This window comes from Pseudacidovorax sp. 1753 (genome assembly GCF_040544975.1).
Lineage (GTDB): Bacteria > Pseudomonadota > Gammaproteobacteria > Burkholderiales > Burkholderiaceae_C > Xenophilus.
Window position 1 is genome coordinate 111,835 of sequence record NZ_JBEPKY010000014.1, and the last position, 55,769, is coordinate 167,603.

Consider the following 55,769-nt stretch of genomic DNA (forward strand, 5'->3'; position numbering starts at 1 on the left):
TCGACGAGGCCGGCGGCGCGCGCGCCGTGGCCGGCCAGGAGGACCGCGCCCGCTTCTGGCCGGTGGACGTGACCCAGGACGAGGCCCTGAACCAGGCGGTGGCCCAGGTCGCCGCGCATTTCGGCCGCATCGACGGGCTGGTCAACCTGGCCTGCACCTACCTGGACGGCGGTGCCGAATCGGGCCGGCAGGACTGGCTCACGGCGCTGGATGTCAACGTGGTCAGCGCCGTCATGGCCGCCCGCGCGGTGCGCCCGCACCTGGCCCAGGCGGGCGGCGGTGCCATCGTCAACTTCACCAGCATCTCGGCCAAGGTGGCGCAGACCGGGCGCTGGCTGTATCCGGTGTCGAAGGCGGCGCTGGTGCAGGTCACGCGCAACATGGCGATGGATTTCGCGGCCGACCGCATCCGCGTCAATTCCGTGTCGCCGGGCTGGACCTGGTCGCGCGTGATGGACGAGCTGACCCAAGGCGACCGCGCCAAGACCGACCGCGTGGCGGCGGCCTACCACCTGCTCGGCCGCGTGGGCGACCCGGCGGAAGTCGGCAACGTGGTCGCCTTCCTGCTGTCGGAAGGTGCCAGCTTCGTCACCGGCGCCGACTACGCGGTGGACGGCGGCTATTCGGCCATGGGCCCCGAGCAGGCCGTGCCGGCCATTCCGAGGCTGGCCGAATGAGTGCGGTCGCCCATGCCTCCACCATGGCGGCCAACGATGCGGAGCCCGGCGCCGCCACCCTGGCGCCCTGGATCGACGAGGTCCTGCACCCGCGCCTGCTGCGCACCGTGCTCGGCTGCTACCCCACCGGCGTGGCCATCGTGGCCACTCGCACGGCCGACGGCCGGCCGGTGGGCCTGACCATCAACTCCTTCGCCTCGCTGTCGCTGGAGCCGCCGCTGGTGCTGTGGAGCCTGGTGAACCGTTCGCCCAGCCTGCAGGCCTTCCGGGACTGCACGCACTTCACGATCAGCGTGCTGGGCTGCGAGCAGGAAACCCTGGCGCGGCACTTCGCCAATCCGGCGGTCCCCGACAAGTTCGAGGGCATCGCCATCACGGAAGCCCCCGAGGGCGTGCCCGCCATCGCCGGCGCGGCCGCCACGCTGGTGTGCGCCAGCGATCATCACCGCGAGACGGGCGACCATCATCTGCTCGTGGGCCGCGTGCTTCGCGTGGCGCGCAGCGAGACGGCGCCGCTGGTGTTCCATGGGGGGCGATTCACGGGGTTGGCGGCCTGAGACCCGCAGCCGCGCCGAGGTCGCGCTCAGATCGAGCGCAGTGCGTTCGCCACGCTGTTCCGCCGCCAGCTATCCATTGACGCCATGTTTCCCATGGCGAGCGCTCCTCGGCGTCATCGGGACCGAACCGGATCAAAGCTGATCTTGAGGCGGGCCCCGATTGCGTGGGCGAACTTCTCCAGCGTTCGCGTGGATGGCGAACTCCGGCCGGCTTCCAAGCGCGCAATATTGCTCTGCGTCGTTTGCATGCGTTCGGCCACTTCGGCCTGCGTAAGCCCTGCCGCCGCCCTCGCCTCCGCGATGGCCTCGGCGAGGGCGAATTCTTCCTCCAGTGCGTCGTAGGCTTCCCGATATGCCGGGTCCTTGGACCACTTCACGTGCAGGTCCTTCAGCTTGGTCATTCGACTTCCTTCGCCCGTTGCCGAGCCAATTCCAGTTCGTGCTTCGGTGTCTTCTGGGTCTTCTTGACGAAGACCCGGACGATCACGACCCGCCGCCTGACCGCGGTCAGGTAGATTGCCCTTGCAATGCCGTCCTTGCCTCGGATGCGCAGCTCCCACAGCTTGTTCTCCAGGTGCTTCACCGTGTCGGAGGGCAATCCGTCGAACCCCACCGCCTCGATGATCGAACCGAGCCTCACCAGCCGGGCCCGCATGTCGATCGGGAGTTGGTCGACTTCGCCATCGACGGCTGCATTGAGGGTCTCGACGGTCCACATGCGCCGATCATATCAAAATTGATATTTTTTCAGGCGTCAGGAACCCGGTTCATTGCTGCGTTGCAGCCCACGCGGCGAGCGCGACTCGGCACAGTGGCCAACGGCCATCCTGAGCCACGCGGCGGGCCTGCCTGCCTTCAATGCCTCCGCACCGTCTCGCTGGGGTACTCGCCGAAGCGCGCGCGGTAGTCGGCGCTGAAGCGTCCCAGGTGGCCGAAGCCCCAGCGCAGCGCGACGCCGGCCACATGGGTGCTGCCCCCCAGCAGTTCGGCGCGGGCCCGCTCCAGCCGCAGGTCCTTGAGGTACTGCATGGGGCTCACGCCCAGGAATTCCTTGAAGCCGGCGTACAGGCTGCGCACGCTCACGCCGGCCACCTCGGCCAGCTGGTCGGCGCACAGCGGCTCGTGCGCATGCGCCTGGATGTGGTCCTGCACGCGGCGCACATGACGCGGCAGCACCGTGTTGCAGCGCGCGGGCGACGCATGGCTGTGGCTGTGGGGCTGCACCGACAGCAGCGTGGCCGCCACCAGTTGTCCGACCTGCTGGCTCACCAGTCGGTGCTGAGACACGTCGATGTCCTGCGCCATCATTTCCTGCAGGTAGCCCAGCAGGTGCATCCACATGGCGTTGTCGCGCCAGCCGAAGCCCAGCTGGAAGCGCACCGGCGCATCCAGCGCGCGGCCCAGTTGCAGCGCCAGCGTGCGCTCCACCAGCGCGCGCGAGACACGCACCATCAGCTGCTGGTTGTCGGCCGACCAGCGCATCACCGTGGCCTCGCTGGGGCTGAGCACCGTGGCCTCGTGCGGGCCCGAGTCGCTGTGCTGGCCGCCGCTGTCGACCTGCGCGCGCCCCGCCAGCGGCATCTGGACCAGGAAGAAATCCTCCAGCGGACCGGGCTGGATCTCCACCTCCGCCCCATAGGCCAGCAGGCTCAGCGACACGTCGCCGAAGCTGGCGTGGTGCATGCGCGCATCCAGGCGCTGCGCGCGGCCGGCCACGTCGAGCCGGTGCGGCTTCATCACGCTGCCCACGCGCAGCCGCGTCTCTTCGAGATCGGCCGAGGCGAAGAAGGGCCGCAGCGGCCGCTTCTCCGGCAGAGGTGCCGAGGGTTGGCGGGAGAAGAAGGCACTGGCAGTGGGGTTCATGACGGGCCTTGTGTCGCGCGTAGCCGGTGGCCGGCGGGTTTAGCCGCGCTGCGATCGATGCAGCGACGGCTTGATCGATAGCAAGATCGGCGCCACCACTTGCGCGCCGCCGTGGCCCAGTTAATTTAGTCCTCAAGCAATACGGACGCACTCAGGACAAGCACGGACATGCACTGGCGGGGTGCACCTCCTCTCGTCGCCGGGCCTTCCGCGGGAGGGGAAGCCCACTCGACAGGGGGCCGCGCGGCGGCGGCGTGTCGCCCCGCGCTCGCACGCGGCCGCACCGCCACGCGGCACGCCTTCGCTGCCCGCAAAAAGACGAGGCGGCCCGCTGGGGGCCGCCTCGGCAGTGATGAACGAGCAGCCTGCCGCTCAGTCCGGCACCACCGCCGTGACCTCGATCTCCACCTTCGCCCGGTCCTCGACCAGCGCCGAGACTTCCACCGCAGTCATGGCGGCGTTGTAGCAGTTGATCAGCTCGCGGAAGTGCTTGCCGATGGCGGGATAGGCCGCCACGTACTCGCGTTTGTCGGTCACGTACCAGGTCATGCGCACGATGTGCTCGGGGCTGGCGCCGGCCTCGCGCAGCACCTCCACGACGTTCTGCAGCGCCTGGCGTACCTGCTCGCCCAGGTCGTCGGTGTGGAACACGCCCTGCGCATCCCAACCGATCATGCCGGCCACGAAGACCATGCGGCCTTTGGCGGTGACGCCGTTGGCATAGCCCTTGGGGCGCGGCCAGCCGGGAGGAAGAAGAACTTGCATGCGGGACTCCTGCGGGAAAAACGTGGATTCAGTGGGGGGCCGGATCGGGCGCGAAGCGGGTCAGCGCCTCGCGCACGTCCGGCGGGATGTCGATGGCGCGGTGGGTCTGCAGGCTGGTGAAGACCAGCACCTGCCGCGAAGCCACGCGCAGTTCGCCGTCGGCGCCGGTGCACTGGAGCGCCAGCGTGAGCGAGCGGCCACCCGCGCGCTCCACCGCCAGGCCCAGTTGCACCGTGTCGCCCAGCCGGCTGATGGCGCGAAAGTCGCATTCCAGCCGCACGATGGGCAGGCCGATGTGGCGGCCGGCGATCATGCCGGCGTAGTTGACGGCCAGGCCCTCGTTGAACCAGTCCTCCACCAGCTGGTTGAACATCACCAGGTACTGGGGAAAGAAGACGATGCCGGCGGGGTCGCAGTGCGAGAAGCGGATGAGCTGCGTGCGCGCGAAGCGGCCCGGCGGTGCGTCGATGGCGGCCTCGCCCTGGTCGGCGGGGGTGGCGACGCGGATCACGGGGTGGCTCCCGTCTGCGCCGCCTGCTTGAGCACGAAGCGCTGCAGCTTGCCCGTCTGCGTGCGCGGCAACTGCGCCACGAAGACCACCGAGCGCGGGTACTTGTAGGGCGCCACGGTGGCCTTCACGAAGTCCTGCAGCGTGCGGACCATGGCCTCGCCCGGCTCGCCCTGCCCGGCGCGCAGCACCACGAAGGCCTGCACGATCTGGCCACGCTCGACGTCCGGCGCCCCGATCACGGCGCATTCGGCCACGGCCGGGTGCTGCATCAGCGCCTCTTCCACCTCGGGCGCAGCGATGTTGTAGCCGGCCGAGATGATCATGTCGTCGGTGCGCGCCTGGTAGAAGAAGTAGCCGTCGGCGTCCATCACGTAGGCATCGCCCGTGAGGTTCCAGCCGCCCTGCACGTACTGCGCCTGGCGTGGGTCCGACAAGTAGCGGCAGCCGGTCGGGCCCTGCACGGCCAGGCGGCCGATGGTGCCCGGTGGCAACTCGTTGCCTTCCTCGTCCACGATGCGGGCGCGGTAGCCGGGCACGGGCTTGCCGGTGGCGCCGGGCCGGGCGCCGGCCTCGTCGTGCGAGATGAAGATGTGCAGCATCTCGGTCGAACCGATGCCGTCGATCAGCTCGATGCCGGTCGCCTTCTTCCACAGCGCGCGGGTGGTGGCGGGCAGCGCCTCGCCGGCCGACACGCACTTGCGCAGCGGCGTGGCGCGCAGCACGGCGCCCTGCTCGGCCAGCAGCCGGTACGAGGTGGGCGCGGTGAACAGCACCGTGGCACCGAAGTCCTGGATGCCCTGCAGCAGTTGCGCCGGACCGGCCTTCTCCAGCAGCACGGTCGAGGCGCCCACATGCATGGGAAAGAGCACCAGCCCGCCCAGCCCGAAGGTGAAGGCCAGCGGCGGGCTGCCGATGAACACATCGTCGGCCGTGGCGCGCAGCAGGTGCGGCGGCCAGCAATGGCAGACCGCGATCACGTCGCGATGGAAATGCATGGTGGCCTTGGGCACGCCGGTGGTGCCCGAGGTGAAGCCGAAGAGGCAGGTGTCGTCGGCGGCCGTGTCCACGTTGTCGAAGACCGGCGAGGCCGCGGCCATCAGCGCCTCCAGGCTGTCCGGGCCTTCCGCATGAAAGTGGCGAACGTGCTGCAGCACCGGCGCCTTCTGCGCTGCCTGCGCCAACTCGTCGGCCAGGGCGGCGTCGCACAGCGCGTGCGTGACCTGGCCGATCTCAAGGATCGGCACCAGCTCCTTGGCGCGCAGCAGCGGCATGGTGGCCACGGCGATGCCGCCGGCCTTCATCACCGCGAACCAGCAGGCCGCGAGCATCGGGTTGTTGGGCGCGCGCAGCAGCACGCGGTTGCCGGGCACCAGGCCCATCTGCGTCACCAGCACGTTGGCGATGCGATTGGCCTTGTCCTGCAGCTCGGCATAGGTCCAGCGCAGGCCGGGCGCCAGGAGGCAGGGCCGGTCGCCGCGGCCTTCGGCCACGTGGCGGTCCAGCAGTTCGGTGGCGCAATTCAGCCGCGCGGGCATCTGCAACTCGGGCAGCTCGAAGATGAACTGCGGCTGCTGCTCCGGCGGCGGCAGGTGGTCGCGCGCGAAGGTGTCGACGTGGGCGCTGGCGGTCATGGCGGTCTCCGGCCGTGTCCGCTCAGGCCGCCTTGGCGGCGCCGGCCTCGCGCAGCAGCTCGCGGGCGATGATCAGCTGCTGCACTTCGGTGGCGCCCTCGTAGATGCGCAGGGCGCGGATCTCGCGGTAGAGCCGCTCCACCGGCTGCTCGCTGACCACGCCCAGCCCGCCGAACATCTGCACCGCGGCGTCGATGACCTGCTGCGCGTTCTCGGTGGCGGTGAGCTTGGCCATGGCCGCGTCCTTGGTCACCGGCTCGCCGCGGTCGCGGCGCCAGGCGGCGCGGTAGGTCAGCAGCGCGGCGCTGTCGATGGCGGTGGCCATCTGCGCCAGCTTGGCCTGCGTGAGCTGGAAGTCGGCCAGCACGCCGTTGAACATGCGGCGCGTGGTGGCGCGGGCCAGGGCCTCGTCGAGGGCGCGGCGGGCAAAGCCCAGCGCGGCGGCAGCGACCGAGGTGCGGAACACGTCCAACGTGCGCATCGCCACCTTGAAGCCCTCGCCCGCCGCGCCCACGCGTTGGCCGGCGGGAACGCGGCAGTTGGTGAAGCGCAGCCGGGCCAGCGGATGCGGCGCGATCACCTCGATGCGCTCGGCGATCTCGAAGCCGGGCGTGCCGGCCTCGACGATGAAGGCACTGATGCCGCGCGCGCCGGGCGCTTCGCCGGTGCGTGCGAAGACCACATAGAAGTCGGCGATGCCGCCGTTGGAGATCCAGGTCTTCTCGCCATCGAGCACGTAATGGTCGCCGTCCTGCCGCGCGCTGCACTGCATGGCGGCGACGTCGGAGCCGGCATTGGGCTCGGAGAGGGCGAAGGCCGAGATGGCCTCGCCGCGCGCCACGCGCGTCAGATAACGCTCGCGCTGCTCAGGCGTGCCGTGCAGGCTGATGGCGCCGCTGCCCAGGCCCTGCATGGCGAAGGCGAAGTCGGCCAGACCGCTGTGGCGGGCCAGCGTCTCGCGGATCAGGCAGATGGCGCGGGCGTCCATGGTCTGCGCCGATTCGCCGACGGCGTGCTGCAGCCAGCCGCCCGCGCCGAGGGCCTTGACCAGCGCGCGGCATTCGGCGTCCACGTCGTGGCCATGGTCCTGCGAGATGTTCTGCGTGGCCCAGGCGTCGACCGCCTGCGCCAGTTCGCGGTGGCGGGGCTCGAAGAAGGGCCAGTCGAGGTAACTCTGGTCCGCCATCTCAGTCCCCTTTGAAGACGGGCTTCTGCTTCGCCACGAAGGCCTCATAGGCCCGCGTGAAGTCCTGCGTCAGCATGCACAGCGCCTGGGCCTGGGCCTCGGCCTCGATGGCCTGCTCGAGGGTCATGGCCCATTCCTGGTGCAGCATGGTCTTGGTGATGCCGTTGGCAAAACTGGGCCCTTCGGTCAGCTGGGCAGCCAGCTTCTGCGCCTCGACCAGCACCTCTTCGGGCGCGCACAGGCGGTTGAAGAAGCCCCAGCGTTCGCCCTCCTCACCGCCCAGCGCGCGGCCTGTGTAGAGCAGCTCGCTCGCCCGGCCCTGGCCCACGATGCGCGGCAGCATGGCGCAGGCGCCCATGTCGCAGCCAGCCAGACCCACGCGGTTGAACAGGAAGGCGGTCTTGCTGCGCGCCGTGCCCAGGCGCAGGTCCGAGGCCATGGCCAGGATGGCGCCGGCGCCGGCGCACACGCCGTCGATGGCGGCCACGATGGGCTGCGGGCAGGCGCGCATGGTCTTGACCAGCTCCCCAGTCATGCGGGTGAACATCAGCAGCTCGGGCGCCTTCAGCCGCACCAGCGGGCCGATGATCTCGTGCACGTCGCCGCCGGAGCAGAAGTTGCCGCCGGAGCCGGTGAGCACCACCGCCTTCACGTCGTCGGCCCACTTGAGCTGGTGGAATAGGTCGCGCAGCTCGGCATAGCTGTCGAAGGTGAGCGGGTTCTTGCGCTCGGGCCGGTTCAGCACGATGGTGGCCACGCCGTCGGCGACGGACCACTGGAAGTGCTTGGCCTCGTAGCCGGCCAGGGGGCGCTGGTTGCCGGCCACCAGGGCCGGGTCCACGCGGGGAATGCTGTCGCTCATGCGGTCTCCGTTCTTTGCTGCTGCGTTGGGGTGGTGGAAGGCGACGGCGCGGTCACATGACCTCGCCGCCCGCCACGGAAATGGATTGGCCGGTCACGGCGCCCGCGCCCTGGCCGCACAGCCAGGCGACGGCATCGGCCACCTCGTCGGGCTGCACCAGGCGGCCCTGCGGGTTGCTCTTGACGAATTCGGCCCGTGCGGCCTCGGGACTGCGGCCCGTCTTGGCGACCACGCGCGCGATGCTCTGGCGCACGATGTCGGTCTCCGTGTAGCCCGGGCACACGGCGTTGACCGTGATGCCCTTGGTTGCCAGTTCCAGCGCCAGCGAGCGGGTGAGCCCCACAACGCCGTGCTTGGCCGCGCAGTAGGCCGACACGTAGGCATAGCCCACCTGCCCCGCCGTGCTCGCCACGTTGACGATGCGGCCCCAGCCCGCCGCCAGCATGCCGGGCAGCACGGCCTGGCTGCAGACCATGGTGCCGGTCAGGTTGACGGCCAGCATGCGCTGCCACAGACCCATGTCCATCTTGTGGAAGGGCGCGCTCTCGGCCTGACCGGCGTTGTTGACCAGGGCGGCGACGGGGCCGAAGCGGCTTTGCGCCTCGGCCAGCGCGGCCGCCACCGCCTCGGCGTCGGCCACGTCGGCGCTGACGGCGAACAGGTGCTCCGGGTCTTCCGCGGCCACGGCCTGCACGGCCTCGGCGCTGCGGCCCAGCACGGTCACGTGCCAGCCCTCGGCCACCAGCCGCCGCGCGATGGCGGCGCCGATGCCGCGGCCGCCGCCGGTCACCAGCGCATGGCGCGGGCTCGGGGTGCCGCTCACTTGCCGGCCCCCGCCGCCTCGGCCAGGGCCTTCTCGCGGGCGAAGTTGGCTTCCATCTGTGGCTTGGCCGAGCGGTACTGCTTGGGCCAGGTGATGGCCGTGTAGCCGATCTTGGCGGCCTCGGTCAGCGTCCAGGCCGGGTTGGCCAGGTGCGGCCGGGCCACCGCGCACAGGTCGGCGCGGCCCGCGGCCAGGATGCTGTTGGCATGGTCGGCCTCGCTGATCGCGCCCACGGCGATGGTGGGAATTCCCGCCTCCTGGCGGATGCGGTCGGCGAAGGGCGTCTGGAACATGCGGCCGTAGACCGGCTTTTCCTTCTTGCTCACCTGGCCCGACGAGCAGTCGATCATGTCCGCGCCCGCGGCCTTGAAGGCCTTGGCGATGGCCACGGCGTCCTCGGGCGTGATGCCGCCCTCGACCCAGTCGTGCGCCGAGATGCGCACCGAGATCGGCTTGTCGGCCGGCCAGGCGGCGCGCACGGCGGCGAACACCTCCAGCGGATAGCGCAGCCGGTTCTCCAGCGAGCCGCCGTACTCGTCGGTGCGCTGGTTGGTCAGCGGCGAGATGAAGCTCGACAGCAGGTAGCCGTGGGCGCAGTGCAGTTCCAGCCAGTCGGCGCCGGCCTCCGCCGCGGCGCGGGCGGAGGCGACGAACTGCGCCTTGACCTCCGCCATGTCCTCGTGCGTCATGCCGCGCGAGAGCTGGCTCACGCCCTCCAGGTACTGCTGCGGCGAGGCCGACAGCAGCGGCCAGTTTCCCGATTCCAGCGGCTGGTCGATGCCGTCCCAGGCCAGGCGGGTGGAGGCCTTGGCGCCGGCATGACCGATCTGGATGGCGAACTTCGCATCGCTGTTGGCGTGGATCCAGTCCGCGATGCGCTTGAAGGCCACCGTATGCTCGGGCTTGTAGAGGCCCGGGCAGCCGGGGGTGATGCGGCCCTCGGGGCTCACGCAGGTCATCTCGGCGAACACCAGGCCCGCGCCGCCCATGGCGCGGGCGCCCAGGTGCACCAGGTGGTAGTCGCCGGCCACGCCGTCCACCGCCGAGTACTGCGCCATGGGCGAGACCACGATGCGGTTCTTGAGGGTGACGCCGCGCACCGAGTAGGGCGTGAACATGGGCGGCGGCGGGGTCTTGCCTTCTGGGACCGGCACGTCGGCACGTTGCGCGAACCAGCGCTCGTAGCCTTCGAGCCAGCCGCGGTCGCGCAGGCGCAGGTTCTCGTGGCTGATGCGCTGGCTGCGCGTGAGCATCGAGTACATGAACTGCTCGGGCTCCAGCTGGTCACAGTAGCGCTTGCCGCAGACCTCGAACCATTCCATGGCGTTCCAGGCGGCGTTCTGGATGCGCAGCGTCTCCACGCGGCGGGCTTCCTGGTAGGCCTTGAGCACCTCGGGGATGTGCGCGCGGGTGTCGCCCTGGGCACCAAACAGGCGGGCCAGCTCGATGGCGTCCTCGATGGCCAGCTTGGTGCCGGAGCCGATGGCGAAGTGCGCCGTGTGCACCGCGTCGCCCATCAGCACCACATGGCTGCCGTGTTCGTTCTGCAGCGACCACTGCTCGCAGACCACGCGCTGGAAGTTGATCCAGGCCGAGCCGCGCAGGTGCCGCGCGTTGGTCATCAGTTTGGCGCCCTGAAGGTCGCCGGCAAAGATCTTTTCGCAGAACTCGATGGACTGCTGCTGGTCCGCCTGGTCCAGGCCGTGGGCCTTCCAGGTGTCCTCGGTGGTCTCGACGATGAAGGTCGAGGTGGTGTCGTCGAACTTGTAGATGTGGGCCTGGAACCAGCCGTGCTCGGTGCGCTGGAAGTCGAAGGTGAAGGCCTCGTAGACCTTGTTGGTGCCCAGCCAGATGAAGCGGTTGGGCCGCGCCACGATGTCGGGCTTGAAGACGTCGGCGTACTTGGCGCGGATGCGCGAGTTGACGCCATCGCTGGCGATGATGAGGTCGGCGTCGGGATAGTCGGCGTCGCTGTCGGCCTCGGTCTCGAACACCAGGTTGACGCCGAGCACCTCGCAGCGCGCCTGCAGGATGTTCAGCAGCTTCTTGCGGCCGATGCCCACGAAGCCGTGGCCGCCCGAGCGGATGCGCCGGCCCTTGAACAGCAGCTCGATGTCGTCCCAGTGGTTGAAGGCCTGCTCGATCTCGTCGGCCGTCTCACGGTCGCAGGCGCGCATGTTCTCCATGGTGGCGTCCGAGAAGACCACGCCCCAGCCGAAGGTGTCGTAGGGCTTGTTGCGCTCGACCACGGTCACCTGGTGACCGGGGTTGTGCTTCTTCATCAGCAGTGCGAAGTACAGGCCGGCCGGCCCGCCGCCGATGCAGACGATGTTCATGGAGAGGCTCCTTTGCGATGGCTTGGGATGGAGTCTCCTCCTCAATTAGTTTAGTTGTCAAGCAATTTGGACGACACCCGGGTCGCGTCCGCAACTCCTGCAGCGGGCGGACAGGCGCTGCGGCCAGCGGATAGCGGCGGCGCCGGGCGCTTCCTAGCATGGCCCTGCCACGGTCGGGGAAGCCCCGGCTGGCGCATCGCGAGTCCCTCCGTTCCTTCCTCTTCGTCTGCATCCGCCAGGAGAACCATCCATGAGCCGCAAGATCGCCATCGTCGGAGCGGGCCAGTCCGGCCTGCCCCTGGCCCTCGCCCTGCAGGGCCGGGGCGACCACGTCACCCTGCTCACCAATCGCAGCCCGGACGACCTGCGCCGGGGCAAGGTGATGTCCAGCCAGTGCATGTTCGACAACGCGCTGCAGATCGAGCGCGATTTCGGCCTGGACCTGTGGGCGGACGACTGTCCGCCCGTGGAGGGCATCGGCCTCACGGTGCCGCACCCCGCGCAGCCCGGCGAGCGCCTGATCGACTGGTCCGCCCGGCTGGACCGGCCGGCGCAGGCGGTGGACCAGCGGCTGAAGATGCCCGTCTGGATGGACCTGTTCCGCGAGCGCGGCGGCAACCTCGTGCTGCAGGACGCCGGCATCGACGAGCTGGAAGAACTGGCCGTGACGCACGACCTGGTGGTGGTGTCGGCCGGCAAGGGCGAGATCACCCGCCTGTTCGAGCGCGACCCGGTACGCAGCGTGTTCACGCAGCCGATGCGCGCGCTGGCCCTGACCTATGTGCACGGCATGACGCCGCGCACGCCCTACTCGCGCGTGTGCTTCAACCTGATCCCGGGGGTGGGCGAGTACTTCGTCTTCCCGGCGCTCACGCTCAGCGGGCCGTGCGAGATCATGGTGTTCGAGGGCGTGCCCGGCGGCCCGATGGACTGCTGGGGCGACATCCGGACGCCCGAGGACCATCTGCGGCAGAGCCTGAAGATCCTCGACACCTATCTGCCCTGGGAGGCCGAGCGTTGCCGCGACGTGCGCCTGACCGACGACGGCGGCGTGCTGGCCGGCCGCTTCGTGCCGACGGTGCGCCGGCCGGTGGGCACGCTGCCCTCGGGCCGCCAGGTCTTCGGGATGGGCGACGCGGTGTGCGTCAACGACCCGATCACGGGCCAGGGCTCCAACAATGCGACCAAGGCCTTCAAGGTGGTGCACGACGCCATCGTGGCGCGGGGCGACGCGCCCTTCGACGCGGCCTGGATGAACGCGACCTTCGAGCGCTTCTGGGACTATGCCCAGCATGTGGTGCGCTGGACCAACACGCTGCTGGAGCCACCGCCGCCTCATGTGCTGAACCTGCTGGGCGCGGCGGGCCAGATCCCTGGCGTGGCGCATGCCATCGCCAACAACTTCAACCATCCGCCGGGGTTCTTCCCGTGGTGGACCGATGCGCAGGCCTGCGAGCAGTTCATCGCGGAGCACGCGGGGGGCGGGGTGGCGGTGGCGGCCTGAGTGGGCGAGGTTGGTCGGTTCGTCGATGCGTCGCTCGTGGGCTCGTGGGCTCGTCGGTTCGTCGTTCCACGGTTGGCGGTCAGCGGCTGTGGTTGGCTGTGCCCGGTGATCGGCGGACCGGGGCGGTGGTCCGGCCCTGGCGCCGGTGAGGGCGTGTCGGCGCTTCAAGTGGGGCGGTCGGCGCTGCGCGCCGACTCCCCTCCGGTGCTCGGACAGACGGGCCGCGGCAGAACTCGCTACGCGCTTCGCGCTGCGCTCAAACAACTGCCGCGAGTCAGATCACGAAGCGGGCCTGTCCTTCGGCAGGCCCGCAGCCCGTCCGCCCTGCGCTCCTCGGCACCCCACAGGCGCGCCGCCACGCCCTCACCGGCACCAGGGCCTACGTTGGGGTGATCGGCCGGCACTACGTCCTGCACCCCAGACCCCACACTCCGCACTCCGCACCCCGCACTCCGCACTCCGCAACCTGTGCCTGTGCCTGTGCCTGTGCCTGTGCCTGTACTCTGCGCCGAAGCAGGTTCACTTGCGTCAGCGCTGAACTCCTTCCCCCGCTGGGGGAAGGCAGGGATGGGGGCCAGTGCGCCGTTACGGTTGTCGTGCAGACAACCCCTGCCCCTTTGATGCCCAACGTGCGTCTCCACGCGCCGGCGCCGGGCCCAGGGCGCGCGGGCGATTTCGGGGTCGGCGAGGAGCGCAGGATGGACGGGCTGCAGGCCTGCCGAAGGACAGGCCTGCTTCGTGATCTGACTCGCGGCGTTTGTCTGAGCGCAGCGCGGAGCGCGTAGCGAGTTATGCCGCGTGCCCGTCCATCCGAGCACCGCAGCGGAGTCGGCCCGCAGGGCCGACCGACCCCGTATGAGCCCGCGCGCCCTGGGCCCGGCGCCGGCGCGCACCCCATGCCCGGCACCGGCGCGCACCCCGGCCCCCCCACCGAGCACACGGAACCCGCCGCCCTCTGAACACCTCGTTCATGGCAACTGCGAGAGACCCGACAACCGAGCCACAAACTTCCGTCGCGATTCGGATAGCCGCCCGCCCGAACCGGATAGCCCCGAACGCAAGCCAAGGCAAAGATGCTCCCATGGCAAGCCCCGCAAACCCAGCCCCCGACGACGTGCTGCTCATTGGCAGCGGCATCAACGGCCTCGTGTGTGCCGCCCTGCTCGCCCGCAAGGGCCGCAAGGTGCGCGTGCTGGAGCGCGAGGCCACGCTTGGCGGCTGCATCCGCACCGACGAGCTGACGCTGCCCGGCTTCCAGCACGACACGCTCTCCACCGCGCATCCGCTCTTCCTCGTCGGCCCTGCCTACGCAGCACTCGGCAAGGCGCTGCACGAGGCGGGCCTCTCCTACTGCAACACCGACAGCCCCACCGGTGTGCTGATGCCCGATGGTCGGCATCTGGTGCTGTCCACCTCGCGCCAGCTCAACCGCCAGCGCATGGAAGCGCTGCATGCCGGCGACGGCGCGGCCTTCGTGCAGACGCTGGAGGGCATGGCCGAGCGCGCCCCGCTCGTCTTCTCGCTGCTGGGCAACGAGCTGTGGAAGCTGAACACCGCCCGCACCCTCGCCGGCGCCGCGTGGAAGGACGGCCCGCATGCCCTGGCCGGCTTCTTCGGCGAGGCCCTGACGCCCGCCCGGCCCTGGCTGCAGCAGCGCTTCGGGTCGGACCTGGTCGGTGCGCTGCTCGCGCCCTGGGTGCTGCACTGCGGCCTGGGGCCGGACTCGCCGCTCTCCGCGCTCATGGCCCAGGTTGTCGCCTTCACGCTGGAGGCCGTGGGCATGCCACTGGTGCAAGGCGGCAATGCCAACACCGTGCGCGCCTTCGAGCGGCTGATCCGCGACGCCGGCGGCACGCTGGAGACCGGCTGCGACGTCGAACGCATCCTGGTCGAACGCGGCCGCGCCGTCGGCGTGCGGCTGGCCGGTGGCCGCGAACTGCGCGCCGGCGAGGTGGTGGTCAGCGCCACGCCCACGCAGCTCTACGGCCGCCTGCTGGCGCCCGAGCACATCCCGCCCGAGATCGCCGGCCAGGCCCGTCAGTGGCGCTACGGCAAGGGCAACATGCAGATCCACCTCGCGCTCTCCGAGCCGCCGCAGTGGCCCGACCGGTCGCTCGACAAGGTCGGCTATCTGCACCTGAGCGGCGGGCCGGACGCCATCTCGCGCGCCGTCAACGAGGCCGAGCGCGGCCTGCTGCCTGCCGCGCCCACCATCTGCGTCGCGCAGCCCACCGCGCTGGACCCCAGCCGCGCGCCCGAAGGCCGCCACATCCTGTGGATCCAGCTGCCCGAATGCCCACGCGAGCCCATCGGCGATGCGGCCGGCGAACTGGACGTGCCGGCCGGCGGCCAATGGACGACCGCCCTGCGCGAGGCCTATGCCGACCGCGTGATCGCGCAGATCGCCCGCCATGCGCCCAACCTTCCCGGCAGCATCCTCGGCCGCGCCGTGCTCTCGCCCGCCGACCTGCCGCGCCTCAACATGAACCTGGTCGGCGGCGATCCCTATGGCGGCGACTGCGCCCTCGACCAGTACTTCCTCTGGCGACCCCTGCGCGGGCTGCGCAACCACGAGACCCCGGTCGCCCATCTCTGGCACATCGGCGCCTCCACCCACCCCGGGCCGGGACTCGGCGGCGCGTCGGGCGTGCATGTGGCCCGGGCCCTCGGGGCACTGTGACGACTGCATTCGCGCCCCCTTCCCTCTTCATCGCTTCCCTGCTCGCACTCTTCCCCACGGAGCCCACGACCATGACCGCCTCCCTCGCCCAGTTCGCCCAGGACATCGCCACCGGCGCCCTGCGCGTCGTCGACCTGACGCAGACCCTGTCGCCCAGCTTCCCGGCCCTGCAGCTGCCGCCGCAGTTCGGCCAGGTGTGGGCCTTCAAGATGGAGCGCATCTCGCAGTACGACGAGGCCGGCCCCGGCTGGTACTGGAACAACTTCTCCTGCGGCGAGCACACCGGCACGCACTTCGACGCGCCCGCCCACTGGATCACCGGCAAGGACCATCCGGCCAACACGGTGGACACCATCGACCCGAGCGTGTTCATCGGCCCGGCCTGCGTGATCGACGCCAGCGCCCCGGTGGCCGACAACCCCGACTGGCTGCTCACCGTGGACTTCCTGCGCGCCTGGGAAGAGACCCACGGCCGCATCCCGGCCGGCGCCTGGGTGCTGCTGCGCACCGACTGGTCGAAGCGCATCGACGACCCCGCCGCCTTCGTCAACATGCGCGAGGACGGCGCCCACACGCCCGGCCCCACGCAGGAGGCCGTGGAATGGCTGATCTGCGAGCGCAACGTGCGCGGCTTCGGCGTCGAGACCATCAACACCGACGCCGGCCAGTCCTATGCCTGGCCGGTGGCCTACCCCTGCCACACGCTGATGCATGGCGCCAACAAGTACGGCCTGCAGTGCCTGAAGAACCTCGACCAGTTGCCGCCCCAGGGCGCCATCGTGCTGGCGGCGCCGCTGAAGATCGAGGGCGGCTCGGGCAGCCCGCTGCGGGTGCTGGCGCTGATGGGCGCCGAGCGCTGAGAACGCCGTCACGCGGCGGGGCAAGCGGTCATCTCGCCGCGTGATACCCCCATGACTGCACCCCCCTGCACCGCGGACTTCCTGCTTCCTAAAGTGCGCCTCGTCCGGCCCGCCCTCGCGGCCGGCGAGACCACTCCAAGGAAGAGACAGTCCCACGATGCAACCCGACGTGCTCGTCATCGGCGGCGGCAATGCCGCGCTGTGCGCCGCGCTGATGGCACGCGAGGCCGGCGCCAGCGTGCTGCTGCTGGAGGCCGCGCCCCGTGCCTGGCGCGGCGGCAATTCCGCCCACACCCGCAACCTGCGCTGCATGCACGATGCGCCGCAGGACGTGCTGGTCGATGCCTACCCGGAAGAGGAGTTCTGGCAAGACCTGCTCAAGGTCACCGGCGGCCAGACGCAGGAGCCGCTGGCGCGGCTGGCCATCCGCCATTCGGGCCACTGCCGGCCCTGGATGCGGCGCCACGGCGTGCACTTCCAGCCGCCGCTGTCGGGCGCGCTGCATGTGGCGCGCACCAACGCCTTCTTCATGGGCGGCGGCAAGGCGCTGGTCAATGCCTACTACCGCAGCGCCGAGGCGCTGGGCGTGCAGGTGCGCTACGAGGCACCGGTCGCGCAGCTGGAGATCGAGGACGGCCGCTTCGTGGCCGCCCACACGGCAGCGGGCGAACGCATCGCGGCCCGCAGCTGCGTGCTCGCGGCGGGCGGCTTCGAGTCCAACCGCGACTGGCTGCGCGAGGCCTGGGGCCGCAATGCGCGCGGTGAGTTCCCCTCCGACAACTTCCTGATCCGCGGCACCGCCTTCAACCAGGGCGTGCTGCTTCGCCACCTGCTGGAGGCCCACGGGGCCGACCGCATCGGCGACCCGACCCAGGCCCACATGGTGGCCATCGATGCCCGCGCGCCGCTGTACGACGGTGGCATCTGCACCCGCATCGACTGTGTGTCGCTGGGCGTGGTGGTCAACCGCGAGGGCGAGCGCTTCTACGACGAGGGCGAGGACTTCTGGCCCAAGCGCTATGCCATCTGGGGCCGCCTCGTGGCCATGCAGCCCGGGCAGATCGGCTACTCGATCATCGACAGCCAGGCCATCGGCCGCTTCATGCCGCCGGTGTTCCCGGGCGTGAAGGCCGACAGCCTGCCCGAGCTGGCCGCCCAGCTGGGCCTGCCGGGCCACACCTTCATGCAGACGCTGCAGGCCTACAACGACGCCTGCCGCGTGGGCCGCTTCGACCACACCGTGCTGGACGACTGCCGTACCGAGGGCCTGACACCCGCCAAGACGCACTGGGCGCGACCCATCGTGCAGGCGCCCTTCTACGGCTACGCCGTGCGGCCGGGCGTGACCTTCACCTACCTGGGCCTGCGCACCGACGACACCGCGGCCGTGCGCTTCGGCGGCCAGCCGAGCACCAACCTCTTCGTGGCCGGCGAAATGATGGCGGGCAACGTGCTGGGCAAGGGCTACACGGCCGGCGTGGGCATGAGCATCGGCACCGCCTTCGGCCGCATCGCCGGCCGGAACGCGGCCCTGGCCGCCCGGCAGCAACCCCTGAGCACCCTGGCGAACGTGATCGCCGACGACAAGGAAAGAGACGCCCATGCAAGCGCTTGATGCCATGGTCAAGGAGGCCCGGCAGCTGGCGCTGGGCGAGGTGGTGCCGGTGCCGGCCGCCACCGCCGCCGAGGACGAGGTGGCCCGCCAGCTGCAGATCTGCAATGCCTGCCGCTACTGCGAAGGCTTCTGCGCCGTCTTTCCGGCCATGACGCGGCGGCTGGCCTTTCCGGTGGCCGACGTGCACTACCTGGCCAACCTCTGCCACAACTGCGGAGCCTGCCTGCATGCATGCCAGTACGCACCGCCGCATGCCTTTGCCGTCAACGTGCCGCAGGCCATGGCGCAGGTGCGCGCACGCACCTACCAGGACTACGCCTGGCCGCACGCGCTGGGCCGGCTGTACGAGCGCAACGGCCTCACGCTCTCGGTGGCGCTGGCGTTCGGCCTGGGGCTCTTCCTGGCGCTGGCCGTGGCGCTCAAGGGTGGGCTGTGGCGGGCCGTTCCGGCGGGCGGCCACTTCTACGACCTGTTCCCGCACAACCTGATGGTGGGCCTGTTCGCGCCGGTGTTCCTGTTCGCGGTGCTGGCGCTGGCGCTGGGCGTGCGCCGCTTCTGGCAGGCCGTGACGCCGGTGACCGGCGCAGTGGCCGTGAGCGGCCCGGCCGGCGCCGAGGCCGCGGCGGACATCGCGCAATTGCGCTATCTGGACGGCGGCCATGGCGAAGGCTGCCACGAGGCCGACGATGGCCCCACCCTGGCGCGGCGGCGCTTCCACCACCTGACCTTCTACGGCTTCCTGCTGTGCTTCGCGGCCACGGCCGTGGCCACGCTCTACCACTATGCGCTGGGCCTGCCCGCGCCCTACGACCTGCCCAGCCTGCCGAAGCTGCTGGGTGCCGTCGGCGGCGTGATGCTGATGGCCGGAAGCGCCGGACTGGGCTGGCTGCACCTGCGGCGCCACCCCCTCCACGGCGATGCGGCCCAGCGGCCGATGGACCGCGGTTTCATCGCGCTGCTGTTCCTCACCAGCGCCAGCGGCCTCGCGCTGTGGCTGGCCCGCGGCAGCGCTGCCATGCCGCTGACCTTGTGCCTGCACCTGGGTGCGGTGATGGCGCTGTTCGCCACCCTGCCCTACGGCAAGTTCGCCCACGGCATCTTCCGCAGCGCTGCGCTGCTGCGCTTCGCCGTCGAAAAGCGGCTGCCCAACCCGGCAGCGGCCGGCGGCGAATGACGCCCGCGCCTTCCCCTTTCCAGACCTTGCTCGGAGACACCATGACGACTTCCACCCACCGCCGCGCCCTGCTGGCGCGCCTGGCCTGCACCGCCCTGGGCGGCGCAGCGCTGCTGCCCGCCCTTCACGCCACCGCCCAGGCGCAGGACTTTCCGCCCCGCAAGCCGGTCACGCTGGTGGTGGGCTTCGCCCCAGGCGGTGCGGCCGATGCCGCCGCGCGGCTGATCGCCAAGAAGCTGTCCGAGAACATCGGGCAGCCCGTCATCGTGGACAACAAGGCCGGCGCCGGCGGCAACATCGCCCACCAGTACGTGGCCGGCCAGCGCACCGACGGCACGGTGCTGCTCTTTGGCTCGGTCGGGCCGCTGACCATCGCGCCGCACCTGATGAAGCTGAGCTACGACCCCTTCAAGGACCTGGCGCCCGTCTCGGGCGGCGTGTACTTTCCCAACGTGCTGGTGGTGCACAAGGGCCTGGGCGTGCACAACCTGCAGGAGTTCGTCGCGCTCGCCAAGCGCAAGAGCATCGACTTCGCGTCGACCGGCGCGGGCTCGGCCTCGCACCTGGCGGGCGAGCTGTTCAACCAGCGGGCCGGCGTGAACATGGTGCACGTGCCCTACAAAGGCGGCGCGCCCGCGCTGCAGGACCTGCTGGGCGAGCGCATCGCCTCGTACTTCGCGGCGCCGCCCACGGCCATGCCGCATGTGGAGGCGGGCACGCTGATCCCGCTGGCCACCACCAGCCTCAAGCGGCCGGCCTACCTGCCCAACATCCCGACGATGGCGGAGTCGGGCTACCCGGGCTTCGAGGCACTCAACTGGTATGCCTTCGTCGCCCCGGGCAAGACGCCCGCACCTATCCTCGACGGCTGGAACCGCGAGATCGTCAAGGTGCTGAACGACCCGGCGGTGAGCGAGGCCCTGACCAAGCACGGCCTGACGCCCCAGCCGACCACGCGTGCCGAGTTCGCGGCCTTCATGCGCAAGGAATACGACCAGTGGGGCGCCATCGCCCGCGCGCGCAAGCTGACGGCGGAATGAGCGCGGGCGGGCAGCCCCTTGTCACGACGCAGCGACGGCGCACCGGCCGGTGAGGACAATCGCCCGCCATGGAACTGCGCCAGCTGCGTTACTTCGTCCGCATCGTCGAGGCCGGCTCGATGAGCCGCGCCGCCCTGGAGCTGGACGTGGTGCAGTCGGCACTCAGCCAGCAGGTCTCGCGCCTCGAAGGCGAGCTGGCCACGCGGCTGCTGCAGCGCACGCCGCAGGGCGTCACGCCCACCGAGGCGGGGCTCGCCTTCTTCCATGAGGCCAAGCTGACCCTGCGACATGCGGAGCAGGCCGTGCGCTCGGCACAGCAGGCGCGGCTGTCGGGCAGCGTGAGCATCGGTCTGGCCCCCACCACGTCGGCGCTGCTGGGCCTGCCGCTGATGCAGGCCATGCGCGAGCGCTATCCCGAAGTACGGCTGCACATGGTCGAGGGCATGTCGGGCCACCTGGCGGCCATGCTGCGCGCCCGCGAGCTGGACCTCGCGATCCTCTTCGGCCACCGGCCCGATGCGCTGGCGCTGCACGAGCCGGCGGGCGGCGCGGGCCGCGGCTGGCAGGTGCTGCCGCTGATGGAGGAAGCGCTGTTCCTGATCCGCTCGGTGGCCCAGCCGGCGCTGCCGCCGCAGGTGGACATCGAGGCGCTGCGCACCGAGCCACTGATCCTGCCCACCGGCCCGCACGGGCTGCGCAGTGCCATCGACGCCGCCTTCGACCGCGCAGGCATCGCGCCGCAGGTGGCGCTGGAGGTCGATTCGCTGGCGATGGTGATGGCCGCCGTGGACGCGGGCCTGGGCGCCACGCTGCAGCCCTGGGCCGCGCTGGGTCGCTATCCGGATGCCGACCGGCGCTTCCACCACGCGCGGCTGGATGCGCCGGTGGCCCGCCGCGTCAACCTGCTGTGCAGCCGGGCCGACGAAGAGCTGGCACCCGCCGTGCTGGCGGCGCGCGGCGTGATGCGCGACAGCGTGCGCGCGCTGGTCGAGGACGGCCGCTGGGCGGGCGTCACGCTCGTCTGACGCTCACCAGCGCAGCAGCCGCGGCCCCAGCACGGCGCCGGCGGCCACCGGCAGCAGCATCCCGAGCACGTACCAGGTGGCCAGGAAGGGCGCCGTCAGCTCGGGGCAGTGCAGCGCGTACACCGTGGCGCCCGCGCCGCCCGCCAGCAGGCCGGCCGCGGCCCCCGCGCGGCGCGGCCGCGTGGCGGCCATGCCGCGCAGCATCCAGAAGGCGGCCACGAACACGGGCAGCCCGATCAGGCCGATATTGACCACGCAGGTGCGCCAGGTCTGGCCCATCAGGGCCGGCATGCGCACGGTCTGCGGCATGTCGATCCAGCGCCAAACGGCCAGCGCCCACAGCAGGCCGACCGCCACCACGGCCAGCCAGCCGGCGCGGCCCGGCCCCACGCCCGGGCTGGCCAGGCGCCGCACCATCAGCAGCCCGGCCGCCGCCACGCACAGCGACACGGCCAGCTTGACCCACAGCATGGGCAGCACCATCACGCGCCACAGGTCGCCGCGCATGCCGTAGCCTGCCTGCATGATCAGCAGCGACAGCGGCAGGCTGCAGGCGAGTGCCAGCCACAGGCGGCGCGCGTTGGCGCCCGCAGGCACCGGCGCCGCGTCCTGCGCCAGCAGGGTCACCAGGTCATCGGTCTTCATGCGGCCGCCTCCTTGTCGATGCCGAGCCGGGCGGCCAGGGCCTTGAGGCCGCGGTGCACGCCCACCTTCACGGCCGATTCGGACATGCCGGTCAGCTGCGCCGTCTCGGTCACCGACAGGCCCTGCAGCTTGGTGTGCACGATGGGCAGGCGGTGGCGGTCGGGCAGCGTCTCCAGCAGCACCAGCAGGTCGCGGCGCGCCTCCTGCGCGTCGGTGTCCGAGTCGGCCACCAGTTCGAGCGCGTCGTCCAGCGGCTCATGCAGCGCCTCGCGCGAGGACTTCTGGCGCAGGTGATCGATCAGCTTGTGGCGCGCGATGGCATGCGCCCAGGCCGTCACCGGATGGTCGCGCAGGTAGGTGTGTCGCTGGTTGTGCATGGCAAGAAGGCACTCCTGGACCAGGTCCTCGACGTCGTCGGGCCAGCCGAACAGGCGCCGCCGCAGAAAGGCGCGCAGGTGCGCCGCCAGCTCGGACAGGAACTGGCGGTAGGCGGCTGCATCGCCATCGAGTCCCCGAAGGAACAGCATGCGCAGATGGGCTTCGGCGGTACTCATTCGGACAGGCCTCTTTCCATTCGCCTCGGCGGGCCTGCGGGTTACAGGCGCGGCGCTTTTATTTTTTCGTCGGCGATTGTGCCGCCGCGTAACGGCCGCCGCGCCGGGACGGAACTAGCAGACGGTCGCCGCGATGGCGGTGCCGATTCCGACCTTCCACCTTTTCATCAGGAGCCTTCACCATGACCTCGACCCGCCCCCTCGCCTCCACCGCCTTCCTGCTCGCCGCCCTGGCCGGTGGCATCGCCCATGCGCAGGACAGCAAGCCCGCCGACAGCATGGCCAAGATGGAGAAGTGCTACGGCGTCGCCCTGGCCGGCAAGAACGACTGCGCCGCCGGCCCCGGCACCACCTGCGCCGGCACCTCCAAGGTCGACTACCAGGCCAACGCCTGGAAGAACGTGCCGGCCGGCACCTGCACCAGCATGAAGACGCCCAAGGGCATGGGCTCGCTGACGCCGATGAAGTCCTGATCGCCAGGCCGCATCGCCATGCCGCAACCGCCATCGCAACCCGGCGCGGGCCTGGGCCTCAAGCCGCAGCATTTCGACGAGGCGCTCCCCGCCGATGCCGAAGGCCTGTGGTTCGAGGTGCATCCCGAGAACTACATGGTCGACGGCGGCCCGCGCCTGGCCTGGCTGGAGCGCATCGGCGCGCGGCATCCGCTGTCGCTGCATGGCGTGGCGATGTCGCTGGGCGGCACCGAGCCGCTCGACGCTGCGCACCTGCGGCGCTTCCGCGCCCTGGTGGACCGGCTGCAGCCGGTTCTGGTCTCCGAGCACCTGGCCTGGTCGCGCGCGGGCGGCCGCTACCTGCCCGACCTGCTGCCCGTGCTGCGCACCGATGCCTCGCTCGCACGCATGGCCGAGCGTGTGGACCAGGCGCAGCAGACGTTGGGCCGCCGCCTGGCCATCGAGAACCCGTCGCACTACCTTCGCCTGCAAGGCCATGCCTGGACCGAGATCGACTTCCTGGCCGAGTTGGTCGCCCGCACCGGCTGCGGCCTGCTGCTGGACGTGAACAACGTGCACGTGTCCTGCCGCAACCTGGGCCAGGACGCGCAGGCCTACCTTGACGGCTTTCCGGCCGAGGCGGTGATGGAGCTGCACATCGCCGGCCATTCGCCCGACCTGGTGCATGGCGATGCCCTGCTCGTGGACACCCACGACCGCGCCGTGGCGCCCGAAGTGTGGGCCCTGCTCCGGCACTTTCTGCGCCGGCACGGACCGCGGCCCGTGCTGCTGGAGCGCGACGGCGACGTGCCCGCCTTCGCCGACCTGATGGCCGAGCGCACCCAGGCGCAGCAGTGCCTGGATGAAGCGTCCAGGCAGGAGGCCCTGGCGTGAGCGCCCGGCCTGCCGTCGTTGCGCGGGTCCGCAAGGCTGGCGACGACGAAGCGTCTCGTGCCAGGACGGGCTGCGCCGGCGACGCCGCCGAGGACTTCGAGCACCTGTTGCACACCGCCCTGCTCGCGCCCCGCGCCGAAGGCCCGCTGGCAGCCCAACCCGGCTTGGCCGTCTACCGCAACGGCTTCCGCCGTGCCTGCATCGACGCGCTCATCGCCAACCATCCGGCCACGGCACGGCTGGTGGGCGAGGACTGGCTGCGCAGCGCCGCCGCCGAATACCTGCAGCACGAATTGCCCACCGAGGCCAGCCTGATGCGCTACGGCGACGGCCTGCCCGACTTCCTGGCCGGGCTGCCGTCCACCGCCGGCCTGCCCTGGCTGGGCGCGGTGTGCCGGCTCGACCGGCTGTGGCTGGACGCCCACCAGGCATCCGACGCGCGGGCGGTGGATGCCGCCGCCCTGGCGCGACTGGCGCCCTCGGCCCTGGGCGCCCTGCGCTTGCAGCCGCTGCCTTCGGCTCGCTGGACCTGGCATGCCGACACGCCGGCCTTCGCGATCTGGCAGGCCGCACGGGCCGGGACGGACGAAGCGGCCCTGGCGCAGCTGCCCTGGCAGCCCGACGGCGCACTGCTCGTGCGGCCGGGTGACACGGTCGAGTGGCATGCGCTGGGCCGCGGCGGCTGTGCCTTCCTCGACGCCTGTGCCCGGCGACAGCCGCTGGTCGAAGCCACCGCCCTCGCCCTGGATGCGGAACCCGGCTGCGCCATCGCCCCGCTCATCGGCCAGTTGCTGGGCTGGCAGGCGCTGTGTCTCGACCTCACCTGGACGACCGAACCATGAACCCGATCGCTGTGCCCCTTCCTCCCACCACCCTGGGCGAGCGCCTCGCCGCCTTCGGCCGACGCGCCGCCTGGCACGACGCCCTCGCGCTGATCGACCGCGTGGCCGTCGCGGCGATCTTCTGGCAGTCCGGCCGCACCAAGGTCGACGGCTGGTTCCACATCAACGACAGCGCCTACGAGCTGTTCCGCACGGAATACCGGCTGCCGCTGCTGCCGCCCGAGCTGGCCGCGCAGATGGCCGCCACAGCCGAGCATGTGCTGCCCCTGCTGCTGGTGATGGGCCTGTTCACCCGCCTGTCGGCGCTGGGGCTGCTGGGCATGACGCTGGTGATCCAGCTCTTCGTCTACCCGTCCGCCTGGCCGACGCACCTGTCGTGGGCGGGGCTGCTGCTGTACCTGCTGGTGCACGGCGGCGGGCGCTGGTCGGCCGACGGCTGGCTGCAGCGCCGGCGTGGTCGCCCGGCCGGCTCAGGGCTGCGCGGCGTCGACCACCACGAAAGGCACTGACTTGTCGCGCTTGGCCCGATACATGGCGGCGTCGGCCTGGTGCAGCAGGTGTTCCGCACTCGCCTGGTCGCCAGTGGCGGTGGCGAAGCCGATGCTGCAGCCGACGGCCAGCACCCGCCCGGCAATATGCAAGGGCGCACCCAGGGCTGCCTGGATGCGCTGCGCCATCGCGGCCAGATCCACCGCTGCCGGATTCGCGTGGTCCAGGAAGAGCACGAACTCATCGCCCGCCAGCCGCGCGATGTAGTCGCCCTGGCGGCATGCGCTCTGCAGGCGGTGCGCACATTCGCGCAGCACCGCGTCACCCACCGCGTGGCCATGGGCATCGTTGATGTCCTTGAAGCCGTTCAGGTCGATGAAGGCCACCACCGCCGCGACGCCCGCACGCCGGGCGCGCGCCAGGGCCCGTTCCAGCTCGGCGAACCAGGCCATGCGGTTGGGCAGGCCGGTGAGCGCATCGGTCATGGCCAACACCTCCATCTGGCGGGATTCATGCGCCTGGGTGGTGATGTCGTGCATGGTGCACACCGCCCCCAGGCTGTGGCCGTCGGGGGCGCGCAGCGGGCTCGCATTGCAGCTCACGGTGCGCGGCTCCATGCCGGGCGTGCGGATGACGATGGCCTGGCCGCGCACCTTCTCGCCCGCATAGGCCCGGGCGAGCGGCACCCGCTCGGGCGCCAGCAGGGTGCGGCCGTCGGCCTCGCACAGGCCGAAGTAGGCCGGCCACTGCGCTGGCGGCAACGCACGGGGATCGACGCCATGCCAATCGCGCGCCGTCTTGTTGAACTCCTGCAGCGTGCCGCTGCCATCGCAGGTCACCACGCCGTCGGGCAGCGCCTCCAGCAGTTCGGCGATGGCGGCGGCGCGGCTCTCACCCAGGATGCGCAGGCGGCGGCTTTCGAGCAGGTCGGCCGCCCGTGCCGCCAGGCGCCGCAGCGCTTCCTGCTGCCGCTCGTCGAGCCTGCGCGGCTGACGGTCCATGACACACAGCGTCCCGTAGCGCCAGCCGGCCGGGCCGATCATGGGCATGCCGGCGTAGAAGCGCAGGTGCGGCGGACCCACCACCAGGCCGTAGTGCGCGAACCGGCGGTCGGCCCGCATGTCGGGGATCTCCAGCAACTCGGAGCGTTCGATGGCGTGGCTGCACACGGCCTGGCTGCGCGGGGTGCCCTCGATCTCCAGACCGCACCGGGCCTTGAACCATTGGCGCTGTGCGTCGACCAGCGTGACAAGCGCGACAGGCACCTCGCAGATCGAGGCGGCTAGCCAGGCCAGGTCGTCGAAGGCCGCTTCGGGCGGCGTGTCCATGATCTGGAGTTCGGCCAGGGCGCGCAGGCGTCCTGCTTCGGTCATGCCGAGGTCGGTGTCGTGGTGGGTGCTGGTCAAGGGCGCCTCCTCAGGTCTTCGTCCGGCTGATGCTAGCCAGGACACGGCGCGCTCAGGGTAGGCCGTGGCGCACTGTCGCCGCGCGCAGGCACTCGAGCAGCTGCACCGCGGCCGGTGGCCTGCGCCGTCCGCGCAGGGTGATGACGCCGACCGGCGGCAGTTCGATGGGCACCGGCAGCGCGATGGCATGGAAGCCTTCGGCCTCGAAGCGCCGGGCCACCGTCTCGGCCACGAACCCGACCGCCTGCAAGTCGCGCACGAAGGCGAAGGTGGCGAGGAAGGAGGCCGTCTCGACCACGTCCGCCGGCGGCACCAGCTGGTGGCGGTAGAACTGCTGGTTGAGCTTGATGCGCGACGAGGCCCAGGGCGGCGGCATGACCCAGGGCTGGCCCGCCAGCTCGGCCCAGCTTGGCTTGCGTCGACGCGCGGCGAAGGCGTGGTCGCGGTGCACCACGATGCACATGCGCGCGGTGTACAGGGCCTCGGTCTCCAGGTCGGGCGAGGCATAGCCCGGCTCCAGCCGGCCGACGATCAGGTCCAGTTCGCCCACGCGCAGGCGCGGCAGCAGGCGGGTGAGGTCGCCCTCCTCCACCAGCACGGCGGTGAGCGCGCTGCGCTGCTTGAGCAGCCGCACGGCATCGACCAGCAGGCCGGGCATGGCCACCACCATGGCGCCCACGCTCACGCGGCCGGCGCCGCCGCTGGCCACGGCGGCGATCTCCTCGCGGGTGCGCTGGTAGTCGGCCAGCACCGAGCGGGCGAAGCGCACCACGGTGGCACCGTAGGCCGTGGGCTCGGTGCCACGCGTGGAGCGGGTGAACAGCTGCAGCTCGAACATGCGCTCGATCTCGGCGAGCACCTTGGAGACCGCGGGCTGCGTGACCGACAGGAACTCCGCCGCGCGACCCAGGTGCCGGAATTCATCGAGCGCCACCAGCAGCTGCAGATGCCGGAGCTTGAGGTTGGAGCGCAGCACGCGGTCGATGTCGGCCATGGTGGATGAGCATAACCAGAACGGCATGAAGCCAGTCCGCTTCTTCATTGGCGCCTCATGGCACGGCCGCCCAGAATGCGCCGCATCCCAAGAACGGAGACACCGCGATGAACACCACCCGCCGCCATTTCGTGCTGGGCAGCCTGGGCACGGCCGCCGCCACCGCCCTGCCCGCGCTGCAGAGCGCCCATGCCGCCGACTACCCCGAGCGCGCCATCATGTTCCTCTGCCCCTGGCCGGCCGGCGGCACCGCCGACGTGACCATGCGCGCGCTGTGCACGGCCGCCTCGCGCGAGCTGGGCCAGGCCATCGCGGTGGAGAACAAGACCGGCGCCTCCGGCATGATCGGCCTCAAGGCCCTGGCTTCGGCCAGACCCGACGGCTACACCATCGGCCAGATCCCGATCTCGGTCACCCGCTTCTCGCAGCTGGGCATGGTGCAGGTGGACCCACTGAAGGACCTGAGCTACATCGCCCGCGTGTCGGGCCAGACCTTCGGCATCGCGGTGCGCAGCAACGCGCCCTGGAAGACGCTCAAGGACCTGGTGGCCGACGCCAAGGCCCGGCCGGGCCTGGTCACCTACGGCACGGCCGGCTTCGGCGGCGCCACCCATGTGGGCATGGAAGAGTTCGCGATGGCGGCCGGCGTGAAGTTCAACGCCATTCCCTTCAAGGGCGGCGCCGAGGCGCTGGCCGCGCTGATGGGCGGCCATGTGGACGTGCTGGCCGATTCCAGCTCCTGGGCGCCGCAGGTGCGTGCGGGCCAGTTGCGGCTGCTGGCCACCTGGGGCGAGCAGCGCTCGGCCGAGTTCAAGGACACGCCCACGCTGCGCGAAGCCGGCTACGACGTGGTGGTCGACGCGCCCAACGGCATCGGCGCCCCCGCGGGCGTGCCGGCACCCGTGCTGGCGCGGCTGAGCACCGCCTTCAAGGCCGCCGCCGCCAGCCCCGAGTTCACCGCGGCCTGTGCCCGCATCGATGCGCCGCTCATGTACCTGGATGCGCCCGACTACCAGAAGTACGTCGCCGCCACCATGGACAAGGAGAAGGTGCTCATCGAGCGCCTGAACCTCAAGGCGCTCCTCAAGAGCTGAACCCCTACAGGTCGCCCCGCCGGGGTGACCGACACAACCGCTCCGCCCCACGACGATGCCCGACGCCGCCACCCTGATCCGCCTGCACGCCAACGACAACGTGCTCATCGCCCGCGCGCCCCTGACGCTGGGCCAGCCGCTGCCGGAGCTGGGCCTGCGCCTGCGCGCCCAGATGCCGGCGGGCCACAAGATCGCGGCACGCCGCATCGCTGCCGGCGAGCCGGTGCGCAAGTACGACACCGTCATCGGCGCCGCCGCGCGCGACATCGAGGCCGGCGAGCATGTGCATTCGCACAACATCGTGCTCATCGACTTCGACCGCGACCCGGGCTTCGGCCAGGATGTGCGGCCGGTGGACTATCTGCCCGAGGCCGAGCGCGCCCGCTTCATGGGCATCGTGCGGCCCGACGGGCGGGTGGCCACCCGCAACTTCGTGGGGCTGATCTCCTCGGTCAACTGCTCGGCCACGGTGATCCAGCGTGTGGCGGCGCATTTCACGCCCGAGCGCCTGGCGGCCTATCCGAACGTCGACGGGGTGGTGGCCTTCGCGCAGACCAGCGGCTGCGGCATGTCCTCGCCCAGCGAGCATTTCGACGTGCTCCGCCGCACCATCGCCGGCTATGCCAACCATCCCAACCTGGCGGCGGTGCTGATCGTCGGGCTGGGCTGCGAACGCAATCAGGTGGGCGACCTGGTCGCCTCGCAGGGCCTGGCGGCCGGCGAGCGCCTGAAGACCTTCGTGATGCAGGAGGTGGGCGGCACCCGCGCCACCATCGAGGCCGGCATCCGCGCGGTGGAAGCGATGCTGCCCGCGGCCAACGACGTGCACCGCGTGCCGGTGCCGGCCAGCCACCTCAAGATCGGGCTGGAGTGCGGGGGGTCGGACGGCTTCTCGGGCATCACGGCCAACCCGGCCCTCGGCGCGGCGATGGACATCCTGGTGCGCCACGGCGGCACGGCCATCCTGTCGGAGACGCCGGAGATCCACGGCGTCGAATACATGCTCACCCGCCGTGCCATCAGCCCGGCCGTGGGCCAGAAGCTGCTGGACCGCCTCGCCTGGTGGGAGCGCTACACCCGCGGCCACAACGGCCAGTTCAACGGCGTGGTGGGCCCGGGCAACCAGGCCGGCGGCCTGGCCAACATCTTCGAGAAGTCGCTCGGCTCGGCCATGAAGGGCGGCACCACGCCGCTGCGGGCGGTGTACGAGTACGCAGAACCGATCACCGAGCACGGCTTCGTCTTCATGGACTCGCCCGGCTACGACCCGGTGGCCACCACGGGGCAGATCGCCAGCGGCGCCAACCTGATCTGCTTCACCACCGGCCGCGGCTCCATGTTCGGCAGCAAGCCCGCGCCCACCATCAAGCTCGCCAGCAACACGGCCATGTACAGCCGGCTGGAAGAGGACATGGACATCAACTGCGGCCTGGTGCTCGACGGCGAGCTGGACGTGGCGCAGATGGGCGAGCGCATCTTCGGGCAGATCCTGCGGCATGCCAGCGGCGAGAAGACCAAGAGCGAGGCGCTGGGCCTGGGCGACCACGAATTCGTCCCCTGGCACCTCGGGATCGTGAGTTGACATCCCCCATGCCGCTCCGCGGCCTTCGGGCGCCCCATGCAACCCTGACGCCTTCCACTCGCCACATTTTTGAGCCTCGCCCCATGTCCCTGACCCTTTCGCGCGCCGAACTTGTGCGCACCGCCAATTTCATCGATGGCCACTGGCGCGACGACGTCGAGGACTGGCTGCCCGTGACCGACCCCGCGACCGGCGAGCGCATCGCGCAGGTGCCGGATTCCGGGCCGGCCCAGGCCCGTGCCGCGGTCGATGCGGCCCAGGCGGCCTTCGGCGCCTGGCGCAAGGTGCCGGCGCGTCAGCGCGCAGCCATCCTCAAGCGCTGGAACGACCTGGTGATGGCGCATCAGGAAGACCTGGGCCGCCTCATCAGCCGCGAGCAGGGCAAGCCGCTGGCCGAAGGCAAGGGCGAGGTGGCCTACGCGGCCAGCTACATCGAATGGTTCGCCGAGCAGGCCACACGCATGAACGGCGAGGTGATCCCCGCGCCCATGCCGGGCCGGCGCATGTTCGCGCTGCGCGAACCGGTGGGCGTGGTGGCCGCCATCACGCCCTGGAACTTCCCGGCCGCCATGATCGCCCGCAAGATCGCGCCCGCCCTGGCCGCCGGCTGCACTGTGGTGTGCAAGCCCGCCGAGGACACGCCGCTCACCTCGCTGGCCCTGGTGCTGCTGGCCCACGAGGCCGGCGTGCCGCCCGGCGTGCTCAACATCGTCACCGCCTCGCGCGAGCGCACGCCTGCGGTGGTGGATGCCTGGCTGGACGATCCGCGGGTGCGCAAGATCACCTTCACCGGCTCCACACCGGTGGGCAAGCACTTGGCGCGGCGCAGCGCCGACACGCTCAAGAAGCTGTCGCTGGAGCTGGGCGGCAATGCGCCCTTCATCGTCTTCGAGGACGCCGACCTGGACGCGGCCGTCGAGGGCCTGATGGCGGCCAAGTTCCGCAACGGCGGCCAGACCTGCGTCTGCCCCAACCGCGTGTTCGTGCACGGCGCGGTGCACGATGCCTTCGCGCGCAAGCTGGCCCAGCGGGTCGGCGCGCTCAAGGTCGGCCCGGCCAGCGATCCCGCCTCGCAGATCGGTCCCATGATCAATGCCCGCGCGGTCGAGAAGATCGCCCGCCATGTGCAGGACGCCGTCACCCAGGGCGCAACCGTGCTCGTCGGAGGCCGGCGGCTGGACGCGCTGGGCCCGCACTACTTCGCGCCCACCGTGCTCACCGGCGCCACCGCGCAGATGGCCTGCAGTTGCGAGGAGACCTTCGGCCCGGTGGTGCCGTTTACCCGTTTCGACGACGAGGCCGAGGTCATCGCCGCCGCCAACGACACGCCCTTCGGCCTGGCCGCCTACTTCTACAGCCAGGACGTGCGGCGCATCTGGCGCGTGGCCGACGCGCTGGAGACGGGTATCGTCGGCATCAACGAAGGCGCCCTGGCGGCCGAGGCCGCGCCTTTCGGGGGTGTCAAGGAATCGGGCTACGGCCGCGAGGGCTCGGTGCACGGGCTCGACGACTACCTGCACATCAAGTACGTCTGCCAGGGACAGCTGGACTGAACGAGACGAGAGAACGAAAGACTTCGCCATGAGCAATTCCTTCAAGAACGCCCTGGCCGCGCGCCAGGCCCAGGTCGGCCTGTGGCTGTCGATGGCCGATTCGTACGCGGCCGAGGCCTGCGCCACCGCCGGCTTCGACTGGCTGCTGATCGACGGCGAGCATGCGCCCAACAACGTGCTCAGCATCCTGCCGCAGCTGCAATCGGTGGCGGCCTACCGCAGCCATCCGGTGGTGCGGGCCGTCAACGGCGACACCGCGCTCATCAAGCAACTGCTGGACATCGGCGCGCAGACGCTGCTGGTGCCCATGGTGGACACGGCCGAACAGGCCGCCGCGCTGGTGTCGGCCACCCGCTATCCGCCTGAGGGCATCCGCGGCGTCGGGGCCGCGGTGGCCCGGGCCTCGCGCTGGGGCGCCCGGCGCGACTACCTGAACGAGGCCAACGATGAGGTCTGCCTGCTGGTGCAGGCCGAGACCCGGACGGCGCTGCAGAACCTGGAGGCGATCTGCGCCGTCGATGGCGTGGACGGCGTCTTCATCGGCCCGGCCGACCTGGCGGCGTCGATGGGCCACCGCGGCAAGGCCGGCCATCCCGAGGTGCTGGCGGCCATCGACGATGCCATCCGCACCATCGTGGCGAGCGGCAAGGCCGCCGGCACGCTGACCAGCGATGCCACGCTGGCACGCCGTTACCTGGACCTGGGCGCCACCTTCGTGGCCGTGGGCCTGGACATCACGCTGCTGGTGCAGGCCACGCGCAAGCTGGCGGCCGACTTCGGCCGCGGCGCGGGCGTGGGCGCCGCCCCGCAGGCCGGTCCCTACTGAGCATCAGGCCTGGCGCTGTGTTCACCGCCTGAGGCCCACCGCACCAGGTGCGTCAGCACGGTGGCCGCCGCCTCCGACGCCGGCTGCTGCGGATGCAGGCAACCGATGGGCACCGGCGCCCCCGGTACGTCGATGGGCAGCCGGTGCAGCCGACCCGATGCGACGAAGCGGTCCATGTGGCTGTCCAGCCCCACGTACAGCAGCCGCAGTTCGCACACCAGCGCGACGCCGAGCGCCAGCGTGCGCGTGCTCACCCGCGCCACCGGCGGCGGGGCACCGAGCGTGTCGCACAGCGCCGCGAAGGCCGCGTGCGGCGGCGAGCCCTCGGGCGGCAGCAACCAGGTCTCCTTGGCGCAGCGTTGCAGGTCCACGCTGCGGCGCCGCGCCAGCGGATGGTCGCTCGCGCAGTAGACGCCGATGCGGTCCGCGCGCAGCGGCGTGAAGTCATGGCCCGCCGGCACCTGCACCGAGGCCCGGCACAGCACCAGGTCGGCCGTGCGGTCCTGGCACACGGCGGCAATGTCGGCGGCCTCGATCTCACGGTAGTCGAGCCACAGCGCCGGCTGGGCCGCGCACAGGGCCGGCAGCGCCGGCGCGGCGATGGCCGTGCTGGCCGCCGCAATGCCGGCAAGTCGCACCAGGCCGCCGGCGCCGTGCGCGATGCGGGCCGCATCGCCGGCCAGCAGGTCGAACGCGTCCAGAGCGCGCCGCAACGCCGGCAGCAGCAGCGCGCCCTCGCGCGTGAGGCGCACGCCGCGCGCGTGGCGGTCGAAGAGCGTGAGGTCCAGCAGCGCCTCGACCCGGTTGAGCGCCTCGGTGGCCGAGGGCTGGCTCATGCCCAGATCGGCAGCGGCCTTCTGCATCGCCCCCAGCTCGGCCATGCGTACGACCAGTTGCAGTTGCCGCGGACGGGCGTAGTGCAGCAGACGGCGGGCGAGGGAGGCGGCGGCATCGGCGGCGGGCATGGGTCGGGATGGGTTTGGCTATAGGTTGGCCCTATAGCTTAGGCCCAGTCGTGCGTTGCTGCCTGGACAGGCGGCGCCAAGAATCTGCCGCACCCCACATCGCCGGAGACGACCTCATGCAGACCTTCCGCCGCCATGCCCACGCCGGCCTCGCCCGCCGCACGCTCCTCGCCCGCGCCGCCTTCGGCGCCGCGCTGGCGCTCTCCGGCAGCCTGGTCGCTGCCCAGAACTACCCGGCCAAACCGATCAGCCTGGTCGTGCCCTTCCCAGCCGGCGGAGCCACCGACACCGTCACGCGGCTGGTCGCGCAGCACCTGGGCCAGGTGCTGGGCCAGACCGTGGTGGTGGACAACGTGGCCGGCGCGTCTGGCGCCATCGCAGCGCAGAAGGTGGTGCGCGCCGCGCCCGATGGCTACACGCTGCTGGCCGGCACCGTCAACGAGGTGGTGCTCGCGCCCATCGTCACGGCCGGCACGCCCTACAAGCATCAGGACCTCGCGCCCATCGGCGAGATCGGCGTCACGCCCTTCGTGCTGGTGGCCAACCCCAAGCTGCCCGCCAACACCATCGATGAGTTGCTCGCGCTGGCGCGCCGGAAGCCCGGCACCCTGAACGTCGGCGTGCCCGGCCTGGGCACACTGCAGCATGTGGCCACCGCCATGCTGGCCAGCCAGGCCAAGGTCGACTGGCTCACCGTGCCCTACAAGGGCGCCGCGCCACTCAATGCCGACCTGCTGGGCGGCCAGGTCGACCTGGCCGTCATCACCCTGCCCTCGGCCATCGGCTACATCCAGGACGGCAAGATCAAGTCGCTGGGCCTGATGAGCCTGCACCGCGACGAACGCGCCAAGGACATCGCCACCATCAACGAAGGCCGCGAGATCAAAGGCTTCACCACCGACGCGTGGATGGGCCTGCTCGCGCCGGCGAAGACGCCGGCCGCCGTGATCGCGGCCATGAACGCAGCCCTGACGCAGACCCTGGCCAAGCCAGAGGTGCGCGAAGGCCTCGCCAAGCTCGGCTACCGCGTCGAACCGGGCACGCCGGCGCAGTTCGGGGAACTGATGGCGCGCGAAGACGCCCGCTACCGCAAGCTCGCCGCCACGGTGAAGCTCGACCGCTGAAGACGACGCCGAGGACGACCGCCTTGCTCTGCCTGTCCGACGACCCCAGTGCCACGCCCGAAGGCGCCGCGGTGCGCCAGATCTTCTCGGCCCGCGCCAGCGTGGCCGGCATCCTGGCCTTCGAGGCCGCACTGGCCCGCGTGCAGGCGCGGCGCGGGCTGATCCCGCAGGCCGCGGCCGAGGACATGGCCGCCAAGGCGCAGCTGTCCTTCTTTCCCGAGGACGAATGGGCCCGGCATCGCGCGGAGGTGGGCCATCCGCTGGTGGCGATCCTCGACACCTGGCGCGCGCAGCTGGCGCCCGAGAGCCGCGAATGGCTGCACTACGGCGCCACCACCGCCGACCTGTTCAATACGGTGCTGGTGCAGCAGTTGCAGGCAGCCGGCACGCGGCTGGTGTCGCAGATGCGCGGCATCGAGCAGCGCCTGGCCGACATTGCCGCCGAACACCGCGCCACGCCCATGGTGGCCCGCACGCTGGGGCGCCATGCGCTTCCCTTCACCTTCGGCATGAAGGTGGCGACCTGGCTGGCCGAGCATGGCCGCAGCATCGAGCGGCTGCAGGGCTGGCTGGCGCGCTACCGCACCGGCATCCTGAGCGGGGCCGTGGGCACCTATGCCTCCTTCGGCGATGCCGGCCCCGCCATCGAGCGCGAGGTGATGGCCGAGCTGGGCCTGGACACGCCCGAGGCCGTGGACTGGAAGGGCAGCCGCGATCGCTTCGCCGAGTTCGGCTGCGCCGTCGCCCTGGCGGCCGGGACGGCGGGCCACATCGGGCAGGAGATCTTCCTGCTGTGCGGCGACGACCTGGACGAGCTGCGCGAGGCCACCGGGGCGGTCGGCTCCTCGACCATGCCGCACAAGAGCAACCCCTCGCTGAGCATCGAGGTGGTGTCGCGCGCGCGCGAAGTGAGCGGTCGTCTGCAGCCGCTGCTGGCCTGGATCGGCATCGTGTACGAGCGCGACTCGGCCCAGCATGGCGAGGTGCTGCGCGACCTGTGCGTCGGCATGGCCGACCTGCTGGCGATGCTGCAGCGGCTGCTCGACGTGCTGGTGGTGATGCCGGCGAACATGGCGGCCAACCTGGCGCGCAGCCAGGGGCTGGTGCTGTCCGAAGCCATCACCTTCGCCCTGGCCGGCCGCCTGGGCAAGCACAGCGCGCACGAGAAGATGAAGCAGCTCGCCCGCACCGCCCAGGCACAGGGCTGCTCGCTGCAGCAGGCGGCCCTGGCGGACCCCGCGCTCGCGCCGCTGCTGGCCGAAACGCCAGGGTTGTTCGACGCCACCAGTCACCTTGGCCAGGCCCTGGCGATCACCGACGCGGCGGTGGCGCGGGTACGCCAGCGCTAGGGCCGGCGGTCACAGTGCAGGAGCCGTACGGAGCCCGGTGTCCGGCGTCTCGGGCCGCCGCAGGCGCGGCCCGTCCTCAGTACCCGCTCGCCCCGCCGTTGCGCCGGTTGTCCGCCGCGCCGCGATAGATGGGGAAGCCGTTGGCGTCGTAGCCCACGGCGATGCCCGACAGGCCGCTGGTCAACCCCGTCACCTGCGCATTGCTGCTGGTGTTGCCGTAGCCGCTGATCAGGCGCGCCACCTCGTCCGCGATGGGCTTGCCGGCTTCGAGCTGGGCGATGCCGTTCTGACCGGTGAAGTTGTCGGCGTTGATCGCAGCCTGCAGGTCCATGCCGTAGACCACATGGCCCAGGAAGGTCTTGACGATGTAGTCGGGGATCGGGCCGCCGCCGGCCGAACCCCACACCAGCCGCAGGCGCCCCTCCGCATCGAAGGCGATGGCCGGCGCGATGGAGCTGCGCGGGCGCTTGAATGCGGCGTAGCCGTTGACGTCCAGGCCCGGCGTGCTGGCAGAGAAGTTCGACATGACGTTGTTGATCATCATGCCCGCCGCCTCGATGTGCGCCCCCCAGTGCGTGTTGATGGTGGTGGTCATCGACAGCGCATTGCCCCAGCCGTCGATGATGGCGACGTTGCTGGTGGTGTTCCAGTCCTCCTGGCCGGCCTCGGCCGCGGCTTTTGCCAGGCGCGTCGGCCGGGGCGCAGTGTGGCGCGCCAGCACGACGGGCGAGGTCCGGGCACTGGCCATTGGGTCGTAGACCGTCGGATCGGTGCTGCTGAAGGCGGGAATGCCGTCGCCCGTGCCGCCAGTCGGCACCGTCCCCATCGCCGTGTCGCCGATCAGCGCGGCGCGGCTGGCCAGGTAGGCCGGCGACAGCAGGGCCGCCACGCGCTCGTTGATGTTGGAGTACGCCGGATCGCCCACCACGTTGCGGCGGTCGGCATTGGCCAGCCGGCTTCCTTCGGTCACCAGGTGCAGCCACGCGGTGCTGTTGAAGGCCGTGTCGGCAATCGCCTTGCGCTCCAGCAGCGCCAGGTTGTAGAGCGTGACCACGCCGCCGAAGGACGGCGCCGGCTGCGTGTAGATGGTCATGCCGAAGCGCGTGCCCACCAGCGGCTTGCGCTCCACCGCCTTGTAGCTGGCGAAGTCCGCCGCGGTCATCAGGCTGGGGATGCGGGCGATGGTGCTGGCAGTGCTGGGGTTGCTGCTGGTGCCGGCCGAGGGCAGGACCGACGCACAGGGCAACTGGCCGGTGGTGAGCTTGGCCACGATGGCCGGCGCGATGGTGCCGGCCGGATCGTAGAAGGCGGCGGCGCCGCCGTCGCGCACCTTGGTCAGCGTATCGGCCAGCTCGGCATTGCGGATCAGCGTGCCCACGGGCAGCGGCTGCTGCTTGGTGGTGTCGCTCGGCAGGCAGTAGCGGGCGTTGATGTCGGGGTATTTGCAACGGGCCGCACCGCGCACCGTGCCGGCCGAATTGACCCAGGCCGGCACGCCGCTGCCGGCGGACACCGGGTTGCCGTCGTCGTCGTACTCGCCCGAGTCGGCGTACAGCGTCTGGTACATGTACTTCGTCATCGGAAAGCCGTTGGCGGCGGTGGCGATGCTCTCGTCCCACAGCTTGTTCCATGCCAGGCGGCCATAGGACTTGTGCACCAGGTCCAGCACCGCCAGCGTGCCCGGCACGCCGGCCGCGCGGGCGGAGATGTTGGTATTGCCCTGCTGCGAGGAGATGCTGGAGCCCGCCGCGAGGCCGGTCTTGCAGACATTGAAGCCGTTGGTGGTGCTCACGTCCTGCGCCACGGCCCGGTAGATGTCCGCCACGCCGCCGGTGGTGGCCGGGGCGGCCGAGAAGCCGTCGAAGGCGCGCACCTTCTTGGTCGCGGCATCGTAGTAGGTGATGACCGTGCCGCCGCCCAGGCCCGAAGCGAAGGGCTCCGTCACATTGAGCATGGCCTGCACCGTGATGGCCGCATCGATGGCGGAGCCCCCCGAAGCCAGGATGCGGCAACCCGCCATCGAGGCCTGCACGTCGGCCGAGGTGACCATCATGTGGGTGCCCGTGATGCCCACGGTCTGGCCATAGGGTGCGCCCGCCTGGAGCGTGCACAGCGCCGGGTCGAAGCTGACGGTGCGCGTGGGCGCCGTGGGCTCGGGGGTTGCGGGTGCCGGCGCCGGTGCGGGCGTGCCTGCGGAAGGCGGCTGTGGGAGGGCTGCGGCCAGAGAAACGTTGGCGCCCGAGCCGCCACCGCAGCCGGTGAGCCAGCCGGCCGCAACGGCGAGGAGCGTCGCCGTCACGGTACGGGAGAGAGGGAAGTGCATGGGATGAAGGGGGTTCAGCGGAAAGGTCCGGAGGACCGATTGAACGTGAAAAAGCACGGAATGTGCCCGACGTGCTGCGATGCAGATGTCACGCCCTTCACAGTCGAAGGGCGGGTGCAGGGGATAGAGCCGAGGAGCAGGTGCGTTCGGCGACGCGCGGTCCGTCGCGCCTGCAGGCCCTGCCACCCTTTGTTAACGTCAATTCGCTTTTCGTTGCTCCATCAACCGAAAGGGGAATGGACAAACAGTGAAGAATTTCCTATCCCGATACGACACCTCCGCCCTTAAACTTCGCCTGCCTCGGCAACGGGGTGTTTGGCGCCTCCCTGCCAATCCGCAGAAATGCGTTGAAGCCCGACCTGGTCGGGCTTTTTTTCTGGGCTGTCCCCCGATACCACCGGAGCGGCCAGCATGCCGCCATCGCCCCAGCGCCACGCCGCAGGCCACGTCCGGCACGCGTGGCCCGGCCGCTGAGCCCTTTCACTGCCGATAACCCGGATCCGTCTGGTCCAGCATGCGCCTCAGCGCCTGCCAGTCGCGGTTGCGGATGTAGCTGTTCGAGCCGGCGAACTGCTCGGCGGCATGCGCGCACACCGCGGGTGGGGGCAGCACCACGGGCCGGCCGCTGGCGGTGGCATCGAGCTGGATCTGGCAGGCCAACTCCAGGTAGTACATCTCCTCGAAGGCATCGCGCACCGTGGCGCCGGCCGTGAGCAGGCCGTGGTTGCGCAGGATCAGCGCCTTGTGCGGCCCCAGGTCGCGCACCAGGCGCTGCTGCTCGTCCAGGTCGAGTGCGATGCCCTCATAGTCGTGGTAGCCGATGCGCTGGTAGAAGCGCATGGCGTGCTGCGAAAGCGGCAGCAGCCCTTCCTGCTGCGCAGAGATGGCCACACCCGCACGCGTGTGGGTGTGGAAGACGCAGTCCACGTCGGGCCGGGCCTTGTGCACCGCCGCGTGGATGACGAAGCCGGCCGGGTTGGCCTCCAGCTCGGTCTCGTCCACCGGCTGGCCGTCCAGGTCCACCTTGATGAGGTTCGAGGCGCTGACCTCGCTGTAGAGCAGGCCGAAGGCATTGATGAGGAACTGATCGTGACGGCCCGGCACCCGCAGCGAGATGTGGTTGTAGATCATGTCCGTCATGCGGTAGTGCACGCACAGCCGGTAGCAGGCGGCGAGGTCCTCGCGCGCGGCCCACTCCTGGGCACTGACCTGGTGGCGCACCCGCTCGCGCCGCGCCTGCAGTACCCGTTGCCAATCCTGATCGTCCATGTTGCCGGTCTCCTTGAGGTGGGATGACCGGCAGTCTAGGAAGCGTCGCGCCGAAGCACCCATGACATCGGCGTGCAATGCCATAGCGGATCGGTATGCGGTGTTAACCCCGAGCCGCCCGCCGGGGGCGCCGCGGCGCCGCCGAGGATGGCAGGGCCGCCACCTGCTTCAGCAGTTCGTCGCGCAGGGCAGCGGCCGCCGGCGGCAGCAGTCCACGGCGACGCTGGTACAGCGCAAAGCTGCGCACCGCCTGCACCTCGCGCACGGGCAGCACCTCGATGGGCCGGGGCATCGGCTGCGCGCCGCCGAGCAGCAACCGGGGCATCCAGCTGAGGAAGCCGCGGGTCGCCACCAACGCGCGGATGGCGTTGATCGAGCGCGCCTCCACCGCCACCGCCGGCGCGGGCAGGCCGTGGTCCCAGAAGAGCTGTTGCCATTCCTCGCGCGGACCCATGCGCCGGGGCGGCAGTACCCAGCGCTCGCCCCCCAGGTCGGCCAGGCCCACCGGCGAGCGCGCCAGCAGCCGATGGCCCGCTCCGCAGACCACATGGCAGCCCTCCTGCCAGCCGCTTTCCGAGACCAGCACCACGTCCTCGTCCTCGGCCGCCGAAAAGCCCAGGGCCAGGTCCACCTCGCCCCGGGCCAGCGCCAGCAGCAGCTCGTCGGACAGCCCCTCCACGATCTGCACCTGCAGTGGCGGATGGGCCGCGAGCAGCCGCTCGATGGCCGGCGGCAGCAGGTGCTCCACGGCGCTGGAGACCGCGCCGATGCGCACCGTGCCGCGCGACAGGCCCAGCAACTCGTTGACCGCGCGCAGCGCCTCGTCCGAGCCGCTGAGCAGCAGCCCCGCATGCGGCACGAGCGCCTGCCCATAGCTCGTCAGCGCCATGCCGTGCGGATGGCGCTCAAAGAGCGGCACGCCCAGCTGCCCTTCCAGCCGCTTGAGCGTGCGGGTGAGGGCCGGCTGCGTCAGCGACAGCGCCTCGGCAGCCCGGCCCAATGAGCCGAGTTCGGCGATGGCCTTGAAGGCCTGGAGTTCGCGCAGGTTCAGCAGCATGGACGGCCCTCCTCAGGCAAGCGTGGGGTTGGCCAGCAGCATGTCCACGAAGCTGGCCGCGGCTGGCGACAGCGAGCGCCGGGCCGGCGTGTAGACGCACACCTCGCGGTGGAAGTCCGGCTCGGCCAGCCGCACCATCGCCAGGCCCCAGGCCCGCACCAGCGGCGCCGAATAGGTCGGACAGACCGTGAGGCCCAGGCCGCTCGCCACCATGCCGAGCGCGGTGGTCATGTACGACACCTCCTGTGTCTGCGGTCCGTTGAGCAGGGCGCGCACCTCGGCGTCCACCTCCGGCGCGATGCGCTGGCGGAAGTCGCGCGTCGGCGCGATGAAGGTCCAGGGGCCCAGCTCGCGCCAGCGCACGCTGCGGCGCCGGGCCAGCGGATGGTCCGCCGGGCAGATCAGCCAGTGGCGGTCGCGCAGCAGCGGGCGTCGCAGCACGGCCTCGTCCACCGGCATGTCCTGGCCCACGGCCACCTCCACGTCGCCCGCGCGCATGCCGGCCAGCAGCTGCTCGGGCAGCGTGTCGGTGACGCGCACCTCCACCTCAGGGTGGCGCTGCCGGTAGGCCGCCACCGCGCGGGGAATGAAGGTGCAGGCCATCAGCTGCGGCGCGGCGAGGCGCAGCAGGCCCTTCTTCTTGTCGCGCAGGTCGGTGACGCTCGCCACCGCGGTGCTCAGCTCGGCGAGCAGGCGGTGCACCGAGGGCAGGAACTCGCGGCCCGCCTCGGAGAGTTCGACCGCACGCGTGTGGCGATCCAGCAGCTGCACGCCCATCTCGCGCTCGAGCTCGCGCACCAGCACGCTCAACGCCGACTGGGTCAGGTGCAGCTGCCGCGCCGCGGCGGTGAAGCTGCCGGCCTCGGCCACGGCCGCGAAGGCGCGCAACTGGCGCAGGGTGAGATTCATGGCCCTCCTTCATCAATCGATGAATTTATTTCGATTGCATCATAGAAACGCCTCGTGCCCAATCGCGGCAACGCGGGCCCATGGCGGCCTCGCGAGACGGAGACACCATGCCAGAGCCCACCCCATCGCCGCACGACCCCGTGCCCATCCGCGGCCTGCACCACTTCGCCTGGCGCTGCCGCGATGGCGAGGAAACCCGCCGCTTCTGGGAAGACCTGCTCGGCCTGCCGCTGGTGCATGTGATCGAGAACGAACATGTGCCCAGCACCGGCGAGTACTGCCCCTACGTGCACATCTTCTTCCAGATGCGCGACGGCTCGTACATCGCCTTCTTCGACCTGGGCGACGACATCGTGGCGGCCCCCTCGCCCAACACGCCCGCCTGGGTCAACCACATCGCGCTGCGGGTGGACACGGTGGAGGAGCTGCGCGCGGCCAAGGCCCGCATCGAGGCTGCGGGCGTGCCGGTGCTGGGCATCACCGACCACCACATCATCGGCTCGATCTACTTCTTCGATCCGAACGGCATCCGCGTGGAGCTGACCACGCCCACCGTGCCGCAGGCCGAGATGGACGCGCATGCCCGCCGGGCCCGCGCCGCGCTCGACGACTGGACCCAGCGCAAGGCCCGCCTGCGCGAGGTGCGCCCGCACCATGGCTGAGCCGCAACTCGCCGTCATCGACGTACGGCCCGGCGCCGCGCTGGAAAGCCAGTCGGGCCTGCAGATGCTGCGGCCGCGCATCTACGGCGCCTGGATCGCACCGCCCGGTGGCGCACGGGTGGCCGCCATCGTCATGCATCCGACCAGCAACTTCATGGGCCACTACCTGATCGGCCCGCTGGCCGAGCGCGGCGTGTGCTGCCTGGGCCTCAACTCGCGCTACATGGGCAACGACACCGTGCTGCTGATGGAGCGGGCCATCCAGGACCTGGGCGCGGGCGTCCAGTTCCTGCAGTCGCAGGGGTACGACCGGGTGGTGCTGATCGGCAACTCGGGCGGGGCGGCGCTGGCCAGCTTCTACCAGGCGCAGGCCGAGCAGTTGACGGCCACCCACCTGCCCGACGGCGACCCGAGCGGCCTGCATCCCGCCGACCTGCCGCCGGTGGCCGGCATCGCCCTGTGCGCGGCGCACCTGGGCCGTAGCCGGCTGCTGGCCGACTGGATCGACCCCTCGGTCACGGACGAGCACGACCCGCTCTCCGTGGACCCGGCGCTCGACATGTACAACCCCCGCCATGCGCGGCCCTACAGCCCGGCCTTCCTGGCGCGCTTCAAGGGCGCCCAGCAGGCCCGGCTGCAGCGCATCGAGCAGTGGGTGCTGGCACGCCTCGAACAACTGCGCGCCACGCCCGGCGCGCCGCGGGACCAGGCCTTCATCGTCTACCGCACCCATGCCGATCCGCGCTGCGTGGACCTGTCGCTGGACGCCAACGACCGTGCGCCCGGCAGCGTGTGGGGCGACGCGCGGCAGGTCAACTATTCGGCCAACGCCATGGGCCGCACCACCTCGCTCACGGCCTTCCTGTCGCAGTGGTCCTCGCGCTCGCAGGCCGACGGGCCCACCAACCTGGCCCGCACCACCTGCCCCAAGCTGCTGCTGACCTACACCGCCGACCAGTCCACCTTTCCCAGCACGCGCGACGCCTGGCTGGCGGCGGGTGGCGGCACCATCCGCAACGTCGACATCGTGGGCGGCAACCACTACCTGGCTGGCCAGCCGCACCTGGTGCGCGAAGCGGCGGATGCCATCGCCGCCTTCTGCCACGCCCTCTGAACAGGGAGCGCCTTCCACCATGGACGCCTTCACCTTCGCCCCACCCTACGAACTGCCGCAGTGGCCCTTCGTGCCACCGCCCGAACTTTCGGCAGGCGAGGCCGGCCGCCATCCGGTCGTGATCGTCGGTGGCGGCCTGTCGGGCCTCACGCTGGCCTGCGACCTGGCCAGCCGCGGCATCCGCAGCGTGCTGCTGGACGAGGACGACACCGTCGGCGTGCGCGGCGCCTCGTCGCGCGGCATCTGCTACGCGCAGAAGAGCCTGGAGATCTTCGCGCGGCTGGGCATCTACGAGCGCATCGCGGCCAAGGGCGCCACCTGGTCCTTCGGCCGCACCTTCTCGGGCGACACCGAGGTCTACAGCTTCAACCTGCGCACCGACAGCGTCTCGGCGCAGCCGCCCTTCATCAACCTGCAGCAGTTCTACGTGGAGTGGTTCCTGGTGGACCGCATCCTCGAACTGGGCCTGACCGACCTGCGCTGGAAGAACCGCGTGCTGGAGGTGGAACCGCAAGACGACGGCGTGCGCCTGCAGGTCGAGACACCCGCGGGCCGCTACGCCCTCGACGCCGATCACCTGATCGACGCCACCGGCGCGAACAGCCCGATCCGCACCCAGCTGGCCCTGCCGGCCCATGCCTCGCGCAGCACCGACCGCTGGTGCATCAGCGACGTGCGCTTCAAAAAGCCGCTGCCCGTCGAGCGCTGGACCTGGGTGGACGCGCCCTTCAACGAAGGCCGCGGCGTGTGGCAGCACCTGATGGCCGACGGCGTCTGGCGCATGGACTACCAGATGCCCGAGGACGCCGACCCCGCCGAGGTCAGCCTGCCCGAGGTGGCCGCCGCCCGCCTGCGCGAGCAGCTGGGGCCCGACGTGGACTTCGAGTTCGTCTGGATCGGCCCCTACGGCTACCGCGACCATCTGCTGGAACGCTTCCGCCACGGCCGCGTCTTCTTCATCGGCGACGCGGCCCATGTGGTCAGCCCCTTCGGCGCGCGTGGCGGCAACACCGGCATCCAGGACGCCGCCAACCTGGCCTGGAAGCTGGCCCTGGTGCTGAGCGACCAGGCGCCCGCCACCCTGCTGGACAGCTACGACGCCGAGCGCCGGCCCGCGGCCGTGCAGAACCTGGCGGTGACCAGCCGCTCGGCGCGCTTCCTGGCGCCGCGGTCGCCCGCCGAGCATGTGCTGCGCCGGGCCGTGGTCGCACTCGCCGCGCGCCATCCCTTCGCGCGCAGTCTGGTCAACACCGGCCGCATGTCGGTCGCCAACGACTACCCGCCCTCGCCCTGGCAGCCCAGCGGCAGTCGGACGGTGCAGAACGTGCCCCTGGCCGATGCGCAAGGCCAGTCCACCTCGCTCGCGGCGCTGCTGCGGCCCGGCACGCACTGGCTGGGCCTGTGGCATGCGCCCGAGCCGGCGCAGGTGGATGCGGCCCTGGGCGCCGTCGCCGGGCGGCCGATCCGGCTGGTGGCGGTGGGCCCGCGTGCCGATACCGCCTGCGGCCTCCCCGGCCATGCGGCGGGTGCGGCCGAGCTCGCACACCTGGGCCTGCAACAGCCCGGCAGCCTGCTGCTGGTGCGCCCCGACGCCTACCGCGCCGCCTTGCTGCCCGCCGCCACGGCCGACGGCCTGCGCCAGGCGCTCGACACCGCCCTGACGCCCGCTGTCCCTTCCACGCCCGCCCCATGATCACCGAGCCCCACATCCCCGACCCCGACGGCTTCTATGCCGCCCTGCTGCAGGCCCATGAGGGCCTGAGCGAGGCGCAGAGCGCCGACCTCAATGCCCGCCTCGTGCTGCTGCTGGCCAACCAGTGCGGCGACCAGCAGGTGCTGCTGGACTGCATCCGCGCCGCCGCCCTCGACACCGACACCCCTGCCCCATGACCGCCACCACCGCGCCCGCCACCGTCTCCTTCGCCTCGGCCTCCGACACCCGCGAGCAGAAGCCGCGCCTGACCCTGCTGGCGCCCGACGTCTATGGCTACATCAGCGACTTCGATCCCAACTGCGGCTTCGTCGTCGCCGAGGACCAGGTAGTGTTGATCGACACCCGACCCACGCCGCGCATGGCGCGCGACTTCCTGGCGGCCATCCGCAGCGTCACCGACAAGCCGGTGCGCACCATCGTGCTCACGCACTACCACGCCGTGCGCGTGATGGGTGCCAGCGCCTTCGACGAGGTGCAGGCCATCATCGCCAGCCAGGGCACGCTGGACTGGATCCGCACCCGCGGCCAGGCCGACTTCGACTCCGAGGTGGGCCGCTTTCCGCGCCTGTTCGAAGGCGTGGAAGAGATCCCGGGCCTGACCCGGCCGACCATCAGCTTCGACAGCCGCATGAGCCTGTGGCTGGGCGGCGGCCGCGAGCTGCAGCTGCTGGCGCTGGGCCGCGGCCATTCCAGCGGCGACACCGTGGCCTGGCTGCCAGAGGCGGGCGTGTGCTTCTCGGGCGACGTCGTGGAAAACCGCTGCGGCGTCTATGCCGGCGATGCCTACATCCGCGACTGGGCGGCCACGCTCGACGCCGTGGCCGCCCTGCACCCACGCACCCTGGTGCCCGGCCGCGGCGCCGTGCTGCAGGGCGAGGCCGCCTGCACCGAGGCCATCCGCCTGACGCAGGACTTCCTGGCCACGCTGCTGGGCGCCGTGCAGGCCGGCATCGACGCCGGCGAATCGCTCAAGGGCTGCTTTGCGCGGGCCGAGGCGGCCATGGTGCCGCGCTTCGGCGACTGGCCGGTGTTCCGCCATGTGCTGCCCTTCGACGTCTCGCGCGCCTACGACGAGCTCACCGGCACCGAGCATCCGGTCGTGTGGACCGCCGAGCGCGACCGCGCGCTCTGGCAGGCGCTGCACGGCTGAGCGCGCATTCCTTCGCATCGATCACAACACAGGAGACAACCCCATGACCCGCTTCTTCCACCGCCTGGGCGCCGCCCTGGCCCTGGCCGCCGCCACTGCCGGTGCCGCGCTGGCCCAGGGCGCCTATCCCAGCCAGCCCATCAAGTGGCTGGTGCCCTACGCCGCCGGCGGCGGCACCGACAGCATCGCGCGCCAGCTGGCCGATGCGATGCAGCCCTCCATCGGCCAGCCGGTGCTGATCGACAACCGGCCCGGCGCCTCGACCAACATCGCGGTCGGCCTGCTGATGCAGGCCAAGCCCGACGGCTACACCGTCATGCAGGCGGAGAACGCGGCCCTGCTCTTCAACGAGCACATGTTCGCCAAGCTGCCCTACAAGCCGGCCTCCGACTTCACCTACATCGGCGCCATCGGCCGCATCCCGATCGCGCTGGTGGTGCGCAGCGACTTCCAGGCGCAGAACCTGCAGCAGTTCGTCGCCTATGTGAAGGCCAGCGGCGACAAGGCGAGCTACGGCTCGCCCGGCATCGGCACGCCGCACCACATGGCCATGGAGCTGCTCAAGCAGAAGGCGGGCCTCACCATCACGCACGTGGCCTACAAGGGCGCCGCCCCCGCGCTGCAGGACATGATGGGCGGCCAGGTGCCGATGATGATGCTGGACCTGGGCACCGCCCTGCCCTACCTCAAGAGCGGCAAGCTGCGCGCCCTGGCCATCGCGCTGCCCCAGCGCGCCAAGGCCCTGCCCGACGTGCCCACCTTCAACGAGCTGGGCTACCCGGAGGTCAACGCCTTTGCCTTCCACGGCCTCATCGGGCCGGCGGGCATGCCGGCGCCCGTCGTCGAGAAACTCAACGCCGAGCTGCGCAAGGCGCTGCAGGCGCCGCGCGTGCAGCAGGTGTTCGGCGAATTCGGCTTCGAGGCCCTGCCGGGCACGCCCAAGGAGTTCTACGACATGGCGCGCGCCCAGAGCGCGTACTGGGGCCAGATCATCCGCACGTCCGGCGTGCAGCTGGATTGATCGGGACTGCCGGCATGCCCGCCCTGGCTTCCCCGCCCGCCGCCCTGCGCGTCGGCTTCATCGGCGTGGGCGTGATGGGCGGCCCCATGGCCGGCCACCTGGCCCGTGCCGGCCACGCCGTGGCGGTGCACGATGCGCAGGCCGGCGTCGCGGCCGCCCTGGCCGAGGCTCAGCCGGGCCTCCGCCCCTGCGCCACGGCCTGCGAGGTGGCCCGCCACAGCGACATCGTCGTCACCATGCTGCCCAACGGCCGCGTCGTGCGCGACGTGGTCTTCGCGCCGGAGACGGGCCTGCTGGCCGGCTGGCAGGCGGGTGGCCTGCTGCTGGACACCTCCTCGGCCGAGCCCTGGCTCACGCGCGAGACGGCCGAAGGCCTGGCGGCCCGCGGCATCGCCATGGTGGACGCGCCCGTCTCGGGCGCGGCCTGGGGCGCCCAGGCGGCCGAGCTGGTCTTCATGGTGGGCGGCACCGCCGCGGACGTGGCGCGCGTGCGGCCCCTGCTGGACGCGATGGGCCGCGCGGTGTTCCACCTCGGAGGGCTGGGCGCCGGCCACACGATGAAGTGCCTGAACAACCTGGTGACGGCGCTGACGCTGACCGCCACTGCCGAGGGTCTGGCGCTCGGCACACGGGCCGGGCTGGACCCGGCCGTGATGACGCAGGTGCTCAACGAATCGACCGGCGGCTCGTGGATCACCCGCACCCACATCGACCAGCGGGTGCTCAGCCGGCGCTTCGACGACCCGTTCAAGCTCGAACTGATGCTCAAGGACATGGGCATCGCGCTGGACCTCGCCAAGTCGCAGGACATGCCCGCGCCGCTCAGTGCCGCCGGCCTGGCGCTGTGGCAGGCCGCGGACGAGGCGCGAGGCCCTGGCGCGAGCGTCTCCGAACTGGTGCGCTGGGTGGAGGCGCAGATGGGCGTGGAGATCCGCAGCCCGTCCGCTGGCGCGGCCTGAGCCGCGCCGCGGTGGCGGATCAGGCCTGCGCGCCGAACTTGCCTTCGAAGGCCGACTCCGCCAGCGGCCGGCGGTCGCTCGGCACTTCACGCGCGCGGATGCCTTCGGGCAGCACGGCCGGATCGCCCTTCCGGCCCACGGCCACGACGGTGTCGATGGCGTACATCTCGGGCAGGCCGATGGCCGTGCGCAGCTTGCCGGCGTCGAAGCCGGCCATGGCATGGGCCGACCAGCCCGACAACTGCGCCTGGAAGGCCAGGCTGGCCCAGGCGGCGCCAGCATCGAAGGCATGCGAGGCGTTGGCCACCGGCTCGGTCTTGCCGGGGAACACGGCCTCGCGGGCGGACGCGATCACCACCAGCGCGGCGGCGCGCTTCGTCCACATCTGATTGAACTCGACCAAGCTGTCGAAGATGGGTTGCCAGGCGGCCGTATCGCGGCGCGCGTAGATGAAGCGCCAGGGCTGCACGTTGTAGGCGGAGGGCGCCCAGCGCGCGGCTTCGAGCAGGCTCATGAGAGCGGGCTCGGCGATGGCCTCCTCGGTGAAGGCGCGCGGCGACCAGCGCTCGGTGAACAGGGGATCGATGGGATGGGCGGGTTGACGGGGGTTGCTCATTCGAAAAACTCCAGGGGAAGGGACACACGTGCAAGCGGCATGCCCGGCAGGCAGGCGCGCACCGGCCCGGACGCCGCGGTCGGGTCCGGGCTGCACGCCCAGTGGGCGGATGCGCCGCGTCAAATCATGCCATCCCCGGGTATCGGGCCGCTGACGCTGTCGTGCTCGCGGCCAGGACGTGGGCGGGCCAATCTTGCTGTGATCGGCCAGCACGACACAGCGGCGCGAGGCCGCCACCATGGCGAGCGCCGCCTCGGCCTTGCACGGCGCGGGCGGCGCCTTCAGTCCACGCCGAGCGCATCGCGCAGCCAGGCATCGACCTGCGCTGCGGCCTCGTACTGGACCCAGTGCCCGGCGCCGGGAATGACATGCGTCGGACAGCCGACGAGCGCCGCGGCTTCGGCCGGATCGGCCGTCACGTCGTGGGCGCCCCACACGGCCGCGACCGGACCGGCATGGGCCGCCAGCACCGACTGCAGGCCGCCAGCCCGCGACAGCCGTTTGCTGCGAAAGCGGGTGGCCTGGCAGGCCCGGGTGTGCACGGCCAGCGCCTCGTCGTCAATGGCGGCCTCGTCGTGCAGCATGTGCATGAGCAGGTTGTGGCGCATGATGGCCGCAAGCGCCGCATGGTCCTGCGCCTGGGCGGCGGCATGCCAGTCATGCAAGGGGCCGCGCGGACGGCGGGCGCCGCCATGGCCGGCGGGGCCGAGCAGGAGCAGGTGATGGATGCGCGCGACCGTCTCGTCCGAGGCCGCGGCCGCCCGGGCGGCCAGATGCGCCGCGACCAGTCCGCCGAAGGAGAAGCCGGCCAGGTCGACGCCTTGCTTGCCAGCGCCCGGCAACTGCGCGATGCCGGCCATCAGCCGCTCGACCAAGGTGTCGAAGCTGCCCTCGTCGAGCGCGTCGGAATCGCCGTAACCCGGCATGTCGGGCACCCACACGGCGCGGTCTGCGGCCAGCGCCTCGATGTTGCGGACCCAGTGCATCCAGTTGCCATGGCCGCCATGCAGCAGCACCAGCGGGGCCCGCCCCGTGTGGTGGGTTCCCCAACCGCGCCAGCGCACGCGGCTGCCGCTGGGGCCGGTGTCCAGCTGCCGCGCCAGGGCGTCGAGCCGGCTGGCGCGCGGTGCGCGTGGGGCGAAGTCGGTGGGGGGCGGCGAAGGATCTGGCGTCATGGGCTGAGTGTGCTGCGAACGGCTTGACCTGCCGGCCGGCCTTGCGCCCTCTCCCCTCGTGGGAGAGGGGCGCACGGCGGCGCGTCTGACGAGGCGTTTCAGTCCATTCAGGCCAGCACCAGCACGCCGTCGGCCGCGCGCACACCCTGGCCCTCGGGCAGAACGAAGACCGGGTTGATCTCGGCCTCGACGATGCGCTCGCCCAGCTGTGCGGCCATGGCGGAGAAGGCCACGATGGCGTCGACCAGGGCCGCGACGTCTGCCTTGGGTCGGCCGCGGAAGCCGTCCAGCAGCGGCCAGGTCTTGAGTGACTGCGCCATGGCCAGCGCATCGGCGCGGCCGAGCGGCAGGAGCCGTCCGTCCTGCTGGGGCAACAGACGCAGGGTCGTGTCCTGGAACAGCTCGGCCGTGACGCCGCCCATGCCCAGCAGCACGGCCGTGCCCAGCGCGTCGCGGTGCAGGCCGAGGATCAGCTCGGTTCCGCCCGAGACCATCTGCTGCACCAGGAAGCGCTGCGGCAGCACGCCCGCGCGGGCCTCGACCTCTGCGGCCATCTGCGCCAGGCGCGGCCCGACGGTCTGCGCGTCCAGGCCGACCGCCACGCCGCCGACGTCGCTCTTGTGCGTGATCTGCGAAGACAGGATCTTGAGCACCACGCGCCCGCCCAGCGCGCGCGCCGCCGCCTCGGCCTCGCGCGCATCGTGCACCACCCGTTCGGCCGCGCAGGGCACGCCGAAGCGGGCGAACACGGCCTTGGCCGCGGCCTCGTCCAGCGAGCCGCTGGGCAGATCGCCGGCATCGACGGGCACCCCCGCGGCTACCCCGTCGGCGGGCACTTCGAAGCCGGCGACATGCAGCATGCCGGCCAGCGCTGCCGTGCAGCTTTCGGCCGCCGCGAAGGCCGGCACGCCACGGCGCGTCAGCAGCGCGCCGATCTCCGGCGCATGCGGGCTCACGTAGGCCATCACCGGCTTGTCGGAATCGGGCAGGCAGTCCTGGATGGCCCCGGCCAGCAGCTCGGGCATGGCCAGACTGGAGCTGCCCACGATGATCACCAGCGCGTCGTAGCTGGGGCTCGCCAGCAGCGTGCGGATGGCGCCTCGCAGCAGGTCGGGCCGCAGGCCGGCCAGCGTCACGTCGATGGGGTTGCGGTCCAGCACGGCCTCGCTGCCGGTCTGCAGGGCGCGCAGCGCCTGGGCCGTGGCCGCATCGGGCGCGGGCGTCTCGAAGCCGGCCACGCCCAGGTCGTCCGACACCAGCGTGCCCGCGCCCCCGGTGGAGGTGAGGACGGCCACGCGCCGTCCCTGAAGCTGCCGGCCTGTGGCCAGCGCTGCGGGAATGTCCAGCAGATCCGAGAAGCTCTGCGCGCGGATCACGCCCACCTGGCGGAACAGCGCGTCGTACATGCGGTCGGCCCCGGCCATGGCGCCGGTGTGCGAGACGGCGGCCTGCGCGCCGGCCTCGGAGCGGCCGATCTTGAAGGCCACCACCGGCTTGCCGGCGCGCGCCGCCTTCAGGCAGGCGGCGCGGAAGCGGGCCGGATTGCGCACCGCCTCCACATAGAGCGCGATGACCCGCGTGGCCGGGTCGTCGGCCAGGTGCTCGATGAAGTCGGCCAGCTCCAGGTCGACCTCGTTGCTGGTGGCGATGAGCTTCGACAGGCCGATGCCCCGCGCCGCCGCCCGCGACAGCAGCGAGCCCAGGATGCCGCCGCTTTGCGACACGACGCCGATGCCGCCCACCGGGAAGTGGTCCATCTCCAGCGCGCCGGACGGCGAGAGCACGATGCCGTCGGTGAGGTTGACCAGGCCGATGGTGTTGGGCCCCAGGATGCGCATGGACCCCGCGGCCTCCACCAGCTGCTGCTGGCGCCGCGCGCCCTCCTCGCCCGTCTCCGTGTAGCCGCTGGCCAGCACGATGGCGGCCGCACAGCCGCGCTCGGCCAGTTCCTTCACGGCCAGGTGGGCGCGCTCGGCGCCCAGCAGCACCACGGCCACTTCGGGCACCTCGGGCAATGAGGCGATGTCGGGATAGCAGACCAGGTCGTCGATCTGTGCCACCTTGGGATTGACCGGCAGGATGCGCCCGGCATAGCCGTGCTTGCGCAGGTAGGCCACGGGCCGGCCCGAGGTCTTCTTCGGATCGGCCGAGGCGCCGATCACGGCCACGCTGCGTGGCGACAGGAGTCTGGCGATGGCGTCGCTCACGGCCTCACTCCTTGGCGGCCGTCTTGGCCAGGAAGGCCTCGACCGAGGCGCGGTGCTCGCTGCTGGTGTAGCAGATGCCCTGCGCCTGGCTGCCCTGGGCGAAGACGTCGTGCGCCGACAGCTCGAAGCTCTGGTCGAGGATGGACTTGGTCAGCGCCAGCGCGGTGGACGAGGCGGAGGACAGCTCGGCGGCCCAGGCCTGGGCGTCGGCCAGCAGCGTCTCGGCCGAGGTCTTGCGGTCCACGATGCCCAGTGCGAGTGCTTCGTCCACCTTCACCTGGCGGCCGGTGAAGATCAGCTCCTTGGCCTTGGGCAGGCCCACGCGGCGCGGCAGGAAGTACATGCCGCCGCCGTCGGGGATGATCCCGCGGTGGATGTACGACCAGGTGAAGCTGGCCCATTCGCTGGCGATGATGAAGTCGCAGGCCAGCGCCGTGTCCGCGCCCAGGCCCGAAGCGGCGCCATTGACGGCGGCGATCACCGGCTTGGGGCAGGTGTGCAGCAGGGCCTGCACCTGGTGCACGCGCTGCTGGCGGTGCCAGCCGTTGAAGCCCACCTCACCGGTGGGCGCATTCATGCGCCGCTGCATGCCGGCGATGTCGCCGCCGGCGCAGAAGCCCTTGCCAGCACCGGTCAGCACCAGGGCGCGGATGGCCTTGTCGGCGCCCACCTGTTCGAGCGCATGCGCGAACTCGCGGCGCATGTCGTCGCTCATGGCGTTGCGCTTGTCGGGCCGGTTGAGCGTCAGGGTGGCGATGGCGTTGTCGACCGAGAGGGTGATGAAGTCGTAGGTCATGGCGGGGTTCCAAGGCGGGGTGGCGGGGGCCGGTTTCTGTTCAATCCGGCTTGATGCCGTTCTCTTTGACGATGCGGGTCCAGCGGGCCTCTTCGGCCTGCACGTAGGTGGCCAGTTCGGCGGGCGGGCCGCCGCTGACCACCAGGCCTTCGTGTTCGATCTTGCGGGCGAAGTCGGGCGTGCGCACCGCCTTGCGGGCGGCGGCGCCGAGGCGCTCGATGACGGCGGGCGGCGTGCCGGCGGGCACATAGAGCCCATACCAGCTTTCCATCTGGTAGCCCGGCACGGTGGCGGCGATGGCGGGCACTCCCTTGAAGGCCGGCGAGGGCTCGGGCGTGGTCACGCCCAGCGCGCGCAGCTTGCCGCTGTCGACGAAGCCGGACGCCGCGGCGGCCGTGGCGAACATCATGTCCACCTGGCCGCCCAGCAGGTCGGTAAGGGCCGGGCCGGCGCCCTTGTACGGCACATGCACCAGCTTGATCCCGGCCAGGTTGGCGAGCATCTCGCCAGCGAGGTGGGCCGAGGTGCCGGTGCCCTGCGAGGCATAGCTGAGCGTGTCGGGCCGGGCCCTGGCCGCGGCGACCAGGTCCGCCACCGACTTGAGGGGGCTGTCGGGCCGCACCACCAGCACGTTGGGACCGCGGCCGATCAGCATCACCGGCGCGAAGGCCGCGTTGCTGCCATAGGGCAGCCTGGGCTGCAGCGACGGGTTGACCGCATGCGCGAAGGAAGCGACCACCACCGAGTAGCCATCGGGCGCGCTCTTGGCCACGTTGTCGGTGCCGATCATCGTGCCGGCGCCGGGCTTGTTGTCGACGATGACCGGCTGGCCCAGGTCCTTGCCCATCTCCTGCCCCAGCGTGCGGGCGATCAGGTCGGTGCCGCCGCCGGGCGAGAAGGGCACGACCAGGCGGATCGGATGGTCGGGGTAGGCGGCCGATGCGGCACCCGCCAGGCCGAGGGCGCCGACGGTGCCGAGGGCGAAAAGACAGGCGCGACCTGCGTGCAAAAGTCGTCGAATCATGGTGTGTCTCCTTGTCGGGATCGATGCCCGAATGCACTGTCAAGCAGCACCCGGCCATGCGGCAACTCTAGGAGCATTCAAGCTTCGGAAAGCGCAAGCTGTTCCACTCAGTGGAATCACCGTAAGCTTGCCATCCCCTGCATTCACGCCCTCCCTCCCATGCCTGGAGCCATCGATAGCCTTACGGAAAAGCCCGGCCTCTCTCCTGCCAATCGCTCGCTGGAGCGGGGTATCGCCCTGCTGCGCGCCTTCAGGCCGGGCTCGGAACTTCTGGGCAACAGCGACCTGGCTGAACGCACCGGCCTGCCCAAGGCAACGGTCAGCCGGCTGACGCAGACGCTGGTGGGCTGCGGCCTGCTGCAATGGGAGGCTGCATCGCGCGCCTACCGGCTGGCGCCGCCCGTGCTGAGCCTCGCGCACGCCATGCGGTCGGGTTCGCGCGTGCTCGCCGTGGCCGCGCCCCACATGCACGCGCTGGCCGAATCCCGGCGCATCAACGTGGGCCTGGCCGCGCCGGATGGCGACGAGATGGTCTACCTCGAATCCATCCGCTACGCCCGCCGAGTCGCGCTGCGGCATGTGGTGTCGGGCCAGCGCGTGCCGATGGAGCTGACCTCGCTCGGCCGCGCCTACCTGGCCGTGGCGCCCGCGGCCCGGCGGCGGGACATCCTGCGCGCGGTCGCGTCACGGCGCGGCCCGCAATGGCCCGCCCTCTCGCGCGAGATCGAGGAAGCCACCCAGCAGATCCGCAGCCGCGGCTTCTGCGCGGCCTCGTGGCAGCCCGAAGTGGTGGCGCTGGCGGCTCCGCTGCCTTCGGCCGATGGCGCGGCCTATGTGCTGAACGTGAGCCTGTCCACGCCCTTGCCGATGGAGACGGTGGCGCAGGAACTGGGAGATGCACTGCTGGGACTGTCGGAGAAGGTCGCCCAGGCGTGGGCGGCCGACCTGCGGCCGCGCTGAGCCCGGCGCCATCATCCATTTGGCCGAGTAGCCACGATGCACCGACGGCTAGATTGCCCGGACCGCCGCCGAGACGCGCGAGGGAGGAAAGCGCAGGAGGGACCGACCACCCACAGAAGGGCCGCACGGGCACCGCAGCGAGGCAGAGAAAGCAGCCTTCCTCGCCCACCCGTTGCAGCCATCCTGTTCCCTGCCACGGGAGCAGGTGCGCTTTTTTGCAGGGGTCGTCGGGTGTGAAAGCACCCGGCGACCCATTTTTTTCTGGGCGTGTGCACGCCGGACCACGCCCGGCAAGTCCATTCACGCGCCGGGATCGCGCGGCTGCTGCGCCAATGCCTCGGCCGTCGCCTGGTCGAACCAGCGGATGTAGCTGAGCCGACCCTCGTCTGTCACGATCTCGTCCGGAAAGGCCGCCAGCATTTCCTCGGCAAAGGCCTGCACATGGGCCTTGTTCTCGGCATGGGCGATCACGTAGGGATCGTTGCGGCGGATGGCGCGCACCACCTGACGGCCGATCTCGAGGGGGTCGATGCCGATTTCCTGCAGCGAGGGCATGGGGCCCTTGCGATGGTCGGCCGTTTCGAAGTGCGCAGGGCGCAGGCGATGCGAGTCGCGCACGTTGGTGCGCGTGGCGCCGGGGCAGACCTCCGTCACGCCGATGCCGTACTGGCCCACCGACAGCCGAAGCGACCCCGACAGACCATGGATGGCGAACTTGGTGGTGCTGTAGATACCGCCCCAGGCCGGCGCCGGCACCAGGCCCGCGATGGAGCCGGTGTTGACGATGTGGCCGCCCTCGCCGTGCGCGCGCAGCTTGGGCAGGAAGCTCACGATGCCGTGGATCACGCCGTAGAGGTTGACGCTCAGCAGCCAGTCCCAGTCGCCGTAGGTGGCCTGGTCCATGGGCAGGTAGCCCGTGACCCCGGCGTTGTTGC

52 protein-coding genes (2 of these 52 only partly in view) are annotated in these 55,769 nt (G+C 71.2%); 27 read left to right on the forward strand and 25 right to left on the reverse strand.

The genetic code is table 11. The features are described 5' to 3' along the window. Positions 1 to 677, forward strand: partial view of an SDR family oxidoreductase gene (locus tag ABIC63_RS18490; RefSeq protein WP_354320868.1) — the 3' portion only. 112 nt of this gene lie to the left of the window's left edge; the window shows 677 of its 789 coding nt (coding positions 113-789); its start codon lies beyond the left edge, outside the window; its stop codon occupies positions 675 to 677. Positions 678 to 700: 23 nt separating this feature from the next. Further along, positions 701 to 1,234, forward strand: coding sequence for a flavin reductase family protein (locus ABIC63_RS18495; protein ID WP_017762155.1), 534 nt, complete (start codon positions 701 to 703; stop codon positions 1,232 to 1,234). 113 nt (positions 1,235 to 1,347) lie between these two features. Here ABIC63_RS18495 and ABIC63_RS18500 read toward each other — a convergent pair whose 3' ends face one another. The 10 genes from ABIC63_RS18500 to ABIC63_RS18545 form a co-directional block, all read right to left on the reverse strand. Beyond that, positions 1,348 to 1,635 (reverse strand): helix-turn-helix domain-containing protein, encoded by a 288-nt coding sequence (locus tag ABIC63_RS18500; RefSeq protein WP_354320869.1) that lies wholly within the window; start codon positions 1,633 to 1,635, stop codon positions 1,348 to 1,350. Next, the gene (locus tag ABIC63_RS18505) at positions 1,632 to 1,952 is read right to left on the reverse strand and encodes a type II toxin-antitoxin system RelE/ParE family toxin (protein WP_294374390.1); all 321 of its coding nucleotides are present in this window, start codon (positions 1,950 to 1,952) and stop codon (positions 1,632 to 1,634) included. The genes ABIC63_RS18500 and ABIC63_RS18505 overlap by 4 nt, the downstream gene beginning before the upstream one ends. 137 nt (positions 1,953 to 2,089) lie before the next feature. Then, entirely contained in the window at positions 2,090 to 3,097 is a 1,008-nt protein-coding gene (locus ABIC63_RS18510) for an AraC family transcriptional regulator (RefSeq protein ID WP_354320870.1), read from the reverse strand. Between the two features lie 372 nt (positions 3,098 to 3,469). Beyond that, a complete protein-coding gene (locus ABIC63_RS18515; RefSeq protein ID WP_294374384.1) occupies positions 3,470 to 3,862 on the reverse strand; it encodes a RidA family protein in 393 nt (130 codons plus the stop codon). A 28-nt stretch (positions 3,863 to 3,890) separates the two neighbouring features. After that, entirely contained in the window at positions 3,891 to 4,370 is a 480-nt protein-coding gene (locus ABIC63_RS18520; protein WP_476347433.1) for an acyl-CoA thioesterase, read from the reverse strand. Beyond that, positions 4,370 to 6,004, reverse strand: a complete 1,635-nt coding sequence (locus ABIC63_RS18525) for an AMP-binding protein (RefSeq protein WP_354320871.1) — start codon at positions 6,002 to 6,004, stop codon at positions 4,370 to 4,372. Before ABIC63_RS18525 ends, ABIC63_RS18520 begins: the two co-directional genes overlap by 1 nt. A 22-nt stretch (positions 6,005 to 6,026) precedes the next feature. Further along, on the reverse strand, positions 6,027 to 7,190 hold the full coding sequence (locus ABIC63_RS18530; protein WP_354320872.1) for an acyl-CoA dehydrogenase family protein: 1,164 nt from the start codon (positions 7,188 to 7,190) through the stop codon (positions 6,027 to 6,029). A 1-nt stretch (position 7,191) separates the two neighbouring features. Further along, the gene (locus tag ABIC63_RS18535) at positions 7,192 to 8,052 is read right to left on the reverse strand and encodes an enoyl-CoA hydratase family protein (RefSeq protein WP_354320873.1); all 861 of its coding nucleotides are present in this window, start codon (positions 8,050 to 8,052) and stop codon (positions 7,192 to 7,194) included. A 52-nt stretch (positions 8,053 to 8,104) separates the two neighbouring features. Continuing rightward, positions 8,105 to 8,875 carry an SDR family NAD(P)-dependent oxidoreductase gene (locus ABIC63_RS18540; RefSeq protein WP_354320874.1) on the reverse strand — a complete coding sequence of 257 codons (771 nt, stop codon included), beginning with the start codon at positions 8,873 to 8,875 and terminating at the stop codon, positions 8,105 to 8,107. Continuing rightward, entirely contained in the window at positions 8,872 to 11,211 is a 2,340-nt protein-coding gene (locus ABIC63_RS18545; protein WP_354320875.1) for a bifunctional salicylyl-CoA 5-hydroxylase/oxidoreductase, read from the reverse strand. Before ABIC63_RS18545 ends, ABIC63_RS18540 begins: the two co-directional genes overlap by 4 nt. Positions 11,212 to 11,461: 250 nt before the next feature. Here ABIC63_RS18545 and ABIC63_RS18550 point away from each other — a divergent pair, with 250 nt between their 5' ends. From ABIC63_RS18550 to ABIC63_RS18580, 7 genes are all read left to right on the forward strand, one after another. Continuing rightward, entirely contained in the window at positions 11,462 to 12,715 is a 1,254-nt protein-coding gene (locus ABIC63_RS18550) for a styrene monooxygenase/indole monooxygenase family protein (protein WP_354320877.1), read from the forward strand. 1,081 nt (positions 12,716 to 13,796) lie between these two features. After that, positions 13,797 to 15,395, forward strand: coding sequence for a phytoene desaturase family protein (locus ABIC63_RS18555; RefSeq protein WP_354320878.1), 1,599 nt, complete (start codon positions 13,797 to 13,799; stop codon positions 15,393 to 15,395). A gap of 71 nt (positions 15,396 to 15,466) precedes the next feature. Beyond that, positions 15,467 to 16,255 carry a cyclase family protein gene (locus ABIC63_RS18560; RefSeq protein WP_354320879.1) on the forward strand — a complete coding sequence of 263 codons (789 nt, stop codon included), beginning with the start codon at positions 15,467 to 15,469 and terminating at the stop codon, positions 16,253 to 16,255. A 157-nt stretch (positions 16,256 to 16,412) separates the two neighbouring features. Next, a complete protein-coding gene (tcuA, locus tag ABIC63_RS18565) occupies positions 16,413 to 17,870 on the forward strand; it encodes an FAD-dependent tricarballylate dehydrogenase TcuA (protein WP_354320880.1) in 1,458 nt (485 codons plus the stop codon). Beyond that, entirely contained in the window at positions 17,857 to 19,044 is a 1,188-nt protein-coding gene (gene tcuB, locus ABIC63_RS18570; RefSeq protein ID WP_354320881.1) for a tricarballylate utilization 4Fe-4S protein TcuB, read from the forward strand. Before tcuA ends, tcuB begins: the two co-directional genes overlap by 14 nt. 41 nt (positions 19,045 to 19,085) lie before the next feature. Then, positions 19,086 to 20,084, forward strand: a complete 999-nt coding sequence (locus ABIC63_RS18575) for a Bug family tripartite tricarboxylate transporter substrate binding protein (protein ID WP_354320882.1) — start codon at positions 19,086 to 19,088, stop codon at positions 20,082 to 20,084. A 68-nt stretch (positions 20,085 to 20,152) separates the two neighbouring features. Next, positions 20,153 to 21,109, forward strand: a complete 957-nt coding sequence (locus tag ABIC63_RS18580) for a LysR substrate-binding domain-containing protein (RefSeq protein WP_354320883.1) — start codon at positions 20,153 to 20,155, stop codon at positions 21,107 to 21,109. 3 nt (positions 21,110 to 21,112) lie between these two features. Here the strand turns inward: ABIC63_RS18580 and ABIC63_RS18585 are convergent, their stop codons facing one another. Then, the gene (locus ABIC63_RS18585) at positions 21,113 to 21,754 is read right to left on the reverse strand and encodes a DUF1109 domain-containing protein (RefSeq protein ID WP_294374346.1); all 642 of its coding nucleotides are present in this window, start codon (positions 21,752 to 21,754) and stop codon (positions 21,113 to 21,115) included. Next, complete coding sequence (locus tag ABIC63_RS18590; RefSeq protein ID WP_354320884.1) at positions 21,751 to 22,308, reverse strand: sigma-70 family RNA polymerase sigma factor; 558 nt, start codon at positions 22,306 to 22,308, stop codon at positions 21,751 to 21,753. The genes ABIC63_RS18585 and ABIC63_RS18590 overlap by 4 nt, the downstream gene beginning before the upstream one ends. 182 nt (positions 22,309 to 22,490) lie before the next feature. Here ABIC63_RS18590 and ABIC63_RS18595 point away from each other — a divergent pair, with 182 nt between their 5' ends. From ABIC63_RS18595 to ABIC63_RS18610, 4 genes are read left to right on the forward strand one after another with little or no spacing between them, the layout of a single operon-like run. Further along, positions 22,491 to 22,781 carry a BufA1 family periplasmic bufferin-type metallophore gene (locus ABIC63_RS18595; RefSeq protein ID WP_294374340.1) on the forward strand — a complete coding sequence of 97 codons (291 nt, stop codon included), beginning with the start codon at positions 22,491 to 22,493 and terminating at the stop codon, positions 22,779 to 22,781. A gap of 18 nt (positions 22,782 to 22,799) precedes the next feature. Beyond that, a complete protein-coding gene (gene bufB / locus ABIC63_RS18600) occupies positions 22,800 to 23,654 on the forward strand; it encodes an MNIO family bufferin maturase (RefSeq protein WP_354320885.1) in 855 nt (284 codons plus the stop codon). Further along, positions 23,651 to 24,496, forward strand: coding sequence for an HvfC/BufC N-terminal domain-containing protein (locus ABIC63_RS18605; protein WP_354320886.1), 846 nt, complete (start codon positions 23,651 to 23,653; stop codon positions 24,494 to 24,496). The genes bufB and ABIC63_RS18605 overlap by 4 nt, the downstream gene beginning before the upstream one ends. Then, the gene (locus ABIC63_RS18610; RefSeq protein WP_354320887.1) at positions 24,493 to 25,005 is read left to right on the forward strand and encodes a DoxX family protein; all 513 of its coding nucleotides are present in this window, start codon (positions 24,493 to 24,495) and stop codon (positions 25,003 to 25,005) included. Before ABIC63_RS18605 ends, ABIC63_RS18610 begins: the two co-directional genes overlap by 4 nt. Here the strand turns inward: ABIC63_RS18610 and ABIC63_RS18615 are convergent. Next, entirely contained in the window at positions 24,967 to 26,391 is a 1,425-nt protein-coding gene (locus tag ABIC63_RS18615) for a diguanylate cyclase domain-containing protein (RefSeq protein ID WP_354320888.1), read from the reverse strand. The genes ABIC63_RS18610 and ABIC63_RS18615 overlap by 39 nt on opposite strands. A 52-nt stretch (positions 26,392 to 26,443) precedes the next feature. Continuing rightward, positions 26,444 to 27,385: a LysR substrate-binding domain-containing protein gene (locus ABIC63_RS18620; protein ID WP_354320889.1), complete on the reverse strand. Its 942-nt coding sequence runs from the start codon at positions 27,383 to 27,385 to the stop codon at positions 26,444 to 26,446. A gap of 107 nt (positions 27,386 to 27,492) precedes the next feature. On the opposite strand from ABIC63_RS18620, the gene ABIC63_RS18625 reads away from it, so the two are divergent. The 4 genes from ABIC63_RS18625 (at position 27,493) to hpaI (ending at position 32,440) form a co-directional block, all read left to right on the forward strand. Next, positions 27,493 to 28,479 carry a tripartite tricarboxylate transporter substrate binding protein gene (locus tag ABIC63_RS18625; RefSeq protein WP_354320890.1) on the forward strand — a complete coding sequence of 329 codons (987 nt, stop codon included), beginning with the start codon at positions 27,493 to 27,495 and terminating at the stop codon, positions 28,477 to 28,479. Between the two features lie 55 nt (positions 28,480 to 28,534). After that, complete coding sequence (locus ABIC63_RS18630; RefSeq protein WP_354320891.1) at positions 28,535 to 30,061, forward strand: UxaA family hydrolase; 1,527 nt, start codon at positions 28,535 to 28,537, stop codon at positions 30,059 to 30,061. Positions 30,062 to 30,144: 83 nt separating this feature from the next. Beyond that, positions 30,145 to 31,614 (forward strand): NAD-dependent succinate-semialdehyde dehydrogenase, encoded by a 1,470-nt coding sequence (locus ABIC63_RS18635; protein WP_354320892.1) that lies wholly within the window; start codon positions 30,145 to 30,147, stop codon positions 31,612 to 31,614. A gap of 28 nt (positions 31,615 to 31,642) precedes the next feature. Then, complete coding sequence (hpaI, locus tag ABIC63_RS18640) at positions 31,643 to 32,440, forward strand: 4-hydroxy-2-oxoheptanedioate aldolase (protein ID WP_354320893.1); 798 nt, start codon at positions 31,643 to 31,645, stop codon at positions 32,438 to 32,440. Here hpaI and ABIC63_RS18645 read toward each other — a convergent pair. Next, positions 32,434 to 33,405 (reverse strand): LysR family transcriptional regulator, encoded by a 972-nt coding sequence (locus ABIC63_RS18645; protein ID WP_354320894.1) that lies wholly within the window; start codon positions 33,403 to 33,405, stop codon positions 32,434 to 32,436. The two genes, hpaI and ABIC63_RS18645, sit on opposite strands and share 7 nt — an antisense overlap. A gap of 116 nt (positions 33,406 to 33,521) precedes the next feature. On the opposite strand from ABIC63_RS18645, the gene ABIC63_RS18650 reads away from it, so the two are divergent. Further along, positions 33,522 to 34,529: a Bug family tripartite tricarboxylate transporter substrate binding protein gene (locus tag ABIC63_RS18650; RefSeq protein WP_354320895.1), complete on the forward strand. Its 1,008-nt coding sequence runs from the start codon at positions 33,522 to 33,524 to the stop codon at positions 34,527 to 34,529. Positions 34,530 to 34,552: 23 nt separating this feature from the next. Beyond that, positions 34,553 to 35,878 carry a lyase family protein gene (locus ABIC63_RS18655; RefSeq protein WP_354320896.1) on the forward strand — a complete coding sequence of 442 codons (1,326 nt, stop codon included), beginning with the start codon at positions 34,553 to 34,555 and terminating at the stop codon, positions 35,876 to 35,878. 76 nt (positions 35,879 to 35,954) lie between these two features. On the opposite strand, the gene ABIC63_RS18660 is transcribed toward ABIC63_RS18655, so the two are convergent. The 4 genes from ABIC63_RS18660 to ABIC63_RS18675 all read right to left on the reverse strand — a co-directional run bounded on the left by ABIC63_RS18660 (position 35,955) and on the right by ABIC63_RS18675 (position 41,436). Beyond that, positions 35,955 to 38,201, reverse strand: coding sequence for a gamma-glutamyltransferase family protein (locus tag ABIC63_RS18660; RefSeq protein ID WP_354320897.1), 2,247 nt, complete (start codon positions 38,199 to 38,201; stop codon positions 35,955 to 35,957). 480 nt (positions 38,202 to 38,681) lie between these two features. Further along, a complete protein-coding gene (locus tag ABIC63_RS18665) occupies positions 38,682 to 39,470 on the reverse strand; it encodes a class II aldolase/adducin family protein (RefSeq protein WP_354320898.1) in 789 nt (262 codons plus the stop codon). Between the two features lie 103 nt (positions 39,471 to 39,573). Then, positions 39,574 to 40,527, reverse strand: coding sequence for a LysR family transcriptional regulator (locus ABIC63_RS18670; protein ID WP_354320899.1), 954 nt, complete (start codon positions 40,525 to 40,527; stop codon positions 39,574 to 39,576). Between the two features lie 12 nt (positions 40,528 to 40,539). Continuing rightward, entirely contained in the window at positions 40,540 to 41,436 is an 897-nt protein-coding gene (locus tag ABIC63_RS18675) for a LysR family transcriptional regulator (RefSeq protein ID WP_354320900.1), read from the reverse strand. Between the two features lie 107 nt (positions 41,437 to 41,543). On the opposite strand from ABIC63_RS18675, the gene ABIC63_RS18680 reads away from it, so the two are divergent. The 7 genes from ABIC63_RS18680 to ABIC63_RS18710 are packed head-to-tail and all read left to right on the forward strand — an operon-like array spanning position 41,544 to position 48,056. Continuing rightward, complete coding sequence (locus ABIC63_RS18680; protein WP_354320901.1) at positions 41,544 to 42,098, forward strand: VOC family protein; 555 nt, start codon at positions 41,544 to 41,546, stop codon at positions 42,096 to 42,098. Beyond that, entirely contained in the window at positions 42,091 to 43,212 is a 1,122-nt protein-coding gene (locus ABIC63_RS18685) for an alpha/beta hydrolase family protein (protein ID WP_354320902.1), read from the forward strand. Before ABIC63_RS18680 ends, ABIC63_RS18685 begins: the two co-directional genes overlap by 8 nt. A 19-nt stretch (positions 43,213 to 43,231) precedes the next feature. Then, a complete protein-coding gene (locus ABIC63_RS18690) occupies positions 43,232 to 44,905 on the forward strand; it encodes an FAD-dependent oxidoreductase (protein ID WP_354320903.1) in 1,674 nt (557 codons plus the stop codon). After that, a complete protein-coding gene (locus tag ABIC63_RS18695) occupies positions 44,902 to 45,102 on the forward strand; it encodes a DUF2783 domain-containing protein (RefSeq protein ID WP_234195099.1) in 201 nt (66 codons plus the stop codon). The genes ABIC63_RS18690 and ABIC63_RS18695 overlap by 4 nt, the downstream gene beginning before the upstream one ends. Next, positions 45,099 to 46,076: an MBL fold metallo-hydrolase gene (locus ABIC63_RS18700; protein WP_354320904.1), complete on the forward strand. Its 978-nt coding sequence runs from the start codon at positions 45,099 to 45,101 to the stop codon at positions 46,074 to 46,076. The genes ABIC63_RS18695 and ABIC63_RS18700 overlap by 4 nt, the downstream gene beginning before the upstream one ends. Before the next feature lie 43 nt (positions 46,077 to 46,119). Continuing rightward, positions 46,120 to 47,097, forward strand: coding sequence for a Bug family tripartite tricarboxylate transporter substrate binding protein (locus ABIC63_RS18705; protein ID WP_294374286.1), 978 nt, complete (start codon positions 46,120 to 46,122; stop codon positions 47,095 to 47,097). A gap of 14 nt (positions 47,098 to 47,111) precedes the next feature. After that, entirely contained in the window at positions 47,112 to 48,056 is a 945-nt protein-coding gene (locus ABIC63_RS18710; RefSeq protein ID WP_354320905.1) for an NAD(P)-dependent oxidoreductase, read from the forward strand. Between the two features lie 19 nt (positions 48,057 to 48,075). Here ABIC63_RS18710 and ABIC63_RS18715 read toward each other — a convergent pair whose 3' ends face one another. The 5 genes from ABIC63_RS18715 to ABIC63_RS18735 form a co-directional block, all read right to left on the reverse strand. Then, on the reverse strand, positions 48,076 to 48,672 hold the full coding sequence (locus tag ABIC63_RS18715; RefSeq protein WP_294374281.1) for a nitroreductase family protein: 597 nt from the start codon (positions 48,670 to 48,672) through the stop codon (positions 48,076 to 48,078). 281 nt (positions 48,673 to 48,953) lie between these two features. Beyond that, complete coding sequence (locus ABIC63_RS18720; RefSeq protein WP_294374279.1) at positions 48,954 to 49,847, reverse strand: alpha/beta fold hydrolase; 894 nt, start codon at positions 49,845 to 49,847, stop codon at positions 48,954 to 48,956. Between the two features lie 107 nt (positions 49,848 to 49,954). Further along, entirely contained in the window at positions 49,955 to 52,054 is a 2,100-nt protein-coding gene (locus ABIC63_RS18725) for an acetate--CoA ligase family protein (protein ID WP_354320906.1), read from the reverse strand. 4 nt (positions 52,055 to 52,058) lie between these two features. After that, positions 52,059 to 52,850 (reverse strand): enoyl-CoA hydratase/isomerase family protein, encoded by a 792-nt coding sequence (locus tag ABIC63_RS18730; protein ID WP_354320907.1) that lies wholly within the window; start codon positions 52,848 to 52,850, stop codon positions 52,059 to 52,061. 40 nt (positions 52,851 to 52,890) lie between these two features. Further along, entirely contained in the window at positions 52,891 to 53,874 is a 984-nt protein-coding gene (locus ABIC63_RS18735) for a tripartite tricarboxylate transporter substrate binding protein (RefSeq protein ID WP_354320908.1), read from the reverse strand. Positions 53,875 to 54,033: 159 nt separating this feature from the next. Here ABIC63_RS18735 and ABIC63_RS18740 point away from each other — a divergent pair, with 159 nt between their 5' ends. Then, entirely contained in the window at positions 54,034 to 54,834 is an 801-nt protein-coding gene (locus ABIC63_RS18740) for an IclR family transcriptional regulator (RefSeq protein ID WP_354320909.1), read from the forward strand. 300 nt (positions 54,835 to 55,134) lie between these two features. On the opposite strand, the gene ABIC63_RS18745 is transcribed toward ABIC63_RS18740, so the two are convergent. Next, positions 55,135 to 55,769, reverse strand: partial view of an SDR family oxidoreductase gene (locus tag ABIC63_RS18745; protein ID WP_354320910.1) — the 3' portion only. It continues 262 nt past the right edge of the window; the window shows 635 of its 897 coding nt (coding positions 263-897); the start codon falls outside the window, past its right edge; it ends in the stop codon at positions 55,135 to 55,137.

Excerpts from the sequence above, each read along its gene's own strand:
- ABIC63_RS18690 (WP_354320903.1), top strand. The coding sequence starts at position 43,232 with ATGGACGCCTTCACCTTCGCCCCACCCTACGAACTGCCGCAGTGGCCC.
- ABIC63_RS18740 (WP_354320909.1), top strand. The coding sequence starts at position 54,034 with ATGCCTGGAGCCATCGATAGCCTTACGGAAAAGCCCGGCCTCTCTCCT.
- ABIC63_RS18590 (WP_354320884.1), bottom strand. The coding sequence starts at position 22,308 with ATGAGTACCGCCGAAGCCCATCTGCGCATGCTGTTCCTTCGGGGACTC.
- ABIC63_RS18700 (WP_354320904.1), top strand. The coding sequence starts at position 45,099 with ATGACCGCCACCACCGCGCCCGCCACCGTCTCCTTCGCCTCGGCCTCC.
- tcuB (WP_354320881.1), top strand. The coding sequence starts at position 17,857 with ATGCAAGCGCTTGATGCCATGGTCAAGGAGGCCCGGCAGCTGGCGCTG.
- hpaI (WP_354320893.1), top strand. The coding sequence starts at position 31,643 with ATGAGCAATTCCTTCAAGAACGCCCTGGCCGCGCGCCAGGCCCAGGTC.
- ABIC63_RS18625 (WP_354320890.1), top strand. The coding sequence starts at position 27,493 with ATGAACACCACCCGCCGCCATTTCGTGCTGGGCAGCCTGGGCACGGCC.
- ABIC63_RS18660 (WP_354320897.1), bottom strand. The coding sequence starts at position 38,201 with ATGCACTTCCCTCTCTCCCGTACCGTGACGGCGACGCTCCTCGCCGTT.
- ABIC63_RS18635 (WP_354320892.1), top strand. The coding sequence starts at position 30,145 with ATGTCCCTGACCCTTTCGCGCGCCGAACTTGTGCGCACCGCCAATTTC.
- ABIC63_RS18560 (WP_354320879.1), top strand. The coding sequence starts at position 15,467 with ATGACCGCCTCCCTCGCCCAGTTCGCCCAGGACATCGCCACCGGCGCC.
- ABIC63_RS18620 (WP_354320889.1), bottom strand. The coding sequence starts at position 27,385 with ATGGCCGACATCGACCGCGTGCTGCGCTCCAACCTCAAGCTCCGGCAT.
- ABIC63_RS18575 (WP_354320882.1), top strand. The coding sequence starts at position 19,086 with ATGACGACTTCCACCCACCGCCGCGCCCTGCTGGCGCGCCTGGCCTGC.
- ABIC63_RS18610 (WP_354320887.1), top strand. The coding sequence starts at position 24,493 with ATGAACCCGATCGCTGTGCCCCTTCCTCCCACCACCCTGGGCGAGCGC.
- ABIC63_RS18585 (WP_294374346.1), bottom strand. The coding sequence starts at position 21,754 with ATGAAGACCGATGACCTGGTGACCCTGCTGGCGCAGGACGCGGCGCCG.
- ABIC63_RS18580 (WP_354320883.1), top strand. The coding sequence starts at position 20,153 with ATGGAACTGCGCCAGCTGCGTTACTTCGTCCGCATCGTCGAGGCCGGC.
- ABIC63_RS18735 (WP_354320908.1), bottom strand. The coding sequence starts at position 53,874 with ATGATTCGACGACTTTTGCACGCAGGTCGCGCCTGTCTTTTCGCCCTC.
- ABIC63_RS18715 (WP_294374281.1), bottom strand. The coding sequence starts at position 48,672 with ATGAGCAACCCCCGTCAACCCGCCCATCCCATCGATCCCCTGTTCACC.
- ABIC63_RS18595 (WP_294374340.1), top strand. The coding sequence starts at position 22,491 with ATGACCTCGACCCGCCCCCTCGCCTCCACCGCCTTCCTGCTCGCCGCC.
- ABIC63_RS18730 (WP_354320907.1), bottom strand. The coding sequence starts at position 52,850 with ATGACCTACGACTTCATCACCCTCTCGGTCGACAACGCCATCGCCACC.
- ABIC63_RS18630 (WP_354320891.1), top strand. The coding sequence starts at position 28,535 with ATGCCCGACGCCGCCACCCTGATCCGCCTGCACGCCAACGACAACGTG.
- ABIC63_RS18720 (WP_294374279.1), bottom strand. The coding sequence starts at position 49,847 with ATGACGCCAGATCCTTCGCCGCCCCCCACCGACTTCGCCCCACGCGCA.
- ABIC63_RS18705 (WP_294374286.1), top strand. The coding sequence starts at position 46,120 with ATGACCCGCTTCTTCCACCGCCTGGGCGCCGCCCTGGCCCTGGCCGCC.
- ABIC63_RS18510 (WP_354320870.1), bottom strand. The coding sequence starts at position 3,097 with ATGAACCCCACTGCCAGTGCCTTCTTCTCCCGCCAACCCTCGGCACCT.
- ABIC63_RS18680 (WP_354320901.1), top strand. The coding sequence starts at position 41,544 with ATGCCAGAGCCCACCCCATCGCCGCACGACCCCGTGCCCATCCGCGGC.
- ABIC63_RS18710 (WP_354320905.1), top strand. The coding sequence starts at position 47,112 with ATGCCCGCCCTGGCTTCCCCGCCCGCCGCCCTGCGCGTCGGCTTCATC.
- ABIC63_RS18675 (WP_354320900.1), bottom strand. The coding sequence starts at position 41,436 with ATGAATCTCACCCTGCGCCAGTTGCGCGCCTTCGCGGCCGTGGCCGAG.
- tcuA (WP_354320880.1), top strand. The coding sequence starts at position 16,413 with ATGCAACCCGACGTGCTCGTCATCGGCGGCGGCAATGCCGCGCTGTGC.
- ABIC63_RS18500 (WP_354320869.1), bottom strand. The coding sequence starts at position 1,635 with ATGACCAAGCTGAAGGACCTGCACGTGAAGTGGTCCAAGGACCCGGCA.
- ABIC63_RS18495 (WP_017762155.1), top strand. The coding sequence starts at position 701 with ATGGCGGCCAACGATGCGGAGCCCGGCGCCGCCACCCTGGCGCCCTGG.
- ABIC63_RS18525 (WP_354320871.1), bottom strand. The coding sequence starts at position 6,004 with ATGACCGCCAGCGCCCACGTCGACACCTTCGCGCGCGACCACCTGCCG.
- ABIC63_RS18505 (WP_294374390.1), bottom strand. The coding sequence starts at position 1,952 with ATGTGGACCGTCGAGACCCTCAATGCAGCCGTCGATGGCGAAGTCGAC.
- ABIC63_RS18645 (WP_354320894.1), bottom strand. The coding sequence starts at position 33,405 with ATGCCCGCCGCCGATGCCGCCGCCTCCCTCGCCCGCCGTCTGCTGCAC.
- ABIC63_RS18535 (WP_354320873.1), bottom strand. The coding sequence starts at position 8,052 with ATGAGCGACAGCATTCCCCGCGTGGACCCGGCCCTGGTGGCCGGCAAC.
- ABIC63_RS18515 (WP_294374384.1), bottom strand. The coding sequence starts at position 3,862 with ATGCAAGTTCTTCTTCCTCCCGGCTGGCCGCGCCCCAAGGGCTATGCC.
- ABIC63_RS18665 (WP_354320898.1), bottom strand. The coding sequence starts at position 39,470 with ATGGACGATCAGGATTGGCAACGGGTACTGCAGGCGCGGCGCGAGCGG.
- ABIC63_RS18670 (WP_354320899.1), bottom strand. The coding sequence starts at position 40,527 with ATGCTGCTGAACCTGCGCGAACTCCAGGCCTTCAAGGCCATCGCCGAA.
- ABIC63_RS18685 (WP_354320902.1), top strand. The coding sequence starts at position 42,091 with ATGGCTGAGCCGCAACTCGCCGTCATCGACGTACGGCCCGGCGCCGCG.
- ABIC63_RS18555 (WP_354320878.1), top strand. The coding sequence starts at position 13,797 with ATGGCAAGCCCCGCAAACCCAGCCCCCGACGACGTGCTGCTCATTGGC.
- ABIC63_RS18530 (WP_354320872.1), bottom strand. The coding sequence starts at position 7,190 with ATGGCGGACCAGAGTTACCTCGACTGGCCCTTCTTCGAGCCCCGCCAC.
- ABIC63_RS18695 (WP_234195099.1), top strand. The coding sequence starts at position 44,902 with ATGATCACCGAGCCCCACATCCCCGACCCCGACGGCTTCTATGCCGCC.
- ABIC63_RS18650 (WP_354320895.1), top strand. The coding sequence starts at position 33,522 with ATGCAGACCTTCCGCCGCCATGCCCACGCCGGCCTCGCCCGCCGCACG.
- ABIC63_RS18545 (WP_354320875.1), bottom strand. The coding sequence starts at position 11,211 with ATGAACATCGTCTGCATCGGCGGCGGGCCGGCCGGCCTGTACTTCGCA.
- ABIC63_RS18550 (WP_354320877.1), top strand. The coding sequence starts at position 11,462 with ATGAGCCGCAAGATCGCCATCGTCGGAGCGGGCCAGTCCGGCCTGCCC.
- bufB (WP_354320885.1), top strand. The coding sequence starts at position 22,800 with ATGCCGCAACCGCCATCGCAACCCGGCGCGGGCCTGGGCCTCAAGCCG.